This is a genomic window from uncultured Parolsenella sp. (assembly GCF_958346945.1).
Classification (GTDB): Bacteria; Actinomycetota; Coriobacteriia; order Coriobacteriales; family Atopobiaceae; genus Parolsenella.
The window spans coordinates 229,487-285,615 of sequence record NZ_CATVTL010000001.1; the positions used below are offsets into that span (position 1 = coordinate 229,487).

The window sequence follows — 56,129 nt, forward strand, 5'->3', positions numbered from 1 at the left end:
TGCTATGCTTGGCGACGAGCAGGGCTTCCGTGACCTGTGCGCCCAGGCTGCTGAGCTGGGCATCTCCATCGTGCTCGACGGCGTCTTCAACCACGTGGGCGCAGACTCGCGCTACTTCAACCGCTACGAGACCTATGCCGAGCCGGGCGCCTGGCAGGCCCACACCCAGGGCGAGAAGAGTCCCTATGCGGACTGGTTTGGTTGGAAGGACGACGGCACCTACGACGCCTGGTGGGGCGTCGACGACCTGCCCGCCATCAATGAGTCCAATCCCGGCTACCAGCGGCTCATCTGCGGAAAAGACGGCGTGGTGCGCCACTGGCTTGCCGCCGGCGCGCGCGGCTGGCGCCTCGACGTGGCAGACGAGCTTCCCGACGAGTTCATCGAGCAGATCCGCGCGGCCGCCGCGGCCGAGCGCGCCGACGCCCTCGTGCTGGGCGAGGTCTGGGAGGATGCCTCCAACAAGGTGAGCTACGGAAAGCTCCGCCGCTACCTTCTGGGAAGCGAGCTCGACTCGGCCATGAACTATCCCTTCCGCGACGCGGTGCTCGGCTTTCTGCTGGGCACCACGAGCGCGCCCGACGCCGCCGAGAGCCTTGCCTCCATCGCCGAGAACTACCCGCTCGAGGCCCAGGCCGCCTCGCTCAACCTCCTGTCGAGCCATGACCGCCCGCGCCTCATGAGCGTGCTGGGCGGCGCCCTGGGCCACCCCGACTGGCAGCCCTGGCCCGACGACTTCCCGGGCCGCCTCACGGATGGCGAACGCGGCCTTGCCAAGGGCCGCTTCTGGCTCGCGACCCTCATGCAGATGACCTACCTGGGCGTTCCCAGCATCTACTACGGAGACGAGCTGGGCATGGAGGGCCTGTCCGACCCCTACAACCGCGGACCCTACCCCTGGGCGAGGGGCGACGCCGGCGCGAGCGGGGAGGCCGTGGGCGAGCTCGTCACCGGCGACGCCGACTGCCGCACGATGTATCGCAACGTCATCCAGCTGCGCCGCAGCCTGCCCGTGCTCACGGACGGCCTCGTGCGCCCCTTTGCCCCGTGTGACGACGTGCTGGGCTGGTGGCGCCTCCCGCAGGGCGGCGAGGGCATGAGCGCGTGCGTGCTCGCGAACCGCAGCCTCTCCGAGTGGCATGACGTCTCGGTCGAGGACCGCGGGGCCCGCGCGAGCGAGGTCATCGGCGGCGCCGAGCTGCGCCGCGAGGGTGGCCGCGTGGCGCTTACGCTGGCACCCCTTGGCAGCGCGGTCATCGTGTTCGACGACGGCGCGGGGCTGGCCCGCCCGCTCGAGACGGGCGCGGGCGTCGTGTGCCACGTGACGTCGGTCCCCAACGGCGGCAGGCCCGGCACGCTGGGTACTCCCGCGCGCGCCTTCGTCGACTGGCTCGAGGCGAACGGCCAGCGCTACTGGCAGATCCTGCCGGCCAACCCCACCGACGGCTTTGGCTCGCCCTATGCGGGCACCTCGGTCTTCGCCGGAAACGAACGCCTGCTGGCCGTGCAGGGCGAGGAGCTGCGCGCACGCATGGAAGCCTTCGAGCCCGACGCGGTGTACGAGGAGTTCATGCAGGCAAACGCCGAGTGGCTCGACCCCTATGTGTGCTACGCGGCCATCGCCGGGCTCACGGGCACCGACGCCTGGCAGACCTGGCCCGAGCGGTGGCGCCGCTACACGCCCGAGCTGCTCGACGACCCGCGCCTGGCAGACGGCATCCGCCTCCATCGCTTCGCCCAGTGGGAGTTTGAGTGGGAGTGGATGGACCTGCGCGCCTACGCCAACGCGCGCGGCGTCCAGATCATCGGCGACATCCCCATGTACGTGGCCGCCAACTCGTCAGACGTCTGGGCTACGCCCGAGCAGTTCTGCCTCAACGCCGACGGTAGCGCGAGCCTGCAGGCGGGCACCCCGCCCGATGCGTTTGCCAAGGATGGCCAGCTGTGGGGCAACCCCTGCTACCGCTGGGACGCCATGCGCGCCGACGGCTATGACTGGTGGATGCGCCGCCTGGCCCGCACGTTTGCGCTCTATGACGTCACGCGCCTCGACCACTTCCTGGGCTTCCAGAACTACTACGGCGTGCCCGCCGGCAAGGGTGCGCTCGAGGGCGCCTGGCACGAGGGCCCGGGCATCGAACTGTTCCGCCGCGCCCACGAGCTGCTGGGGCCGCTGCCGATCATCGCCGAGGACCTGGGCTCGGTTACGCCCGCGACCCGCGCGCTGCTCGCCCAGGTGGGCTGCCGCGGCATGGACGTGCTGCAGTTTGCCGATGGCGACGTGCGCGGCGGCTGGCAGCCCAAGGCCGGTAAGGTGGCCTACACCTCGACGCACGACACCCAGACGCTCGTGGGCTGGTGCGCCGAGCGCTTTGGCCTCGGCGAGCCCGCGGCCCGCGAGCTGGCCGACCGCCTCATGAGGCAGACCTACGCCTCGGCCGCCGACGTCGTGATGTGCACGCTGCAAGACGCGGCGCTGCTGGGAGACGACGCCCGCATGAACGTGCCGGGCGTGGCCGAGGGCAACTGGAGTTGGCAGGCGACCGACGAGCTGCTGCCCTCGGCCGGCGCCTACCTGCGCGAGCTGGGCGCCGCGCGGGGTTAGACCGCCAACTGCAGCGCCCCTGCCCGGTCGCCCGTGCCAAACGGTACAATCGCAGGCATGAGACCAGTGCGCGCCGACCCCACACCCACGGGGCCGGCCGCTTTGCATGCCGAGGGGTTGCCCATGCTCATCAACCGCGTATCGCGCCAGCTGCTCGCCGCGTCCGAGCTGCTTGGGGCCATGTCTGACCTGCGCTGTGGCAAGGACGTCGTCCTGTCCGTCTCGCAGAGCGCCCGCACGCTCGTGCTCGCGAGCGTCTGGGCGGCCGACCCGCGCCCCTGCCTGTTCGTGGTGTCGGGGGAGGAGGCGGCGGACCGCGCGGCCAAGGCGCTCGCCGCCTGGCTGGGCCAGGACCTCGTGCTGCGCTATCCCGAGCGCCGCGACCTGCCCTGGAAGACCGACGCCGCCGACGACGCCGTCATCGGCGCGCGCACCGAGGCCATCGGCCGCCTCGCCTGTGGCGACCCTTGCGTCGTGGTGGCCTCGGGCCGCTCGCTTTTGCGCCGCGTGCCGCCCGTGGGCTCGGGCTACTGGGCAAGCTCCACCTTCTCGGTGGGCGACGAGGTGCCCTTCGAGGACGTGGGCGTGTTGCTCGTGGGGCTGGGCTACGCCGACGTGGGCGAGCTCGACGGCCCCGGCACCTTCCACATTCACGGCGACGCCGTCGACGTGTTCCCCTCGCAGGACACGGTGCCCGTGCGCATCGAGTTCTTTGGCGACGAGATCGACCGCGTGAGGCGCATGGTCGGCGCCACCGGCCAGACCATCGGCGACCTCGAGAGCGTCACCGTGCGCCCCTGCCGCGAGCTCGCCCTCACCGACGAGACAATCGCCCGCGCGCGCAAGGCCCTGTGGACCGACGCCCAGGCGAGCACCGCCGTTGCCGCCGACCTCGAGCTCATCGAGGCGCGCAGCCCCGAGCCCTCGCTCGACCGCTACCTCGCCGCCCTCTACGGCAAGACGGCGAGCCCGCTCGAGCACATCGCGGCCGAGACACTCGTCTGCCTGGCCGAGCCCCGCTCCCTGTTCGACGACTGCACCCGCGCCTCCGACGAGGTCGAGCAGCTCGCGAGAAACGCGGGCGCTGAGACCGCCGGCCTCTACACACTGCCGCGTGAGCTCGACTTTGGCTCCCAGCAGCGTCTCTCGTTCGCGAGTATGCTGCGAGCCGGCACCTCCGTCACCGCCGAGCTGCCCATTCGCCAGCCGGGCATCGCCGGCTCCGACACGCGCCTTCTGGGCCGCGTGCGCCAGCTCATCAACGACAACTGCGCGGTGCTCTTCGCCGTGCCCGACCGCGCCACGCGCGAGCACCTCGAGCTCAACTTTGGCGACGAGCACATCATGTTTGGAGAGTCGCTGGCCCAGGCCGCCGAGAACGGCGTGCCGGCCCTCGACCCGTCTGCTAACGACCCCGCCGCGGCGCCGCCCCTGCCTCGCGGCCAGGTGACCTTCATCGACGCCGCCGTGCCCGCGGGCATTGTTGCCCCCACGGCCAAGCTTGCTGTGCTGTCGGTGGGCGACCTGTCGGTGCGCATGGCCCGCCACCGCGCCCGCCGCCGCGTCGACCCCACGAGCATCACGTTCCCCTTCAAGCCCGGCGACTACGTCGTCCACGCCACGCACGGCATCGCGCTGTTCGCTGACATCGTGCGCCAGGAGGTGGGCGGCAAGGAGCGCGACTACTTCCTGCTCGAGTACGCGGGCCAGGACAAGCTCTTCGTGCCGCTCGAGCAGGTCGACCGCATCACCCGCTACGTGGGCCCCGATGGCTCGAGCCCGCGCCTCACGCGCCTCAACACGGCTGACTGGTCGCGCGCAACAAACAAGGCGCGCAAGAACGCCAAGCGCCTCGCCTTTGACCTCGTCGACCTCTACACCCGCCGCGCGAGCGTCCAGGGCCACGCGTTTGCCCCCGACACGCCCGAGCAACAGGAGATGGAGGCCTCGTTTAGCTACGAGCTCACCCCAGACCAGAAGACCGCCGTGGCAGACATCAAGGCAGACATGGAGACGGCCCGTCCCATGGACCGCCTGCTGTGCGGCGACGTGGGCTTCGGCAAGACCGAGGTGGCCCTGCGTGCGGCCTTCAAGTGCGTGGCTGAGGGCCGCCAGGTCATGGTCCTGTGCCCCACCACGATCCTTGCCCAGCAGCACTACGAGACGTTCTTCAACCGCTTTGCCCCGTTCGACTTCGAGGTCGACGTCATGAGCCGCTTCCGCACCACCAAGCAGCAGAGGCTTGCCCTCGAGGGCTTCGCGAGCGGCAAGATCTCGGTGCTCGTGGGCACGCACCGCCTGCTCTCGAGCGACGTCAACCCCCACGACCTGGGCCTCGTCATCGTCGACGAGGAGCAGCGCTTTGGCGTGCAGCACAAGGAGCAGCTCAAGAACATGCGCGAGCAGGTCGACGTGCTCACCCTGTCTGCCACGCCCATCCCGCGCACCATGCAGATGGCGATGAGCGGCGTGCGCGACATGAGCATGATCATGACCCCGCCGCCGGGCCGCCTGCCGGTCAAGGTGACGGTGGGGGAGTACGACCCCGACGTCGTCTCGGCGGCGATCCGCGCCGAGCTCGCGCGCAAGGGCCAGGTCTACTACGTGTCGAACCGCGTCAAGACCATCGACGAGGCGGAAGCCCGCGTGCTCGAGGCCGCGCCCGAGGCCCGCGTGGGCGTGGCGCATGGCAAGATGAGCGCCAAGCAGGTCGAGGACATGATGATGAAGTTCCAGCGCGGCGAGATTGACGTGCTGGTGGCGACCACCATCATCGAGAGCGGCATCGACAACCCGCACACTAACACGCTCATCATTGAGGATTCGCAGCGCCTGGGCCTCGCGCAGCTCTACCAGCTCAAGGGTCGCGTGGGGCGTGGGCGCACGCAGGCCTATGCCTACTTCATGTTCCCCGGCGAGCGCCCGCTCACGCCCGAGGCCACCGAGCGCCTCACGGCGATCAACGAGTTCCAGGAGCTGGGCAGCGGCATGCGCGTGGCCATGCGCGACCTCGAGATCCGCGGCGCGGGCTCGCTCATGGGCGCCGAGCAGCACGGCAACCTCTCGAGCGTGGGCTTCGACCTGTTCACCCAGATGCTGGGCGAGGCCGTGGCCGAGGCCAAGGGCGAGAGCGGCGAGGAACTCGCGAGCAGCGAGGTCAACATCAACCTGCCGGCCGACTTCTACCTGGCCGAAGAGTACCTGCCCGAGGTCGATCGCCGCGTGCTCGTCTACCGCAAGCTCGCCTGCGCCGTGGAGCTCGCCGAGGTCGACGCGCTGCAGAGGGAGTGCGAGGAGAAGTTCGGTAGCCTGCCGCAGGCGGCCAAGAACCTCTTCGACCGCACGCGCATCCGCGTGCGCGCCCAGCGCCTGGGCGTGGCGAGCGTGTCGGTCGCAAGCGGCCGTCTCATGTTCCAGGGACTCAAGTGTAACCGCGACCTCACGCTCAGGCTCAAGGAGCAGCGCGCCCTCGTCTATCCCAAGACCGAGAAGGTCGCCTATCCCATAGCCCGCGGCAACGCCGACGTCGTCTCGCAGGCCCTCGCGGTCCTGGAGCTCGCCGGCGGCGACGACGAGCCCGAGGAGTAGCGCCTGCGCTTCTCTCATGCAATGTGTGGCAAACGCGCCTAAAACTCGCTCTTGGCGGCGATAATTAGGCGCGTTAAGCACGCACTGCGCGGCCGGCGCCCGCTTGGGCCGGGCCGCGGGAGAGGAGCACCCATGGCACTCGTCACCAACCCCCAGGCGATCGACTCCGCGGCTTCTGCCGCCGCCGCGTTCGAGGCCGTTGCCAACAAGCCGTTCCCCACGGACATCTTCGAGGCCCCGCAGCTGCGCTGGGCCGTCATCGGCTGCGGCGTCATCGCCAACCAGATGGCGCAGGCCCTGGCGCTTGCCGGCCGCCACTTCGTGGCCGTGCAGAACCGCACGCGCTCAAAGGCCGACGCCTACGCCCGGCGCTGGGGCGTCGAGCGCGTCTACGACACCCCCGAGGAGCTCTACGCCGATCCCGAGGTCGATGTCGTCTACATCACCACGCCCCACAACACCCACATCCAGTTCCTGCGCGGTGCCCTGGGGGCAGGCAAGCACGTCCTGTGCGAGAAGTCCATCACGCTCAACTCCGAGGAGCTCGCCGAGGCCCAGGCCATCGCCGACAAGAACCACGTGCAGCTCATCGACGGCACCACGATCTTGCACATGCCGCTCTATCGCGGCCTCATCGCCCGCGCGATGGCCGGCGACTTTGGCAAGCTCAACCTCGCCACACTCAACTTTGGCAGCTACAAGGACTACGACCCCACCAACCACTTCTACAATCCCAAGCTCGCCGGCGGCGCCATGCTCGAGATTGGCGTCTATCCCGTTACGCTCGCCCGCCTGTTCTTGGTGAGCCAGCCCGTTGACGTCATCTCGATCTGCAACGCGTGCGAGACGGGCGTCGACGTCACGAGCGGCATCGTCATGCGCAACGCCGAGATGCAGATGGCCACGATCACGATGTCGCTGCACTCCAAGCAGCCCAAGCGTGCGATGCTCTCCTTCGAGGACTGCTACGTCGAGATCATGAACTACCCGCGCGCCGACCGCGCCACCATCACCTGGACGGCCGACAACCGCCGCGAGGAGATTCACGTGGGCGAAGAGGCCTACGCGCTGTGCTACGAGGTGGCAGACCTCGAGCGCGCCGTCGCGGGGGATGCGGTCGAGGACGCGATGATCGCCTATACCACCGACGCCATGGCCATCATGACGCAGCTGCGCCGCCAGTGGGGCGTGCGCTATCCCGAGGAAGAGGGCCTGGCGTAAGGGTCGCGTCAGGGTTATGGGAGGACACCGTCTCCGGCGCTACACTGGGCGCAAAACCAAGGAGAGGAAACGAGTATGACTGCAGCAAACATCGCGTCGTTCATCCGCGGCGCGCACCACCTCGTCTATCGCCCCGACGGCCTCGTGAGGCCGTCGCGCATGTCCGACAAGCAGATGGACGCCGCCAAGGAGGCCGGTCGCGCCCGCGCCGCGAGCTACACGGCCGGCGTCACGATTGACCTGGTCACCGATGGTGATGAGGTCTCGTTCGACTGCTCCGTCGTGCGGCCCCTGCACCTCGAGAGCGCCGCCGTGCGCGAGACGATCGAGCTCGCCCGCGGCCGCGGCGACGACCGCGAGCCCGAGGCGGGCCTCGTCGACGGCATCGACCTGTACGTCGACGGCGCCTATGTCCTCACGGCCCCCGTGGCAGACGGCCCCGTCACGCTGTGCTTCCCCAACGAGGGCCACGCGCCCGCCCACGTGGTCGTCTACCTTCCCTGCCTCATGTCCGTTGCGGTGGGCAACCTCTCGACCAACGGCAGCCTCGAGCGCGCGCCCGAGCGCGGTTACCTGCTCGCCCTGGGCGACTCGATTACCCAAGGCTACGTCGTGGGGCAGCCCGGCGGCACCTGGCCGGCGCGCGTCTCGCGCGTGCTCGGCCTCGACCTCGTGAACCAGGCCATTGCCGGCCATCACTTCGACGCGCACACCCTGCGCGGCATGAAGCTGCTGCGCGAGAACCCGCCCGCGGCCATCGTCGTGGCCTACGGCACCAACGACTGGTCGCACACCGCAAGCGGGGCCGAGCTCGTGGAGAATATGAGCCGCTACCTCGCCAAGCTCGCCGACCGCTTCCGCGACACGCCCATCTTCGTGCTGAGCCCCGTCTGGCGTGCCGACGTCGACGAGCCGCGCGCTTGCGGTCGCACGCTGGTCTGGGTCGCGAGCATCCTGTGTGACGAGTGCGCCCGCCTGGGCCTCACCTTCGTCGACGGCACGGACCTCGTGCCGGCCGACCCCTCGCTCTATGCCGACGGCCGCCTGCACCCGGGCCTCGAGGGCGCCCGCCACATGGCGGCCGGCGTGGTCGAGAAGCTCTCCGAGGCCGGGCTCGTCGAGCTCCTGGGCGGCGACCACGACGGCCCCCGCGCACGCGCCGATGCCCAGACGAGCCTGCGCGCCGACGCCCCCGGCCGCCAGCGCGAGCTCGAGCAGGCCGTCCGCACGATCTGGCGCCTCTGCCAGCCCGACGGCTGCCCCTGGGATCGCGTCCAGACGCACGAGAGCATCAAGAAGAACATGATCGAGGAGGCCTACGAGGCCGTCGACGCCATCGAGGCGCACGACCCCGCCCACCTGCGCGAGGAGCTGGGAGACGTCCTCATGCAGGTGCTGCTCCACGCCCAGATCGCCGCCAACGCCGGCGAGTTCACGTTTGCCGACATCTGCCGCGACCTCGACGACAAGCTCGTGAGGCGCCACCCGCACGTGTTTGGCTCGGGTGTCTCGGCCAGCGACGCCAACGAGGTGCTCGACATCTGGAGCAAGGTCAAGCTCGAGGAGCGCAAGGGCGCGGCGGATGCCGAGGGCGAGGCCCCCACGAGCCTGCTCGACGCCGTGCCGCGCGCCCTGCCGTCGCTCATGCAGGCCCAGAAGATCTCGAAGAAGGCTGCCGCCTGCGGCTTTGACTGGGAGACCACCGAAGACGTCTGGGCAAAGGTCGACGAGGAGCGCGCGGAGTTCTCGAACGAGGACCGCGGCAGCGAGGCTGCGGCCGAGGAGCTGGGCGACGTCCTGTTCAGCCTGGTCAACGTCGCCCGCAAGGAGGGCGTCGACGCCGAGACGGCGCTGCGCCTGAGCTGCGACAAGTTCCGCTCGCGCTGGTCTGCCATGGAGGGGGCGGCCCGCGAGCGGGGAGCCGTTCTCGAGAACCTCTCGCATGATGAGCTTGAGGAGCTTTGGGCCCAGGCCAAGCGCGAGGGCTAAACTGTTGCCTGTTTAACTGAAGCGAGTAGACGCGCCCGCCCGGCTTCCCGGACGGGCGCGACCTCGCAGGCATGTGTTCGACCGCAGCAGAAACGAAGCAGGAACATTCATGACCGATTTCTCCAGCCAGCCGCAGCGCCCGCGCTACGCGAGCCATGAGCGCCCGCGCGGCGCCGAGGGGTCCGCGCGCTACCGCGCCTCCGACAACGCGCGCGTTGCTCGCCCCACGCATGCGCGCGACCATGCCGTTCGGGGGCGCGACCAGGCGCGCGGCCGCGTTCGCGAGCGCGCCTCCGAGCAGGGCCGTGTCCATGCCTCGAGCCGCGTGGCCTCGCGTGGCCGCGAGCGGGGCGCCGCCAAGGCCTCTCCCGCGCAGGCGGTTGTGGGCTGGTGCTCCTCGCACCTCATGCTGTGCATCGTCGCGGGCATCATCGTGGTCGTGCTGGGCGCGCTCTACTCGCCCGCCAAGGCCCTCTACGGCGCGCGCCGTACCAACGCCGTGCTCGCCCAGCGCCTCGACGCCGCCACCTCGAGCGCCCAGACCCTCCAGAGCGAGGTCGACTCGCTGATGACCCGCGAGGGCATCGAGGACGAGGCACGCCGCCGCGGCTACGTCCAGGAGGGCGACACCGCCGTCGACATGGACGGCGTGACCGACTCGGGCAGCGCCACGACCGACGAGAGCGTCACCAACGACTCGTCCGCCACGACCGATGAGGAACCGACGCCCTGGTACACCTCGGTGCTTGACTTCATCTTTGGCTATGACCCCTCGACCCAGGGAGTTGGATAGATGGGACGCGTCGCCGTCATCGACATCGGAACCGTGACCTGCCGCCTGGGCGTGGCGAGCGTCGCGGCCGGCCACGTCGAAAGCTGCTCCAAGACCTCGACCATCTGCAACCTGGGGGAGGGCGTGGCCGAGACGGGCGCCCTGTCGGCCGCCGCGTGCGAGCGCGTCGTCTCCTGCGTGCGCGGCTACCTCGAGGCGGCCCGCGAGGCCGGCGTCGAGGTTGCCTGCTGCACGCTCACGAGCGCCGCTCGCGACGCCTCGAACTCCGAGGACCTGCTGGGCGCGCTTCGCGGGCTGGGGGTCGACCCGCAGGTCATCCCCGGCGAGGTCGAGGGCTCGCTCACGTTTCTGGGCGTGGCCCAGGACTTCGCGGGCCAGCGCATCGTCGTGGCCGACAACGGCGGTGGCTCCACCGAGGTCGCGGTGGGCACGCTGGGCGCGAATGGCGTTGAGCTCGAGGCGGTTCGTTCGCTCAATGTGGGCTGCCGCCGCTTGACCGACCTGTTCCTCTCGGGTGAGGAGCCGCTTGCCGCCGACGACCTTGAGCGAGCCCGCGCGTTTTGCCGCGAGCGCCTTGCGGGCGAGCTGCCCGGGGGCGCCCCCGCCGTGGCGCGGGCCGGCAGGCTCGTGTGCGTGGGCGGCACGGTGACCACCCTTGTGGCGATCGCCGCTGCGCTCGACCCCTACGATCCCAGCTTCGTGCACCTGCACGACCTCGAACTTTCCGAGGTGGACGAGCTCACCAGGCGCCTCGCCGGCGTGTCCCTCGAGCAGCGTCGCGGCGTGGTGGGCCTGCAGCCCAAGCGCGCCGGCGTGATTGTGGCCGGCTCGGTCTGCGTGGGCGAGCTCATGCGCGCCTGCGGCGTCGAGCGGCTCACGGTGAGCGAGAGCGACCTGCTCTTTGGCCTGTCGCTCGCGGCCGACGCTGCCGCCTGCGGCGAGCCGTCGCCCGTTGCGTGGGCCCCACGGCTCTTCTCGTTGCGCTAAGGTTGTTGCGCCCGGGGGCGTGGCGGAATTGGCAGACGCGGGGGTCTTAAAAACCTCTGCCGAAAGGCTTGTGGGTTCGAACCCCACCGTCCCTACCATCTACACGAAAAGGGCGGCCATCCCATGCGGGGTGGCCGCCCTTCCTGATGTGACAAGGGGGTCAGAGCCCTTTGTCATGCTTGCGTGCGTCCGCTAGGCGTAGCAGGGGACCTTGGCCTCGGTGCAGCTGGGCGCGTTCATGAGGGCAAGCAGCGTGCGCTCGGAGGCCGAGGCGTCGGCGCCCGTGAGGAACGGGACGCCATTGACGTAGGGGATGCCGAGGGTGCCCGAGATGAGCGTCACGGCAATGAGGAAGTCGTGGTCGCCGGCGAGCTCGGGGACGTCGGCCATCTTGCACTGGGTGACGTCGTAGCGGCCGGCATAGCCGTGTGCGTCAAGGAAGCGGCAGACGCGCTCACGAACTAGCGAAGATGTGCAGATGCCCGTACCGCAGGCCATGAGGATGTGCTTCATTGCCGTCCCTTTGAAAACGACAGGCGGTCTGGCTGTGGCTGCGGGCTACGCGATTCGTTTGAGGTGCGTGCGCTCAGACCAGGTTTGTTTTAACAAACGGGTAGTGTAGCCGCTTTTCTCGCTCATGGCTAGTTGTTATATTGCCGCGCCATCTGTTGGCTTGCCTGCGCATGCGCGCTTTACGTCATCGCACTCTTGTGCTGCTCATGCGCGTTTACTGCCATCGTCCCGCTCATTAAGCACCCGATTTTACGTGCCTCAAAACATCGAGCACCCGCTTTTACGTGCTAGATGGCTTGCTAGCACGTAAAAGCGGGTGCCCAGCTTGCCGACACGTAAATATGGGTGCGCGAGAAGGCAAAAAACGGCCCCGTTGCTGGGGCCGTCTCGAATTCAATGGTGCCCCCAGCGGGATGTCCACGTTCGGCTGCGCCGCCCGCGTGCGCCGCGCTGCCTGCGGCGGCTTGCGCGCGACCTCGGCAAACGCTTGGTGCGTTTGCTCGAGCTCGCCCCTCTCGGGTTCGAATCCCGCGTGCGAGGGGAGACGCCCATAAAAACGGCCCCATCGCTGGGGCCGTCTCGAATTCAATGGTGCCCCCAGCGGGATTCGAACCCGCGATATCCACCTTGAAAGGGTGGCGTCCTAGGCCGCTAGACGATGGGGACTGCGCATGTGAGTATATCAGAGCTTGGGCGCACTACCACTACCAGTCGAGGTCGTTGTCGCGGGCAAAGGCGCGTGCCTGCTCGGAGAAGCCGTCCTGGGAGCTGGCCCAGGCGAGGAAGTCGGGCGTATCCATGATGACGGGGTCGCACTCGTGCACCGCGAGCCGGGCCTCGGTGTAGCTGCCGGGGTCAAACGGCGGGCGCGCCGGCAGGTAGGGCTCCACGAACGTGGGCCGCAGCAGGGCGTGGGCGCCGCCGCGGCAGAGCCTCGCGTAGCCCTTGAGCGCGCGCTTTGCCGCGGGGATGCGGCCAAGCTTGAAGAGCAGCAGCGTGCGGGCGAGGTGCATCCAGGCGTTGCCCGCGCGGCCAAACTGGGCGTCGAGGTCATCGAGGCCCTTTTCGTCCTCGAGCCTCGCCAGGCAGATGGCCCAGGTGAAGCGCGCCCCGAGCATGTCGCTGGGGTTCTCCCCAATGATTTGCTCGCAGGTGGCGCAGGCGCCCCGGTAGCGGCCGGTCTCGGCCTGCGCGCGGGCGATGGTGGCAAGCAGGCGCAGGCGCGGGCGCTCGTCGACGCACTCCCACACGTCCTGGCCGGGCTTGGGCTTGGTCATGGCGAGGCCGGCGCTGCGGGCATCCTCCTCGTGCTGGGGCAGCACCTGCGCGCGGGCACCCTGCAGCTTCGCGAGCGAGGTGTCGGGCTCCCTCGAGCGAATCATCGCCATCATCGCAATGGCGTCGTCGGTGCCGGGATAGGTCTCGAAGGCGTGCTCGCAGCGGTTGTGGAGCCGGTCGAGCCTGCTGTCGACGGCCTTGGCGTAGGCCTCGTCGTCATCGATGAGCTCCTCGGAGGCCATGTCGTCCTCGTTGGCGGCAACAGCGCGCACCACCTCGGCAAACGCCCTGTCATCGCCGCGCGTGAGGTAGGTGTCGGGGTCTGCCACCACGGCCTGGCGCAGCTCTGCGTAGGCGTCGTCGGACAGACCGCCCAGCTCGAGGCTCTTGTGCTGGGCGAGGCGGTCGTAGAGCTCCGACCTCAGCTGCTGGCTGGTCCTCACTGCTGGTCCTCCTCTCCAAGGGTGGGGTCTGCGGCGAGCTCGCGCTCCTGCGCCTCGATGACCTCGGGCAGGTTGGCGAGCCATGAGCCCAGCGAGCCGCGCTCGTGGTCGTCGCAGCCCTCCTGCAGAAGCACCGTGGCCTCGGAGGTGGCGAGGATGAGCTCGTCCTCGCTCATGGGCGTCACGCAGATGCGCGCGTAGACGCCATCGGGGAGGTCGTCCTGGCGGCCGAGCGTGGTGCCGGCGTTGGGGTAGGCGTCAAGCAGGTGCCTGACCTCGCGGGCCGCCTCCTCGCGGCTCTCCTGCTTGTAGAGCAGGGCTATGCGCGCGAGCGAGTACCAGGCGGCGCCGTGCGTCGTCTCGGCGCTGGCGAGCAGCTGGCCGTAGCTCTCCTCGTCCTCGAGCTTGGCGTAGGCGAGGGCGAGCGTGTACGAGACGTCGGCCGGGTCGCCGGGCTCGATCGCGAGGGCCTCCCGCGCCTCGTCGATCGCCATGCGGTAGCGGCCGCAGATGAGCGAGGTCGAGGATGCGGCGGCCATCCAGCGCAGGTAGGGGCGCATCGCGAGGGCGGCGCTTGCCTGGGCGAGCTCGGCAAAGGAGCCCCTGGCGCCGGCGAGTGCGGCGTCGCGGGCGCGCTCGCACTGGGCGCGCACCTGCGGGGCGGCCTGGACAAGGTAGTCGTGGTAGGCGGTTGGCGTGCGCGAGTCGGCGGCGGCGATCATGCGGCGCGCGTCGAGGCAGTCGGGGTCGAGCTCGAGCGCCTCGGTGAGCAGCTTGCGCGCCTCGCGAATCGTCTGCGGGGCGCTCACGGCCGTGGCGAACGGCAGCTCGTAGTCGATGAGCTGGGCCGCCTGGGCAACGAGGCCAAACGCGCGGTCGTCGTCGGTCTGTGGCAGCGAGTCGCGCTTCTGGACGAAGCGCCTGCTGAATTCCTCGGCCTTGCGCGCCATGCCAAACGGGTCGCCGGGGTCGAGCGTGGCGGCGTAGCGCAGGCTCAGCCGCTGGAAGTCCTCCTGGTGTGGATCGAGCGCCATGCGCCCTCCCTTCTTCGCTACTCCTATGGTAACAAGGGCACGACCATGCGTCGCAGCGGGCGGGCGGCGCATGCCACCGCCCTCGCGATGCCCCCGTTGACCTCGCTCGATGGCATGTGGCGCTCCCCATGGTCCCCAACCTCGCACTTCGCATAGATTCCGAGAATTGTTGAATACTGTTTCGCGTCCGTTTCGATATCGGGCAACATTTGCCCTGTTCCTTGACGTCGCTCACCGATGTGTCATGGTTTCGAACCATCCACTGGAGACGGCGCGTGGGGATGCGTGCCCAAGTGAATCGAGAGAGTAACGCCATGAACAAGCAGCTATCCATTATTGAGGTCGTCATTATCTAATACGGGTGGCTGATTCGCCGCCCGTTGCTAACGGGCGGCCTAAAGAGGGGCCGTCGGGCGAGGAACCCAACGGCCCCTCTTTTTTTGCGCACTGGCTTTTCTCTCGCTATGGAAGGAGCGCTTGTGAACGGAATCGTCGTAATGGTTGCAGCCGCCGTGCTGCTCTTTGGTGGCTATATGCTGTATGGCCGTTGGCTCGCCAACAAGTGGGGTGTCGACGCCGACGCCATCACCCCCGCCCGCCGCATGGAGGATGGCAACTCGTTCTCCCCGGCCTCCTGCTTCACCGTGTTCTCGCACCAGTTCAGCTCGATCTGCGGCGCCGGTCCCGTCACGGGCACCATCGTGGCCATGGCCTTCGGCTGGCTCCCGGTTGCCCTGTGGGTCCTCGTCGGAGGCATCTTCTTTGGTGCCGTCCATGACTTCGGCGCCCTCTACGCCTCGATGAAGAACAACGGCAAGTCGCTTGCCCAGCTCGTCGAGAAGTACATCGGCCGCACCGGCCGCCGCCTGTTCCTGCTGTTCAGCTGGCTGTTCTGCATCATCGTCATCGCAGCCTTCACCTCGATGGTCTGCGGCACCTTCAAGTACACCGCCGCTGCCGAGGGTGGCATCGACTTCACCAAGTCCTACGCCGCCGGCTGCGCTGGCACGATCTCGATCCTGTTCACCTTCGTCGCCATGGCCTTTGGTTGGGCTTGCAAGAAGTTCGACCTCGAGGGTGCCAAGGAGTTCGTCCTGGGTGTCGTCCTCATGGTCGCCATGTTCGCCGTGGGCATGCAGTTCCCGCTGTACCTCGACCTCAACCAGTGGATCGCCGTCGTCATGGTCTACCTGGTCTTCGCCGGCGCCATGCCCATCGACGTCCTCAAGACCCCGCGCGATTACCTCACGTCCATCATGATGATCGTCATGATCGTCTGCGCCGTGCTCGGCATCGTCGTCCTGGGCGTCAAGGGCCAGGCCACCATCACCGCCCCGGTATTCACTGGCTTCACCACCAAGTCTGGCATGATGTTCCCGGTCATGTTCGTCTCCGTCGCCTGCGGCGCCCTCTCCGGCTTCCACAGCCTCGTGTCCTCGAACACCTCGTCCAAGCAGGTCTCCAACGAGAAGGACGCCCTGCCCGTTGGCTACGGCGCCATGATCGTCGAGTCCTTCGTGGGCATCCTTGCCATCGTCATCGCCGGCATCATGTTCTCTGACATGAACACCGCCGGCACCGGCGCCCTCAACGTCGTCGACGCCGCCGGCAACCCCGTTGCCTCCACCCCGTTCCAGATCTTTGCCGCCGGCATCTCCCGCGGCATGCAGGCCTTCGGCGTCGATGGCACCGTCGCCACCGTCTTCATGACGATGAACGTCTCCGCCCTGGCCCTGACCTCGCTCGACGCCGTGGCCCGCATCGCCCGCACGTCCTTCTCCGAGTTCTTCGCCCAGACCAACGACGCCCTGGCCATCGACTCCAAGCAGGGTGCCATGAAGGTCCTCGGCAACCCCTGGTTCGCCACGGTCGTTACCCTGGTCCCGGGCCTCGCCCTCACCTTCGGCGGCTATCTCAACATCTGGCCGCTCTTCGGTGCCTCCAACCAGCTGCTCGGTGGCATGACCATGATCACGCTCGCCGTCTTCTGCAAGTGCACCGGCCGTAAGGGCGCCATGCTCTACGTGCCCGTCGTGTTCCTGCTCTGCTGCACCTTCACCTCGCTCGCCCAGTCCATCATGGGCTGTGTGACCGCCCTCCAGGCTGGTGGCATGACCGTCATCGCCACCTCTGGCCTGCAGCTCTTCTTCGCAATTCTGCTCGTCATCCTCGGCCTCATCGTCGCTGTGAACTGCCTCAAGGAGCTCTTCACCAAGGAGGCCGGCTCCCTGCCCGACGAGGAGCCCGAGTGGACCGAGCTCGGCCGCGAGCACGTCGCCGCTGTCGCCGGCAAGGCTGCCGCCGCCGGCAAGGCCGAGGCCAACGAGGCCTAAGGCCACCCAAGCTCGTCTCATCGCCGGCTCTCTACGACTCGAAGCCGACTGATGGTAGGGCCCGCATCCCCAGGGGTGCGGGCCTTTTTTCATGACCTCGCGCGGTGGCCCAAAACCTGCGGGCGGCGGCGCGTATACTTTGATAAATGACTATTCTGCAAGGAGGGGGCGCCATGGAGCCAGAAACTAACGAGACCACCTCGGGAGACGTGGCGACGCCAGAGGCCGCCGAGCAGCGCGAACCCACGATCGAGGAGCGCCTCAACGAGGCCATCGCCATCACGGCCCCCGGCACCGCCGTGCGCCGCGCGCTCGACATGATCATCGCCGGCCACCTCGGGGCCCTCATCTGCGTGGGAGACACCGACACGGTGCTCTCCGCCGGCAACGACGGCTTCCCGCTCAACATCTCGTTCACGGCCAACCGCCTGTTCGAGCTCTCCAAGATGGACGGCGCCATCGTGGTCGACCGCGACCTCACGCAGATCCTGCGTGCCAACTTCCACCTCAACCCAGACCCGAGCCTGCCCACGAGCGAGACGGGCATGCGCCACCGCACCGCCGCGCGCATGAGCCTGCTCACCAAGGCCCTCGTCATCTCGGTCTCCGAGCGCCGCCAGGTCGTGAACCTCTACGTGGGCGGCAAGTCGCACCAGCTGCGCGGCGTCGCCGAGCTCATGACTAGCGCCTCCCAGCTCATCACCACGCTGCAGACCACGCGCCAGGCGCTCGACCACGCGCTGCTGCGCCTCACGACGCTCGAGCTCGACAACTACGTCACGCTCGCAGACGTCACGACGATCCTCAACTACTTCGAGACGCTCATGACCGCCGCCGACGAGATCGACCGCTGCGTCGACCAGCTGGGCAGCGAGGGACGCACCGTCGAGATGCAGCGCGAGCAGCTCGTGGGCGACATGGAGTCCGAGTACCTGCTCATGATCCGCGACTACGCTCGCGACTCCTCCGAGGAGAACGCCGAGGCCATTCGCGAGAAGCTTCATGCCGCGGACCCCTCGCAGTGGCGCTCACCCAAGCGCGTTGCCAAGGTGCTGGGCTACGAGGACCTGCGCGAGGACAGCGTCATGGTGCCGCTGGGCCTGCGCACCCTCAGCCGCGTCTCGGTCGTCCGCGAGGGCATGGCCGACAAGATCGTCGACGAGTACGGCAACCTGCGCGAGCTCATGGACGACATCGAGCAGAACCCGTCGCGCCTCGACGACCTAGGCGTCAAGAACCCCTCCATCCTTGCCGACAGCCTGTACCGCATGTGGGGCAAGAAGGAGTAGCGCATGGCAATTCTCGCGAGCGACAAGGCGGGTGCGCCGTCTGGGCCAGACACGGTGGCCGTCATCGCGGCCGGTGGCCTTGGCCTGCGCTTTGGCGACCCCGCGGGCAAGCAATACGTTGAGCTGTGCGGCCTGCCCGTGCTCGACTGGTCCGTCGCGGCCTTTGCCGAGGCGCCCTCTGTTGCGCAGATCGTCGTCGTGTGCCCGGCCGGTCGCGTCGCCGAGACGGCCGAGGTCGTCTCGCAGGTCGAGTTCGACACGCCGGTGACCTTCGTGGAGGGCGGGCAGACGCGCCAGCAGTCCTGCCTCGCCGGCATCCGCGCGGCTCGGGAGTGCGCGCTCATCGCCATCCATGACGGGGCGCGCCCCCTCATCGAGCCGGCCACCATCGAGGTCGCCATCGAGCGCGTCCGCTCCGACGAGACCCTCGCCGGCGCCATCTGCGCGCATCCCAGCGCCGACACCCTCAAGGTCGTAGGCGCGGACGGCATCGTCGAGTCCACGCCAGACCGCTCGCGCTTCTGGGCCGTGCAGACCCCGCAGGTCTTCCGCGCCCACGACGTGCTCGCGGCGCATCTCGCCGCGCTCGAGGAGGGCTTCGTTGGCACCGACGACGCCAGTCTCGTCGAGCGCGCGGGCGGTCGCGTCGCGTGCGTGGCAAGCCCCAGCGACAACATGAAGGTCACGGTGCCCGAGGACAGGCTGCCCATCGAGGCCATACTTGCCGTGCGCATCGAGGCCGGGGACGTACCGGCTTGCTGCCTGCGAGGAGGCGCCTCATGCTAAGGATCGGACACGGCTACGACGTCCACAAGCTCGTCGAGGACCGCGACCTCATTCTCTGCGGCGTAAGGATTCCCCACACGCTGGGACTTCTCGGCCACTCAGATGCAGACGTCGCCACCCACGCCGTGGCAGACGCCATTCTTGGCGCCACGCGCCTGGGTGACCTCGGCAAGCTCTTTCCCGACACGGACCCCGCCTATGCGGGCGCCAACTCGCTGGGCCTGCTCGCCCAGGTGATGCGCCTCGCGCGCGAGCGCGGCTACGAGCTGCTCGACTGCGACTGTACCATCGCCGCCCAGGCGCCCAAGCTCGCCCCGCACCGCGAGCAGATGCGCGAGAACCTCGCGCGGGCCCTCGGCGTCGACGTCGCGAGCGTTGGCGTCAAGGCCACGACCACTGAGCGGCTCGGCTTCGTTGGTCGCGAGGAGGGCATGGAGGCCTGGGCGGTTGCGCTCATGGAATATGACGGATAGCGGCCTGGCCCAACTCTGAGCTAATCTGTTGGCGTTTTGGACGCGGCGCCCTGCTTGGGCGCCGGCCGCGCGGCACACTCGTAAGGACCCTTATGTTCGATCGCATTCGTGAGGACATCGAGACATTCCGGGCGCACGACCCGGCGGCGACCTCGAACGTCTCCATCCTTCTCAACTCGCCCGGCATGCGGGCCATCTGGGCCTACCGCCGCCAGCACTGGCTGTGGACCCACGGCCACCCTCTGCTCGCCCGCACCCTGTCGACGATGAGCCGCCGCCGCTTTGGCGTCGAGATCCACCCCGGCGCGCAGATTGGCAGGCGCTTCGTCATCGACCATGGCATGGGCATCGTCGTGGGCGAGACCACCATCATCGGCGATGACTGCCAGCTTTACCAGGGCGTTACGCTGGGCGGCACGGGCAAGCAGAGCGGCAAGCGCCACCCCACGTTGGGCAACAACGTCGTGGTGGGCGTGGGCGCGTCGGTGCTGGGCAACATCACCCTGGGCGACAACGTCAAGGTGGGCGGCGGCGCCGTGGTGGTGCGCGACGTCCCGGCAGACTGCACCGTCGTGGGCGTGCCCGGACACGTCACCACGCGTGGCGGCGTGCGCGTGCGCTCCGCCGCGGGCGAGCGCCTCACCTGCCTTTCCATGAGCGACGCGACTACAATCGACAAGGTCATCCACGAGCGCGAGGACGTCGAGCACCGCGAGTACCTGCCCGACCCCGTCGACCGCACGATCGATGACCTCGCGGCCAAGGTCGCACGTCTCGAGAAGCGAATCGCCGAGCTGCAGTCCCAGCTCGAGAACAAGGAGTAGCCATGCTCGTCTATAACACCCAGCTTCACAAGAAGGTCGAGCTCGAGTCCATCGAGCCGGGCAAGATCCGCATGTACGTCTGCGGCCCCACGGTCTACGACCAGATCCACGTGGGCAACGGCCGCACCTTCCTGGCCTTCGACGTCATCCGCCGCTACCTGCAGTACAAGGGCTACCAAGTGACGTTTGCCCAGAACCTCACCGACGTGGACGACAAGATCATCAACCGCGCCAATGAGCAGGGTCGCACGCCCGAGGAGGTCGCCGCCGAGTTCTCCGACGCCTTCATCGAGCAGATGCACCGCCTGGGCGTCCTCGACCCCGACATCCGCCCGCGCGCCACGCGCGAGATACCCGCGATGATCGAGATGATCCAGGGCCTCATCGACCAGGGCCATGCCTACGCCCCCGGCAATGGCGACGTCTACTTCTCCGTGCGCAGCGATCCCAGCTACGGCACCGTCTCGGGTCGCAACATCGACGACCTCAAGGTGGGCGCCCGCATCGAGGCCAATGACGAGAAGCGCGACCCGCTCGACTTTGCCCTCTGGAAGGCCGCCAAGCCCGGCGAGCCCATGTGGGACTCGCCCTGGGGCAAGGGCCGCCCGGGCTGGCACACCGAGTGCTCCGCGATGGTGCACCGCTACCTAGGCACGCCCATCGACATTCACGGCGGCGGCCAGGACCTGCAGTTCCCGCACCACGAGAACGAGTACGCGCAGGCCGTCTGCTGCTGGCACGAGCCGCTCGCCAACGTGTGGATGCACACGGGCATGCTGCTCATCGACGGCGAGAAGATGAGCAAGAGCCTGGGCAACTTCTACACGCTCAAGGAGATGCTCGACAAGTACCCGGCCGACGCCGTGCGCCTGCTGATGCTGCAGACCCACTACCGCTCGCCGCTTGACTTCTCCTTCGAGCGCCTCGACGGCGCCAAGGGCACGCTCGAGCGCGTCCGCGGCACCATCGCCAACCTGCGCTGGGCCGCAGAGAGCGCCGCGGCCGCCACCCACGAGCTCAATGACGAGGATCGCGCCTTTGGTGCCGCCGTCGACGAGGCCTCGGCCGAGTTCGTGGCCCAGATGGACGACGACTTCAACACCGCCGGCGCCCTCGCGGCGCTCTTTGGCCTCGTGACGAAAGCAAACACCTACCTCGACCAGACTGGCGCCAACGCCGCCGGTGCCGTCGCGCTGCGCGCCTCCGACGTCCTCGTCGAGCTGCTGGGCGTCCTGGGCGTCGAGTCCGTGCGCCCCAGCGCCGCCGAGCTGCCCCACGAGCTGGTCGACCTCGCCCGCGAGCAGGCCGGCTACGAGGGCGATGACGCCGAGCAGGCCGCCGAGGCCCTCGTCACCGCCCGCGCCGAGGCTCGCGCCGCCAAGAACTGGGGCGTGGCCGATGCCATCCGCGACGGCATCGCCGCCCTGGGACTCGTGGTCGAGGACACGGCCGCAGGCACCCGCATCAAGCCCGCCAAGGAGGACTAGCCATGGCCCGACGCAACGACTCCCGCCCGAGCGGTCGAAGGGATGCCCGCGGCGCCGCCAGCCGAGGCCGCCAGGGTGGCCAGCAGCGTGGCGGCTCCCAGCAGCGTGGCGGCAAGCCGCGCCAGCAGGCCTCGGGCGCTCGTACGGGCGCCCACACTGGCGTGCCCGCTCGCGCGCGCGGCCCCCAGGGCCAGCGCGCCGGCTCCAAGGGCGACCTCATCGAGGGTCGCCGCGCCGCCGCCGAGGCCCTCGAGCTTGGCCTTCCCATCACGCGCGCCCTCATCCAGAAGGACTCCGGAGCGGTGGACCCCACGCTCACCGACCTCGCCCGTCGTCTCGCGGCCAACGGCGTCGAGGTCGAGCGCGTCGCCCGCCCCGTTCTCGACTCGCTCTCCTCGCATGGCGCCCACCAGGGCATCATGCTCAAGGTCCGTCCCTACCGCTATGCCTCGCTTCACGACATCATCGAGGCCGCCGGCAGCGGAAACGCCCTGGTCATCGTGCTCGACCACGTGACCGACGAGGGCAACTTCGGCGCCATCGTGCGCACGGCCGAGGTCGTAGGCGCGGCGGGCGTCGTCGTGGCCAAGTCGCGCGCCGCCCGCGTGGGCGTGGGTGCCTACAAGACCAGCGCCGGCGCGGTCATGCACCTGCCCATCGCGCAGGTGCCCAACCTCGCGAGCGCTCTGGACGAGCTCAAGGAGCACGGCTTCTGGGCGGGCGGCGCCACCGAGCACGCCCGTGACCTCGTGTGGGACGCCCCTGTCGCGGGTCGCCTCGCGCTCGTGATGGGCTCCGAGGGCTCGGGCATCTCGAGGCTCGTGCGCCAGCACTGCGACTTCGAGTTCAAGCTGCCCCAGCGCGGCCAGGTCGAGTCGCTCAACGTGGCGCAAGCCACCACGGCCATTGCCTACGAGTGGCTGCGCCGCGACATGGCGGCCGGCGAGGGCGCCCAGGCGGTGTCCAAGCCCGCGGGCGACGGTTACGACACCCCACTCGACCTGCCCGACACCTCCGACTTCGACTTCCCGGAGACCGACCTTGGCTAAGCGCTCAGACCACGAGCTGCTGGTCGTGGATGGCTACAACGTCATATTCGGCACGCCTCGCTACAAGTCCCTCATGGACGAGCCGGGCGAGCGCGACCTCGACCACGACCCGTTCGAGCGTGCCCGCGAACTGCTCGTGGCAGACGTCGCGGCGTTCGCCCAGGGCCGCTACGAGCCGGTCATCGTGTTTGACGCGGCGGGCAACGTCAACCCCGAGCACCCCGAGCTGCGTCGCGCGGGCGTGCGCATGATCTTCTCGCCCACGGGGGTCACGGCAGACACCGTGATAGAGCGCTTGGTGGGGGAGTGCCGCAGGCAGATGCGCGAGGTCACGGTCGTGACGAGTGACAATACGATCAGGGCCACGGTGGGAGGCATCCCCGTGACGCGCATCTCGAGCGCCATGCTCGCCCACGAGATCGACGTCCTCGACTCCGAGCGCGAGGTCGACATCGCCGAGCGGCGCCACGGCAAGCTCACGGTGGAGGACCGCCTCGACGCCAAGACCCTCGCCAAGCTCAACGCCCTGCTGGGCAGATAGCGCGCTGTGGCGAAACGTGGCCATATCGGCTACGATGCTAGAACGCCCACGGGCGCACATAACGCCAACGTAGCTCAATGGTAGAGCCCCTGTCTTGTAAACAGGCCGTTGTAGGTTCGATTCCTATCGTTGGCTCCACGAACTCGCGGACCCCGGATCATCCGGGGTCCTTTCTTATATAGAGGGCACGTATCCGTCAGTACGCTGACCCCTGACCCCGCGGCAATCGAGGGTGATTGCCCCAAACGTCATGGGCGCATGGCCTCAACCGCCATGAGGGGCCCTGCGGAGGCGCTATCCCCATGGGGTGCGCATCCTGGTCCCTGTGGAATAGAAGGCGCACCACCCGGGCCATGCGGGAATCCCGCGGGCGCGCGTAACCCACGTGCGCGCAGGACTTCCGGAAGATTTTTGCCGCTCGCCCAAAAATTCCTACCAAACTTTTTTTGAAAATCTTTGGGAAAAGCCGCGATTCGCTTACAAATATGCAGGTAATGTGGTGAAAACGAATGGATACGCCCGGTTAGGGGGATTGAGTTGACACGATGCCCCAAATCTCGGTAATATCCTTTCCGCTGCGCGAGGGAACGACCTCTCGGAGCGGCTTGAAAACGGTATGGGGATGTGGCACAGCGGCAACTGCGGCGGACTGTAAATCCGCTCCCTCTGGGTTCCTTGGTTCGAGTCCAAGCATCCCCACCATGCCCGTGTAGCTCAGTAGGTAGAGCACTTCGTTGGTAACGAAGAGGTCACCGGTTCAAATCCGGTCGCGGGCTCCATTCAAGCACGGCGGTGTAGCTCAGTTGGTTAGAGCACGCGGTTCATACCCGCGGCGTCACTGGTTCGAATCCAGTCACCGCTACCAGAGCCCTCGCGGCGTCGCGCAAGCGGCGCCGCTGGACATATTAATAGGCAAAAGGGCCGTCAAGGCCTAAAGCTAGCATCCATGAGGAGGATGGCAAATGGCCAAGGAGAAGTTTGAGCGCACTAAGCCGCACGTGAACATCGGTACGATTGGTCACGTCGACCACGGCAAGACCACGCTGACGGCCGCTATCACCAAGGTCCTCTCTGAGACCGAGGGCTGCAAGGCCGACTTCACCGCCTTCGAGAACATCGACAAGGCCCCCGAGGAGCGCGAGCGCGGCATTACCATTTCCGTCGCTCACGTCGAGTACGAGACGGCTTCCCGTCACTACGCTCACGTCGACTGCCCGGGCCACGCTGACTACGTCAAGAACATGATTTCGGGCGCTGCTCAGATGGACGGTGCCATCCTGGTCATCGCCGCCACCGACGGCCCCATGGCCCAGACCCGCGAGCACATCCTGCTCGCCCGTCAGGTTGGCGTGCCCTACATCGTCGTCTTCCTGAACAAGTGCGACATGGTCGACGATGACGAGCTCATCGACCTCGTCGAGATGGAGACCCGTGACCTCCTCTCCGAGTACGACTTCCCCGGCGACGACATCCCCGTCATCCGTGGTTCCGCTCTCGGCGCCCTCAACGGCGAGGAGAAGTGGATGAACTCCGTCCGCGAGCTCATGAAGGCCGTCGACGAGTACATCCCGACGCCCGCCCGTGACAACGAGAAGCCGTTCCTGATGGCCATCGAGGACGTCATGACGATTTCCGGCCGTGGCACCGTTGCCACCGGTCGTGTCGAGCGCGGCGAGCTCAAGCTCAACTCGCCCGTCGAGATCGTGGGCATCAAGCCGACCCAGAACTCCGTCGTCACCGGCATCGAGATGTTCCGCAAGACCATGGACTTCTGCGAGTCCGGCGACAACGTGGGCCTGCTTCTCCGCGGCATCAAGCGCGAGGACATCGAGCGCGGCCAGGTCATCTGCGCCCCCGGCACGGTTACCCCGCACTCCAAGTTCACCGCTGAGGTCTACGTCCTGACCAAGGAGGAGGGCGGCCGTCACACCCCGTTCTTCACCAACTACCGTCCGCAGTTCTACTTCCGCACCACGGATGTCACCGGCTCCATCGTCCTCCCCGAGGGCGTCGAGATGGCCATGCCGGGCGACCACGTGACGATCGAGGCTGACCTGATCCACGGTATCGCCATGGAGGAGGGCGACCGCTTCGCCATCCGTGAGGGCGGTCACACCGTCGGCGACGGCCGTATCGCCACCATCATTGAGTAGATTTAGTTCTTCTCTGTGACTTTCTGGCCCGGCTCCTTGTGAGCCGGGCCTTTTTCTTGGAGCTTTTGTTGAGACGCATCGATATTCGAGAATTCCCGTTCCAACCTGTTGACGCGTGCTTAGGACGCTGGTAATATTCTCGACCGCGCCATGGCTGAGGAAGTCTTGGCCATGACCCATCAGGAGGAATGAAATGCGTACGATGGTTACCCTCGCCTGCACCGAGTGCAAGCGCCGCAATTACACCACCAAGAAGAACAAGCAGAACAACCCTGAGCGCATGGAGCTCAAGAAGTACTGCCCGTGGTGCCGCAAGCACACTCTTCACAAGGAAACCCGTTAACTCGGGTATCCCCCTTACAGGCCAGTAGCTCCAATGGTAGAGCGGCGGTCTCCAAAACCGTTTGTTGTGGGTTCGAGTCCTACCTGGCCTGCCAAATTCTCACCGGCCTTCCCTTGCGGAAGGCCGGTTTCCATGTAGTAAGAGGCCTCGCCCGAAGGGAATAGCATGGCCAACAAGGATCGCCAGAAGAGGAGCGCCCGCAAGGCGCGTGCTGCCGAGCGCAAGGAGCTCGAGGAGAAGCACGCCGTCTCTGGCCAAGCTCCCAAGAAGGAGGCCCCTGCGCAGGCCAAGGCCGAGAAGAAGGCCGCCAAGAAGAACGGCTTCTTCTCCCGTGTGCGTGGCTGGTTCGCCGACGTCAAGGCCGAGATGCACCGCGTCACGTGGCCTTCCAAGGCTGAGCTCAAGAACTACTCCATTGCCGTCATCGTGATGCTGGTCGTATTTGGCGTTGCCGTCTGGCTCGTCGACACCGGCGTCGTCGCCATTCTTGTTGGTTACTCGGGACTGAGGTAATAACATGGCCAAGCGTTGGTATGTGGTCCACACCTACTCGGGCTACGAGAACAAGGTCAAGAATGACCTCGAGCACCGCATCGAGACCTATGGCCTCGAGAACGTGGTCGTCGACATCAAGATCCCGACCGAGGAGGTCACGGAGATCAAGGATGGCGGCAAGCGCGAGACCAAGGAGTCCAAGGTCTTCCCGGGCTACGTTCTCGTCCGCATGGAGATGGACGACAACTCCTGGTCCGTCGTACGCAACACCCCCGGCTTGACCGGTTTCGTGGGCATCGACGGCAAGCCTGCCCCGCTGTCCCGCGAGGAGTTCAACAAGATCATGCGCCGCTCCAACCCGCGTGGCGCCACCGCTGCGGCCACGCCGCACCGCACGGCTACCAACCTGGAGCCGGGCATGTCGGTCCGCGTCATCAACGGCCCGCTGGCAGACTTCGACGGCCAGATCTCTGAGGTCAACGCCGAGGCCGGCAAGGTAAAGGTCATGCTCATGATCTTTGGCCGCGAGACGTCTGTCGAGCTCACTCTCGACCAGGTCTCCGTCATCGCCTAAGCAAGGCAACAATCGCCTGCCCCTCTTTCGGTGAGGAATGCTTCTGCGGGGCGGGAAAGATATAGCACTACCACCTACACGCTTTGTAAATTCAGCAATGAGAGGAACGACAATGGCTGAGAAGAAGGTTGTCAACTTCATTAAGCTTCAGATCCCGGCTGGCGCTGCCAACCCCGCGCCCCCGATCGGCCCGGCCCTCGGTGCCGCCCAGGTCAACATCATGCAGTTCTGCCAGGCGTTCAACGCCGCCACGCAGGACAAGAAGGGCGACATCATCCCCGTCGAGATCTCCGTCTACGAGGACCGCTCCTTCACGTTCGTCTGCAAGACCTCGCCCGCCGCTGAGCTCATCAAGAAGGAGCTCGGCCTCAAGGGTGGCTCCGGCGTTCCCCAGCGCGACAAGGTCGGCCAGCTCACCCAGGAGCAGCTCACCAAGATCGCCGAGATTAAGATGCCGGACCTCAACGCCAACGACATCGAGGGCGCCAAGAAGATCATCGCCGGCACCGCTCGCTCCATGGGCGTCACCATCGCCGAGTAGCACCCGCTGCCCCCAGACGGTAACCCGCCGGCGCAAGCCGGCTAAGCTCGACGCCCTAAGGCGTCGCTAGATGTGGGAGGGCGCAAGCCCCGTGACCACAGGAGGAAAGAACATGCCTAAGCACGGTAAGAAGTACAACGCCGCCGCCGCCAAGATCGAGGCCGGCAAGCTCTACGCCCCGAAGGAGGCCGCGGCTCTCGTCAAGGAGATCGCCTTCGCCGGCTTCGACGAGACCATCGAGGCCACGTTCCGCCTCGGCGTCGACACCCGCAAGGCCGACCAGAACATCCGCGGCTCCATTGCCCTGCCCCACGGCACCGGCAAGACCGTCCGCGTCGCCGTCTTTGCCGAGGGCGAGCAGGCTCGTGCCGCCGAGGAGGCCGGCGCCGACATCGTGGGCTCCGACGACCTCGTCGCCCAGATCCAGGCCGGCAACATCGACTTCGACGCTGCCATCGCCACCCCGCCGATGATGGCCAAGGTCGGTCGTCTCGGCAAGATCCTCGGCCCCCGTGGCCTCATGCCGAACCCCAAGCTTGGCACCGTCACCATGGACGTCGCCAAGATGGTCGGCGAGCTCAAGGCCGGTCGTGTCGAGTATCGCGCCGACCGTTACGGCATCTGCCACGTGCCGGTGGGCCGCGTCTCCTTCCCGCTCGAGCAGATCGTCGAGAACTACGGCGTTCTCCTCAACGAGATCATTCGCGTCAAGCCTGCCACGGCCAAGGGCAAGTACATCAAGTCCGTTGCCCTCGCTTCCACGATGGGCCCCGGCGTCAAGGTCGACAGCTCCATCACCCGCAACCTCCTCGACTAGTCGATAAGAGTTTGCACAAAGCGTGAAGTGTTCCGCCCGTCTCGGTTGTCTCTTGACTTTCGGGGCGGGCGGAATATCATTTTTACTGTTATGCACATAGTACGTCCGCTGCCAGAGACAGCCGGTGCCTGCAAAGGCCTAAGGGGCATAGCCCGCCTGCCGAGGTGGTCCAACGAGTGAAATTGTTGAGACCCCGTCTGGCCAAGCGCCTGGCGGGGTCTTTGTTCTTCCTCGAGCGAAGTCCCGCCTACTGGCGAGACGTGCACAGGTTCGCTCGAGGGGAGGTGTACATATGCCAGCTCAGTCCAAGATCGATATGCTCGAGAAGGTCTCCGCTTCCCTGGAGGCTTCCGCGGGTGTGTTCGTGATCGATTACCGTGGCCTTACGGTGAAGGAGACCCAGGAGCTTCGTCGCGGTCTGCGCGAGGCGGGCGCTCACATGAAGGTCTACAAGAACAACATCGTGCGCATCGCGCTCGAGAAGGCCGAGATGCCTGCCATCGACGATTGCCTCGAGGGCACCGTCGCCTGCGTCTTCTACGAGAGCGATCCCGCCGCTGCTGCCAAGGTCATCAAGGAGATCTCCAAGAAGCTCAACAAGATTGAGTTCCGTGGTGGTATCGTCGACGGCTCCGTGGTCTCCGCCGAGGAGATCATCGCCATCGCCGAGCTCCCCTCCAAGGAGCAGCTCCTCGGCCAGATCGCCGGTCTCATCAGTGGCTTCGCCCGCGACATCGCGGTGTGCGTCAATGGTGTTTCCTCTGGTCTCGCCCGTTCGATCCAGCAGGTTTCCGAGCAGAAGGCCGCCTAGTAGCGACCCTCGCGCGGCAAACCCGCGAACCCGGCGCACCAAGCGCCAGACTAGACAAACTTCACGCATGCGCGTGAGCTACGAAAGGACTTAGTAAAATGGCTAAGCTCACCACCGATGAGATCATCGATGCTCTTAAGGAAATGACCCTTCTCGAGGCTTCCGAGCTCGTCAAGGCCATCGAGGACACCTTCGGTGTCTCCGCTGCCGCTCCTGCCGCCGTCGTCGCCGCTCCTGCCGCTGGCGCCGAGGCCGCTGAGGAGAAGACCAACTTCGACGTCGTGCTCGAGGGCTTCGGCGACAACAAGATCGCCGTCATCAAGGTTGTCCGCGAGCTCACCAGCCTTGGCCTGAAGGAGGCCAAGGAGGTCGTCGAGTCCGCCCCCAAGGCCGTCCTCGAGGGCGCCAAGAAGGAGGACGCTGAGGCCGCCAAGGAGAAGCTCGAGGCCGCCGGCGCTGCCGTCTCCCTCAAGTAACTCTTCGCACCTCTTGGTGTTCTGCCGCAAGGCAGCTTGAGTTATTGAATAGGTCCCGTGTCGCCTTGCGATGCGGGGCCTTTTTTCATGTCTCGGATGGAAGGACGGGGGAGTGTGGGCGTTGGCCCGTCGGCCGCGCTCGGTGGGTGGCGCTTGGGCATGTCCGTGACTGTCCCTGAGGCCTGGCGAGCGCCGAGAGGCGTCCGAGTGGGCGCTTCTCCCGACCAGGCGGAACCGTCCGCCGAGAGCCTCCCGGGGACATACCCGCAGCTTGCACATACTGTCTCCATAAAAGGAATGCCACCTGCCGGAGCAAAACCCCAGCAAATGGCATAAGCGCGAAAAGATAAATGAATAGAATGGGAATGTCAAGACTGTTCATTGACGCGCGAGACAACCTTCGGTAGATTACTAGTTTGCGACAACTGCCGCCATATGCCATGTTGAAGGAGGAAATGCCTGGTGCGTACCGCTAAGTCTACTACCACCTCCGCAGTCAAGCACGATCGCGTGAGCTTCTCCAAGATCGCCCCCGCGATGGAGCTCCCCAACCTGATTACCATCCAGAAGGAGTCTTTCGAGCACTTCATGACCGATGGTCTGGCCGAGGCCTTCGCCGAGGCTTCGCCCATCGAGAACAGTGCCGGAACCATGGAGATCACCTTTGGTGACCACCAGTTCGGTGACCCCGCCCACTCAATCGCCGAGTGCCGCGCCAAGGACATCTCCTATCAGGCGCCGCTGCTGGTCGACGTCCGCTTCGTGAACAAGGAGACGGGCGAGATCAAGGAGCAGCTCGTCTTCATGGGCGACTTCCCGCTCATGACCGACCGCGGCACGTTCATCATCAACGGCACCGAGCGCGTCGTCGTCTCGCAGCTCGTCCGCTCGCCGGGCGTGTACTTCGCTGCCGAGATGGACAACGGCGTCCAGTGCCACCGCGTGCAGTTCATCCCCGCCCGCGGCGCCTGGCTCGAGTTCGAGGTCGACAAGCGCGGCCAGCTCGTCGTCTCCATCGACCGCAAGCGTCGTCAGAGCGCCACGATGTTCCTGCGCGCCCTCGGCATCGCCGAGAGCGATGACGAGATTCTGACGCTGCTCGGCGACTCCGAGATTGTCCGCTCCACGCTCGAGCGCGACGTCGCCCAGACGCGCGAGGACGCCCTCATTGAGATCTACAAGCGCCAGCGCCCCGGCGAGCCGCCCACGGTCGACTCCGCCCGCAGCCTGCTCGACGGCCTGTACTTCAACCCGCAGCGCTATGACCTCGCCAAGGTCGGCCGCTACAAGATCAACAAGAAGCTCGGCATCGACGTCGACTCCGCCGAGTCCGTCCTCACCGCCGAGGACATCGTCACGGCCCTGCGCTACCTGCTCGCCCTCCACGCCGGCGACAGCACCAAGAAGGTCGACGACATCGACCACTTTGGCAACCGTCGCGTGCGCACGGTCGGCGAGCTCGTCGCCAACCAGTTCCGCATCGGCATGAGCCGCATGGAGCGCGTCGTGCGCGAGCGCATGGCCGCCCAGGACGTCGACGACATCACGCCGCAGAGCCTCATCAACATCCGCCCGATCGTGGCGGCCATCAAGGAGTTCTTCGGCTCCTCGCAGCTGTCCCAGTTCATGGACCAGTCCAACCCGCTGGCCGGCCTCACGCACAAGCGTCGCCTGTCCGCGCTCGGCCCGGGCGGCCTCGCCGGCCACAAGTCTGGTTCCAGCCGCCGCACGAACGTCCCCACGGCCGTCCGTGACGTCCACAACTCGCACTACGCCCGTATGTGCCCCATCGAGACGCCCGAGGGCCCCAACATCGGCCTGATTGGCTCCCTGGCCCTCTACGCCCACGTCAACAGCTTCGGCTTCATCGAGGCCCCGTACCGCAAGGTCGTTGACGGCAAGGCCACCGACCAGATCGACTGGATGACGGCCGACGAGGAAGAGGACCACGTGATCGCCCCGGCGAACACGCCCATCGACCCCAAGGATGGCTCGTTCATCGAGATCGACTCCAACGGCGAGATCACGCATCCCAAGCGCATCGTCGCCCGCACGCGCGACTTCGACGGCTCCTTCGGCGCCCCTGCCGAGTGCCTCGTCTCCGAGGTCGACTACATGGACGTCTCGCCGCGTCAGCTGCTCTCCGTGGCCGCCACGCTCATTCCGTTCCTCGAGCACGACGACGCTAAGCGTACGCTCATGGGTGCAAACATGCAGCGTCAGGCCGTGCCCCTGATTCACGCCCACGCCCCGCTCGTTGGCACCGGCATGGAGGCGCGTGCCGCCCTCGACTCCGGCGAGATCATCTACTCGCACCACGACGGCGTGGTCGTCGAGGCCGATGCTGCCCACGTCACGGTCGACGGTGCCAAGGGCCCCGAGCGTTACGACCTGCCCAAGTACCAGCGCTCCAACCAGAGCACCTGCATCAACCACCGCCCGATCGTCCACGTGGGCGACAAGGTCGTCGCCGGCCAGCCCCTGGCCGACGGCCCCTCGATCGACAACTCCGAGCTCGCCCTCGGCGCCAACCTCACCGTGGCCTACATGCCGTGGGAGGGCTACAACTACGAGGACGGCATCATCGTCTCCGAGCGCGTCGTGCAGCAGGACCTGCTCACCTCGGTGAACATCTCCCGTCACGAGATCGATGCCCGCGACACCAAGCTCGGCCCCGAGGAGATCACCCGCGAGATCCCCAACCTGGGCGAGGACATGCTTGCCAACCTCGACGAGGAGGGCATCATCCGCATCGGCGCCGAGGTCGGCCCCGGCGACATCCTGGTTGGCAAGGTCACGCCCAAGGGCGAGACGGCCCTTACCAGCGAGGAGCGCCTCCTGCGCGCCATCTTCGGCGCCAAGGCCCACGACGTCCGCGACACGTCGCTCAAGATGCCCCACGGCTCCTACGGCCGCGTCGTCGACGTGGTGCGCTTCAGCCGCGAGGCCGGCGACGACCTCCCGCCCGGAGTCAACGACCTCGTCCGCGTCTTCGTTGCCCAGCGCCGCAAGATTCAGCAGGGCGACAAGATCGCCGGCCGTCACGGCAACAAGGGTGTCGTGTGCCGCGTCCTGCCCGTCGAGGACATGCCCTACATGGCCGACGGCACGCCCGTCGACGTCCTGCTCGACCCGCTGGGCGTTCCGTCCCGTATGAACGTTGGCCAGCTGCTCGAGTGCCACCTCGGCTGGGCCGCCGCCAACGGCTGGGACATGGACGACGCCGACTCCAAGAAGTACGTCCCCGGCCCCATCCCCGTGGCCACGCCCGTCTTTGACGGCGCCACGGCCGACGAGGTCGCCGAGGCCATCCGCCGCACCAACATCAACCTCGTCAACCGCGCCCGCGAGCGCTTCGGCGAGCACATGGACGAGCAGTTCGTGCCGCAGCTCAACAGCTTTGGCAAGACTACGCTCTACGACGGCCGCACCGGCGAGCCCTTCCGTGACAAGATCACGGTGGGCACGAGCTACATCCTGAAGCTCGGCCACATGGTCGACGACAAGATTCACGCCCGTTCGACCGGCCCCTACAGCCTCGTTACCCAGCAGCCGCTGGGCGGCAAGGCCCAGTTCGGCGGCCAGCGCTTCGGTGAGATGGAGGTTTGGGCCCTGTACGCGTACGGCGCCGCCAACGTGCTGCAGGAGATCCTCACCGTCAAGTCCGACGACACGATCGGCCGCGTGAAGACCTACGAGTCCATCGTCAAGGGCGAGAACGTGCCCGACTCCGGCATCCCCGAGTCGTTCAAGGTTCTCGTCAAGGAGATTCGCTCGCTCGCCCTCGACATCGAGCCGATCTCCTACAAGAAGCGCTCCGCGAAGGCCGCCGAGCAGACCGAGGAGGTCGCGGCCAACCCCGTCGACGTCTTCGCCGACGCCTCCGCCGACCTCATCGGCGCCCCGATCGACTCCGAGCCCGCCTCCGGCGAGGAGCCCGAGCTCGTTGCCGAGACCACGAACGAGAAGGAGTAGCGAACCGTGGCAGATTTCGATACCACTGACTTCGACGCCATCAAGATCTCCCTCGCCTCTGCCGACGACATCCGCAGCTGGTCGCACGGCGAGGTCAAGAAGCCCGAGACGATCAACTACCGCACGCTCAAGCCCGAGAAGGACGGCCTGTTCTGCGAGAAGATCTTTGGCCCGGTCAAGGATTGGGAGTGCGCCTGCGGCAAGTACAAGGGCATCCGCTTCAAGAACATCGTCTGCGAGCGCTGCGGCGTTGAGGTCACGAGCGCCAAGGTGCGCCGCGAGCGCATGGGCCACATCGAGCTCGCCGCTCCCGTGAGCCACATCTGGTACTTCAAGAGCCCTTCGAGCTTCCCGCTGTCCCGCATGCTTGACATGAAGTCCAAGGACCTCGAGAAGGTCCTGTACTTCGCCAGCTACGTCATCACGAGCGTCGACACCGAGGCCCGCGAGGCCGACGCTGCCGACCTCAAGGAGGAGCTGGCCGCCGACCTCGAGCAGCTCGACGCCGAGCGCGATGAGCAGATCGAGCGCATGCGCGCCGACCAGGCTGCCGGCGTCGTCGACGAGTTCGACGGCTCCGAGGTCATGAGCGACGACGAGCTCGCCGCTGCCATCGTTGACCTGCGCGAGGAGTACGAGGAGGAGAAGCAGCTCCGCACCGAGGCGTACGAGAAGTTCATGACGCTCGAGGAGCGTGAGCTCATCTCCGACGAGAGCCTCTTCCGCGAGATGAAGCGCTACTACTCCATCTACTTCAAGGGCGGCATGGGCGCCGAGGCCGTCCGCGAGCTGCTGCGCGCCATCGACCTGGAGAAGACGGCCGCCGAGCTGCGCGCCATCATCGCCGACGACAAGGGCCAGAAACAGCGTCGCGAGAAGGCCGTCAAGCGTCTCGAGATCGTCGACGCCTTCCTCGAGGGCCACAACGACCCGGCCAACATGATCCTCGACGTGATTCCCGTGATCCCGCCCGACCTGCGCCCCATGGTGCAGCTCGACGGTGGCCGCTTCGCCGCCTCCGACCTCAACGACCTCTACCGTCGCGTGGTCAACCGCAACAACCGACTCAAGCGCCTCCTCGACCTTGACGCTCCGGCGATCATCGTCAACAACGAGAAGCGCATGCTGCAGGAGTCCGTCGACGCCCTGTTCGACAACGGCCGTCGTGGTCGTCCCGTCACCGGTCGTGGCGGTCGCCCGCTCAAGTCCCTGGCCGAGGCCCTCAAGGGCAAGCAGGGCCGCTTCCGTCAGAACCTGCTCGGCAAGCGCGTCGACTACTCCGGCCGTTCCGTCATCGTCACCGACCCGCACCTCAAGCTCCACCAGTGCGGCCTGCCCAAGGCAATGGCCCTCGAGCTGTTCAAGCCGTTCGTGATGCGCCGCCTCGTCGAGCTCGGCAAGGTCGAGAACATCAAGGGCGCCAAGCGCGCCATCGACCGCAGCCAGCCCGCCGTGTGGGACGTCCTCGATGAAGTCATTGACGGTCGTCTCGTGCTGCTCAACCGCGCACCTACGCTGCACCGTCTGTCGATCCAGGCCTTCGAGCCGGTCCTCGTCGAGGGCAAGGCCATCCACCTGCACCCGCTGGTGTGCGCCCCCTTCAACGCAGACTTCGACGGCGACCAGATGTCGGTCCACGTGCCGCTGTCCACGAAGGCCCAGACCGAGGCCCGTGTGCTCATGCTCTCGTCCAACAACCTGCGCTCGCCCGCCTCGGGCAAGGTGCTCACCGTGCCGTCCCAGGACATGGTCTTCGGCGTCTACTTCCTGACGACCGAGAAGGGCGACATGCCCGGCGAGGGCCACGTCTTCGCGAGCTTCGATGACGCCATGAGCGCCTACGACTCCCGCATCGACGTCGACATCCAGGCCAAGGTCATGGTCCGCGTGAGCGCCGACGAGGCCAACGTCGAGCAGGACGGCCGCAAGATCTTCCGCGTCCGCACCGCCTGGGGCAAGGAGGAGGACTACGACGTCACCGACAAGCCCGTGCGCTTCGAGACGACGATCGGCCGCATCATCTTCAACCGCCAGTGCCTGCCCGCCGACTACCCCTTCATCAACTACAAGATGGTGAAGAGCGACATGGGCAAGCTCGTCAACGACTGCTGCGACCGCTACCCGCTTGCGCAGGTCGAGCCGATCCTGGATGCCATCAAGTACGCCGGCTTCCACTTCGCCACCCGCGCCGGCCTGACCGTGTCCGTCTGGGACGCCGTCATCCCCGAGTGCAAGCCGAAGATGATCGAGCAGGCCCAGGCCAACGTCAACGAGATTAACGAGTACTACGAGGACGGCTTCCTGTCCGAGCAGGAGCGCCACGTCGAGGTCGTCAACGCCTGGACCGAGTGCACCGAGGCGCTGGGCAAGGCGATGCTCGAGGGCTTCGACGACGACAACCCCATCTACATGATGGCCGACTCCGGCGCCCGTGGCTCCAAGACGCAGCTCCGTCAGCTCGCCGGCATGCGAGGCCTCATGGCCGACATGTCCGGTGACACGATTGACCTGCCCATTAAGGCCAACTTCCGTGAGGGCCTGCTGCCGCTCGAATACTTCATCTCGACGTACGGCGCCCGTAAGGGCCTGGTCGACACCGCGTCCCACACCTCCGACTCCGGCTACCTGACCCGTCGTCTCGTCGACGTGGCCCAGGACGTCATCGTCCGCGAGGAGGACTGTGGCACCACCGAGGGCGTCACCTACAACCTCATCAAGCCGGGCACGACCGAGCTCAACGCCGACCTCGTGGGCCGCTGCGCGCTCAACGACGTGCTCGATCCCGAGACGGGCGAGGTCCTCATCGCCAAGGACGGCTACATCGAGTCCGTCGCCGACATGCAGCGCCTCGTCGACCACGGCCTGAAGAAGGTCGAGCTCCGCGCGCTTCTCACCTGCCGCTCCAAGAACGGCGTCTGCCAGAAGTGCTACGGCTGGGACCTCTCCACGCGTCGTCCGGTCAACGTCGGCACCGCGGTGGGCATCATCGCCGCCCAGTCCATCGGCGAGCCGGGCACCCAGCTCACGATGCGCACGATTCACTCCGGCGGCGTCGCTGGCGCTGACGACATCACGCAGGGCCTGCCCACGGTTGGCCGCATGTTCGACGTCGTCGGCAACGTCAACGAGAAGATTCTGGGCCGCGAGGCAGACCTTGCCCCGCTGTCCGGCAAGCTCTCGATTCAGCCCGAGCAGACCGAGTACCTCGTGCGCATCCTCGACCCCGAGGACAACTCGCGCATTCTCGACGAGAAGCGCATCCCCGCGAGCGCCCGCTTCATGCCGGGCATCGAGGACGGCTGCGACGTTCGCGCCGGCGACCAGATCACGAAGGGCTTCGTCAACTTCCGCAACCTGCGCCGCCTCACCGACATCGAGTCGACGATGCACACGTTCGTCGAGAGCGTCAAGGACGTCTACACGTCCCAGGGCGTCGAGCTGAACGACAAGCACATCGAGGTCATCGCGCGCCAGATGCTGCGCCGCGTCCAGATCACCAACCCCGGTGACTCCAAGTACCTCATGGGCCAGTACATCGACCGCTACGAGTTCGCCGACACCGTCAACGAGATCACCCTCGCCGGTGGCGTTGCCCCCGAGGCCGAGCCGGCCATCCTGGGCACGCTCAAGGTCGCCAGCTCCATCGACTCCTGGCTGTCGAGCGCGTCGTTCATCCGCACGGCGGGCGTCCTCACCGAGGCTGCCATCTCCGGCGAGGTCGACAACCTCATGGACCTGAAGTCCAACGTCATCGTGGGCAAGAAGATCCCCGCCGGCACCGGCCTGTCCGCCTACGGCGACGTCGAGCTCACCTACCACGGCCAGAAGATCTCCGGCCCGACCGATCCGGCCGACAAGGTCCTGCCCGAGTGGGCCCCCGACACCCTCAAGGAAGTCGAGGAGAAGCTCCCGCAGCAGCTCGACTGGGTGGGCGATGACTTCGGCTACGGCAGCGTGTACTCCAAGAACGGCCGCACGCTCTCGTCCGAGGACGCCAAGCTCTACCTGTTCGACGACCTTGGTGTGTCGCAGCGCTGGACCAACAAGTTCGGCGAGGTTGGCATCGAGACCGTGGGCGACCTCATCGGCAAGACCGAGGATGACCTGCTGCACATCGACGGCATCGGCGCCAAGGCCATCGAGGAGCTTCGCGAGGGTCTCGAGGCCCGTGGCCTGCTCTACATCCTCGAGCCCGACGACAACGCCGTCGCCGACGAGGAGGACCTGTCGCAGCTGCTGAACATGGTCTTCTCGCCCGACGCCGACTCCGACGTGATGCTTGGCTCCTCTGCGACGCCCTCGCACCACTACGCCGACGACGAGCTCATCGGCGCCTCGTCGAAGGACGAGCCCAAGGGCGACGTCATCAACGAGGGCCTCGAGTCGCTCGACGCCCTGCTCTCGCAGGTCGTTCGTCACGATGGCTCCATGGATTCCGACGATTAGGGCCCGGTTGTAACCGTTCGCAAAATAGTTTGATATAGAGGTCGCAGCTCTACGCTGCGGCCTCTGTTTTCATATAAGATTGAACTATTGATACGGCAGCTGCGTAGCTTTGAAGGGGGGGGCTATGCCTGTAATGAAGGGTGATTCGAGGAATTCGTATCCGTTCGAGACCAAGAGGGATGCGGTCAAGGCACACCTCGAGGGTGGCATGACTTCATCCGAGGCCATGAGGACGTACGACATCAAGAGCAAGAGCGCGTTCTTCCGCTGGTGCGCCACATACCGCAATGAGGGTGAGGACTCCCTCAAACCACGCAAGAGGGGCCGTCCGCCCAAGAATCAGTAGACGCCTCGCTCGAGAATCTCAAAGAAGACAAAAGGGAGACACCCCGGCGGTGCCTCCTTTTTTATGGGCGGTCTGATCTCGCGCATCGAGGGCTTGTCCTTCGGAAGCGGCAAAAGGCGCCAGGTGGATGCGTGCGCCCGTCCTCGCAGCGCGTAAGTAATCGCGTTGCTGACGTCGTCTGCCTAAAATCGAGTTCTCCAAGTCGGAAATAGGCACTTTGGGCCAGTAACACGGCCGTCCATAGCGATGGGGGAGAGGTGCCCAGCGATTCTCATATGCCCGGAATGTGTAGATGGATACGCCCGGCACCGTGGCTTTTTGACAGATACTTTTACCACGAGTAATCTACCAACTTGCGCCAATTCGGGGTGACGTATGTCGCGCCGCCCTCAAATAGGCAAACGCACAGGTCTAGTTAGGTATGAAGGAGAGAGACTTTGCCTACTATTAACCAGCTGGTTCGTCAGGGCCGCACCACGATCAAGAGCAAGTCGAAGAACGCCGCCCTTAAGCACAACCCCCAGAAGCGTGGCGTCTGCACCCGCGTCTTCACCACGACCCCCAAGAAGCCGAACTCGGCTCTTCGTAAGGTCGCTCGTGTGCGTCTCGTGAACGGCATCGAGGTTACCGCCTACATCCCGGGTGAGGGCCACAACCTCCAGGAGCACTCCATCGTCCTGGTCCGCGGCGGCCGTGTCCGTGACCTCCCTGGTGTGCGTTACAAGATCATCCGTGGCGCCTATGACTGCGCTGCCGTCCAGGACCGCAAGCAGGCCCGCTCGCGCTACGGCGCCAAGCGCGGCTAGGTCGCACCCCGTTCGTAATTCCCGCCCCTAGCAGGGCAAGTTTTGAAGGAGTTCCACTATGCCGCGTCGTGCATCTGCTAATCACCGCCGTGAGGTCACGCCGGACGCCGTTTACAACAACCGTCTCGTGACCCAGCTCATCAACAAGGTCCTCCTCGACGGCAAGAAGTCCGTCGCCGAGCGCATCGTCTACGGTGCATTCGACCTCGTCAAGGAGAAGACCGAGTCCGATCCCCTGGCCGTTTTCAAGAAGGCCATGGACAACGTCCGCCCGACCCTCGAGTGCAAGCCCAAGCGCGTTGGTGGCGCCACCTACCAGGTCCCGATGGAGGTCAACTCCCGTCGTGCCACCACGCTGGCCATCCGCTGGATCGTCACCTTCTCCCGCTCCCGCAAGGAGAAGACCATGGCCGAGCGTCTCGCCAACGAGATCATCGACGCCTCCAACGGCATCGGCGCCTCTGTCAAGAAGCGTGAGGACATGTACAAGATGGCCGAGGCCAACCGCGCCTTCTCGCACTACCGCTGGTAAGCGCTAAGGTTAGGGGAAAACACTCATGGCAAAGAGCAAGTACACGCTCAAGGACATGCGCAACATCGGCATCATGGCCCACATTGATGCCGGTAAGACCACGACCACCGAGCGAATCCTTTACTACACCGGCAAGACCCACAAGATCGGTGAGGTCCACGATGGCGCCGCCACCATGGACTGGATGGTTCAGGAGCAGGAGCGTGGCGTGACCATTCAGTCCGCCGCCACCACCTGCTTCTGGAAGAACTCCGTCATCCAGATCATCGACACCCCGGGCCACGTTGACTTCACGGCCGAGGTCGAGCGCTCCCTGCGCGTCCTCGACGGTGCCGTCGCCGTCTTCGACGCCGTCGCCGGCGTCCAGCCGCAGTCCGAGACCGTGTGGCGTCAGGCCCACAACTACAACGTCCCGCGCATCGCCTTCATCAACAAGTACGACCGCATCGGCGCCGACTTCTTCCACGCCATCGACACGATGAAGGAGCGCCTGCACGCCAACGCCATAGCCGCCCAGATCCCGATGGGTGCCGAGGACCAGTTCTGGGGCCTCGTCGACCTGGTCACCATGACCGCCTGGGACTTCAAGGAAGACGACAAGGGCATGATCTACCCCGAGGCCATGGACGAGATTCCGGCCGAGTTCGCCGACCTCGCCCAGACCAAGCGTGAGGAGCTCCTCGACGCCGCCGCCAACTATGACGACGACCTCATGGAGAAGATTCTCATGGAGGAGGAGATTCCGGTCGAGCAGCTCAAGGCCGCCCTGCGCAAGGGCGTCATCGCCAACGAGCTCAACCTCGTCTTCGTGGGCTCCGCTTACAAGAACAAGGGCATCCAGGAGCTCCTCGACGCCGTCGTCGACTACCTCCCCAGCCCGCTCGACGTCCCCGCGGTCGAGGGCACCAACCCCAAGTCCAAGGAGACCGAGACCCGCGAGGCCGACAACAAGGCCCCGTTCAGCGCCCTGGCCTTCAAGATCCAGACCGATCCGTTCGTCGGTAAGCTGACCTACTTCCGCGTCTACTCCGGCACCGCCGAGGCTGGCTCCTACGTGTACAACGCCACGAAGGGCACTCGCGAGCGTCTGGGCCGCATCCTCGAGATGAACGCCCACGACCGTACGGACCGTGAGTCCTGCTCCACCGGCGACATCGTCGCCGCCGTGGGCCTGAAGAGCACCACCACGGGCGACACCCTGTGCGACGAGGCTCACCAGATCATCCTCGAGTCCATCGAGTTCGCCGACCCGGTCATCGACGTCGCCGTCGAGCCCAAGACCAAGGCCGAGCAGGACAAGATGAGCGTTGGCCTGGCCAAGCTCGCCGAGGAGGACCCGACCTTCCAGGTCCACACCGACCAGGAGACCGGCCAGACGATCATCGCCGGCATGGGCGAGCTGCACCTCGAGATCATCGTCGACCGCCTGAAGCGCGAGTTCAACGTTGACTGCAACGTGGGCAAGCCGCAGGTCGCCTACCGCGAGACCGCTGGTCACGCGGTCGAGAAGGCCGAGGGCAAGTTCGTCCGCCAGTCCGGCGGCCGTGGTCAGTACGGTCACGCGGTCATCAACATCGAGCCGCAGGAGTCCGGCAAGGGCTACGAGTTCGTCAACGCCATCGTGGGCGGCGTCGTCCCCAAGGAGTACATCCCCTCGATCGACAAGGGCATCCAGGAGGCGCTCGAGAGCGGCGTCATCGCCGGCTACCCGGTCGTCGACATCAAGGTGACCCTGATCGATGGTTCGTACCACGAGGTCGACTCCTCCGAGGCCGCGTTCAAGATTGCCGGCTCCATGGCCATCAAGGACGCCCTCAAGAAGTCTGACCCCGTCCTGCTCGAGCCGATCGAGGACGTCGAGGTCGAGACCCCGCAGCAGTACCTCGGCGACGTCATGGGCAACCTGAACTCCCGCCGTGGCGCCATCCAGGGCATGGAGGACCGCAACGGCACCACGTCCATCAAGGCCAAGGTGCCCCTGGGCGAGATGTTCGGCTACGCCACCGACCTGCGCTCCCAGACGCAGGGTCGCGCGAGCTACACCATGCAGTTCGCCGAGTACGAGCCTGTCCCCAAGTCCGTTGCCGAGCAGATTGTCAGCAAGGCTGGCGGCAACGCCTAAGCTACGGCCCTTTAGATAATGCGACCAGGGGCGTGCACGACACGCACGCCCCTGCCGATGGAGGTACCAAGTGTCTACTCAGAAGATCAGGATTCGTCTCAAGGGCTTTGACCACGAGGTCGTTGACCAGTCTGCCAAGCTCATCGTCGATACCGCCCAGAAGACGGGCGCCAAGGTGTCTGGCCCCATCCCTCTGCCCACCGAGCGCAACCTCTACACGGTCATCCGCTCGCCGCACAAGGACAAGGACTCCCGCGAGCAGTTCGAGATGCGCACCCACAAGCGTCTCATCGACATCCTTGAGCCCACGTCCAGCACCGTCGACTCGCTGATGCGTCTCGACCTGCCGGCCGGCGTTGACATCGAGATCAAGCTCTAAGGTCTCTTTAGCTCACAGGCAAGCCCCCGAAGCCAAGCTACTTCGGGGGCTTTCTTTGTCTGGTGACATGTTGTGCGGTTGCTTCGCGTGGCTTGCGATCTTGTGGATGTGGCTCCCGGGCCTCGTTCGTGTAGCCGCAGGTGGAGAGCGCGGCGTGCGTGCTCGAAGACGGACAAGGAACCCGATAAGGGCTTGCGTGCCATCCATCGAGGCGATTCCTCGCCAACCCCTACTGCTCGTACCCGCGGATTTTGACGCCCAGGTAGCCCATCAGGTCGATCGCCTGCGTCTCGTCGATGATGGCGCCGCGAATCTCGCGCAGGTTTGCGGAAAGGCCAATGCCCGCTATGCGGCACTCCGAAAGGTCGACGCCGCCCAGGGGCGCCCCGTGGAAGGCCGCCCGCGTGAGGTCCACGTCAGCGAGCTCGAGCTTGAGAAGCCTGGCGCGGGCAAAGGACGCCTCCGAGAGGTTCGTGGACCTTACGCGCAGGCCTATGACGCTGCACTCGGAGAGATTCGCGAAGCTCATCTGCGAGTCCGCGACCGAGACGCCGGTGAGGCGGCCCTTCTCGAACGAGATGCCAGGAGCGGAGCAGGAGGCGAAGTCGACGCGGTTGAGCCAGGAGCGGCTCATCTCGCAGGCGATGAAGCGGCAACTCTTGAATTCGACGTCGGCAAAGGTGGAGTCCGAGAAATCGACGTGGTCAAAGGTGCAGCCCTCGAAGCGCGCGTTCTCGTATGCGCAGCTCTGGGCATCGAAGGTGCCGCTGTACGAATCGAGGGGCTCGACGTAGAGGTCCTTGATGAGCGTTCCCTTGATGCTTGCGTTACCGTCTGCCCAGAGCTGCCTCACCTCCTCCTCGCCAACGTTTGGGCCTATGCCTGGCGTCACGCGGGCAAACCCCTGCCTCTTCATGCGGGCTCCTCTCTGTCGTGGGCATCAAGGATAGCGCTCGAGAGCGCGGGGGCCTGCCCGCCCATTGGCCATAAGCCTCTTAGGCGCGCGGTGTGGCCATGAGCACGCGAACCTCGCTGGCATCCTCGGGGCACTCGATGCGGAAGTCGCCCGCATCGGCTGGGACAAAGACCGTCTCGGCGTAGTGCACCTCGAGCGGCTCCCAGGCTCTCGTGGGGCTCACGATGCGTGCCTGCTGGCCCTCCACGAGGTTGAAGACGCACAGTTCGCCTGCGGTCGTGCCCTCGTAGGACGTGCGAACGTCGATGGCACGGGTTTCGACGGGCTCGAGCTCGTGCAGGCCCGTGTGCGTGACGGTGCAGGCCTCGTCCTCGCTGACGGGCTCAAAGGCGTTCACGAGGTTCTCGCGTACCCATGAGGTGGTGCAATCCCAGTTCATGACGCGCCTGCCATCCTCGATGTGGATGGGGCGCGGCAGCCCGTCCATGCCCAGGCGCCCCCAGTCCCACAGCTTGAACGTGAAGATGAGGGGTGAGGCGCTCACCTCAAGGACCATCGTGCCGGCGCTTGAGCAGTGGGGCGTTCCCGCCGGGATGAGGAAGTGGTCGTGCTTCTTAGCCGGCCAGCGGTTGACGTAGCGCTCGGTGTCGAAGGGTGCCCCACCCGCCTGTGCCTCGCGCAGGTCGGCGACCATCGCGGTGGGATCGATGCCCTCCTTGAGTCCCAGGTAGACGGCACCGTCATCCTCGGTGTCGAGGATGTAGTACGACTCGTTTTGCGTGTAGGTCATGCCAAAGTGCTCGTGTATGTACTCGGTGGTGGGGTGTACCTGCAGCGACAGGTTCTGGCCGCCCATCGTGTCGAGGAAGTCAAAGCGGATGGGGCACTCGGCTCCCCAGCGGGCGTAGGTGCGCCTACCCAGGAACTCGCGCGGCATGAGCTTGGTGAGGTTCATCGCCGGCGTCTCGAGGCGCACGTCGCCAAAGCGCAGGTAGAGGCTGTTCTCCTCGGGAACGCCGTCGAAGCCCCAGGCAAAGTTGGGCGGCTCGGGCGAGAGGTGGCAGACCTCGCGCATCCACTGGCCGCCCCAGACGCCCGGTTCGAAGGAGGGCACGAGGCGGAAGGGTGCGCGAGCGGTCTGTGCCAGGCCCGCGAGCAGGCCCTCGACCTCGACCATGGCAGGATTGTCCCTGTCGTTCGTGTCGAGGTAGAGGTCGCAGTCGGGCATGACGTCGAACTTGTGGCGGTCTGCCACGCGCCACTCGACGAAGAAACCGCACTTCACCTTGCGCAGCTGGTCCTCGTCCGGGTTGTCGAGCAGGTAGTTGGGAGCGCCCTCGCGGTAGCGCTGCTGCGCCTCCCAGCGGGCGAGGTCGGCGTAGATGGCAAGGTCGGTGTCCGCCACGAGCGTGGCGCCCACGCCATAGACGAGCACGAGCCCCTCGGCTTTCTCCACCTGGCGGCGAGCATCCTCAACCTTCTGGGCGTCGAGGAACTCGCTCAGCTGCATGAAGCACATGCGTCCGCGCACGCGGTCATCGGTGAGGAAGGGCGAGAGAATGCCGTTCAGGCGCTCCTGGGGCAGCAGCAGGCCGCGCATGTCCACCACAAGCTCGGGCGCCAGGCGCTGGCTCACAAGGCCGAGCAGGGCGTCGTCGACGCCGGGGTAGCAGTCGATGGCGATGACGTGCGCCTTTGCGTGAGCGGCGCGGGCGCAGATCGCCCCCAGGACGCTCTCCCAGCCGCCCCAGGACGCATGCTCGCCCGTCACCTCGATTTCGGGGGCCTTGTCGTAGTGACTCTCGAAGTTCAGATAGGGCATGTCTCTCCAATCATTAAAAATGTAAGAACAACATAGCAATATGTTCGCACATAAAAAGAAGGGCCGCAGGGGAGCTACCACCACCGATGACCTCGCGCGAAGAGAGGTAGAGAGATTGTGAAGGGCCTCTGAGCTGTGTATACTAGACAGGCTGCGTTTTTAGGGGCATGCTGTGTCGTCTCCAAACCACGGAGTCGGGCGTATCCCTCGAACGGGCTCGAGAAGCCCAGTGCTTCCGCCGGCAACGCGAGGGGCACGTGGCTCACAGCCAACGCCCTGATAGCGCAGCAGTCTGTAGGACGTGGTCCTCTGGGGCCGTGCGCAAGGGGCGTGCGGGTGACCCAAGACCACCGAAGGTAAGGAACGTGTATGGTCAGCACCATCCTCGGCCGCAAGATCGGGATGACCCAGGTGTTTGACGAGGACGACAACGTCGTCCCCGTTACGGTCATCCAGGCCGGCCCCTGCGTCGTCTCGCAGGTCAAGACCGTTGCCACCGACGGCTACGACGCCGTTCAGATTGGCTTCGGCAGCATCAAGAAGAACCGTGTGAACAAGCCGATGGCGGGTCACTTCGCCAAGGCCGGCGTCGAGCCCATGCGCTACCTGCGCGAGGTCCGCGTCGCCAACGGCGAGGATCACAAGGTGGGCGACGTCGTCACCGTTGCCGACTTCGCTGAGGTCAAGAACGTCGACGTCACCGGCACCTCCAAGGGCAAGGGCTTCCAGGGCACCATCAAGCGCTGGAACTTCGCCTGCGGTCCCATGACGCACGGCTCGCGCAACCAGCGCAAGCCCGGTTCCATCGGCCAGTGCGCCTACCCCTCCCGCGTGCGCAAGGGCCTGCACATGGCCGGCCACATGGGCGACGAGCGCGTCACGGTCAAGAACCTCAAGCTCGTCCGCGTTGACGCTGAGCAGAACCTCATGCTCGTCAAGGGTGCCGTCCCCGGTGGCAAGAACGGCCTCGTCTCGATCCGCATGGCCTAAGGGCCCAGAGCAACCAAACCTTTAGGCTACCAAGGAGAACATGATGTCCAAGATCGAAATCAAGAACGCGGAGGGCAAGGCGGTTGACACCGTCGAGTTCGACTCCAGCGTGTTCGGCATCGAGCCGAACATCCCCGTCATCCACCAGGTCGTGACCGTTCAGCTCGGCAACCTGCGTCAGGGCACCCACGACACCAAGGGCCGCTCTGAGGTCTCCGGTGGCGGCGCCAAGCCTTGGCGCCAGAAGGGCACCGGCCGTGCCCGCCAGGGCTCCATCCGCGCCACCCAGTGGGTCGGCGGCGGCGTGCCCTTTGGCCCCACCCCCCGCACCCACAACCGTCGCCTGAACAACAAGGAGATCAAGCTCGCCATGCGCGGCGTCCTCTCCGGCAAGCTTCGCGACAACGAGCTCGTCGTCGTCGACAACTACGGCTTCGACAAGCCCAGCGCCAAGCAGGCCGTCGCCCTGCTCAAGGCTCTCGAGCTCGAGGGCAAGCGCGTCACCGTCGTCGTCTCCGATGATGACATCTACACCTACCTGTCCTTCCGCAACGTCGAGACCGTCCGCGTCATCGGCGTTGGCGAGGCCACCACGCACTTCCTCATCGACAACGCTGCTCTCGTCATGTCCAGCGAGGTCGCCAAGACCCTCGAGGAGGTGCTCGCTTAAATGAACTCCGTCTACAACGTCATCATTCGCCCGATCGTCTCCGAGCGTTCGTTCGATCTCATGAGCCAGAACAAGTACACCTTCGAGGTGGCCAAGAACGCCCCCAAGGAGGAGATCGCCGCCGCCGTCGAGAAGCTCTTCGGCGTCCACGTGCTCAAGGTCAACACCATTTCGGTGAAGCCCAAGAAGAAGCGCGTCCGCTATGTCGCTGGCATGACCCGCTCCTGGAAGAAGGCCATCGTTACCCTCGCCGAGGGCGATACCATCGAGGTCTTCGGTCAGCAGGCTGCCGAGTAGCGAGGCACACCCGCCCCTGGCCCTGAGCCTGGGGCGTGTCCGCGCCGCGTGGAAGGATACGCGCGGCACCGTGGTAATCCGGCGTCATCTCGCCGAGGCCACGAGCTGGAATAGCCAGCAGGCCCGCAAGGGCCAGGGCCTCATCCCTTGAGCGGGATGGCTAACGGAAATATTTGAAAGGGAAAGCAACATGGGAGTTAAGCACCTCAAGCCCACCAGCGCAGGCAGGCGCTTCCAGACGGTCTCGGACTTCGCCGAGATCACGACGGACAAGCCTGAGAAGTCGCTGCTTGCGCCGCTGCCCAAGAAGGCCGGCCGCAACAACAACGGCCGCGTGACGACCCGCCACCAGGGCGGCGGTCACAAGCGTCGTTACCGCATCATCGACTTCAAGCGTCGCAAGGATGGCGTGCCCGCCAAGGTCGCCACGATCGAGTACGACCCGAACCGCTCCGCCCGCATCGCGCTGCTCCACTACGTCGACGGCGCCAAGGCCTACATCCTGTGCCCCAAGGGCCTCCAGGTTGGCGACATGGTCATGAGCGGCCCCGAGGCCGACATCAAGCCCGGCAACTGCCTGCCGCTGTCCGAGATCCCCGTTGGTACGCTCGTCCACGCCGTGGAGTTCCAGCCCGGCCGTGGCGCCGCCATCGCCCGCTCCGCCGGCAACTCCTGCCAGCTGATGGGCAAGGAGGGTGGCTACGCCATCCTTCGCATGCCGTCCTCCGAGATGCGCCGCGTGCTCATCACCTGCCGCGCCACCATCGGCGAGGTTGGCAACGCCGAGCACGCCAACATCAAGATCGGCAAGGCCGGTCGTAACCGCTGGGCCGGCGTCCGTCCGACCGTCCGTGGTACGGTCATGAACCCGGTCGACCACCCGCACGGCGGCGGCGAGGGCAAGAACCACACCTCTGGTCGTCCCTCCGTGTCCCCGTGGGGCAAGCCTGCCAAGGGCAAGAAGACGCGTGACCCGAAGAAGTCCACGAACCGTCTGATCATCCGTCGTCGCAAGACGAAGTAACGCGAGAAGTAGGAGAAAGCACCTATGAGCAGAAGTCTCAAGAAGGGCCCGTTCGTGGAGACTCGCCTCCTTTCGCGTGTCGCTGCGATGAACGAGGCTGGTAAGAAGGAGGTCATCAAGACCTGGTCGCGCTCCTCGACCATCTTCCCCGAGATGGTTGGTCACACGATCGCCGTCCACGATGGCCGCAAGCACGTCCCCGTGTACATCACCGAGTCCATGGTTGGTCACAAGCTGGGCGAGTTCGCCCCGAGCCGCACCTTCCGTGGCCACAAGCAGGCTTAAGGAGGTACTGACTAATGGCTAAGAACACCAACCCGAACTGGGTCTCCGCGACCGCCAAGTACGTCCGCGTCGCTCCGCGCAAGGCTCGCCTTGTCGTTGACCAGGTCCGTAACCAGCCCGTCGCACGTGCCTTCGAGCTGCTCCAGTTCTGCGAGCGCGCCGTCGCCGTGGACGTCGAGAAGGTCCTGAAGTCCGCCGTGGCCAACGCCTACCAGAACAAGGGCATGCGTCCCGAGTCCCTCGAGGTCGTCGCCGCCTACGTCGACGAGGGCCCGACGCTCAAGCGCATCCGCCCGCGCGCCAAGGGCTCCGCGAGCCGCATCAACAAGCGCACGAGCCACATCACCATCACCGTCGCTCCCCGAAAGGAGGCGTAAAGCCACATGGGTCAGAAGGTTTCCCCCACTGGTTTCCGCCTCGGAGTCACCGAGAACTGGCGCTCCCGTTGGTACGCCGACAAGGACTACGCCACCACGCTCGGCAATGACCTCGAGATTCGCAAGTACCTCAACAAGCGTCTGGCCAAGGCTGCGCTCTCCCGCGTGGAGATCGACCGCGCCGGCGACAAGGTGAAGGTCACCATCTACACCGGCCGCCCCGGCATCGTCATCGGCAAGAAGGGCGCCGAGATCGACGGTCTCCGCTCCGAGCTCGAGAAGATCGCCAAGGTCGGCAAGGGCCAGGTCAACGTTGACGTCATCGAGGTTAAGCGCCCCGAGCTCGACGCCTCCCTCGTTGCCCAGAGCGTCGCTGACCAGCTCGAGCAGCGCATCGCCTTCCGTCGCGCCATGCGCAAGGCTGTGCAGTCTGCCCGCAAGGCCGGCGCCAAGGGCATCCGCATCCAGTGCTCCGGCCGTCTCGGCGGCGCCGAGCTGGGCCGTCGCGAGTGGTACCGCGAGGGTCGCGTGCCCCTGCACACCCTTCGTGCCTGCATCGACTTTGGTGAGGCTACCGCTCGCACCACCATGGGTGCCTGTGGCGTGAAGGTTTGGATCTACGTCGGCGAGAAGCTCCCCGGCCAGCCCAAGCCGCAGCCGGCCCTCGAGGGCTCCTCGCGTCCCCGTCGTCGCAATGAGAGGAGGGGCAACTAATGCTGGCTCCTAAGCGTATTCTTCACCGCAAGGTGCAGCGTGGCTCCATGAAGGGCCACGCCAAGGGCAACACCCAGCTGCACTTCGGTGAGTACGGCATCGTCGCCCTTGAGGCTCACTGGATCACCAACCGCCAGATCGAGGCCGCCCGTATCGCCATGACCCGTTACATGAAGCGTGGCGGTAAGGTCTGGATCACGATCTTCCCGGACAAGCCCATCTCCAAGAAGCCCGCCGAGACCCGCATGGGTAAGGGTAAGGGCAACCCCGAGGAGTGGGTGGCCGTGGTCAAGCCCGGCCGCATCATGTTCGAGATCGGTGGCGTCTCCGAGGAGATCGCCAGGGAGGCTCTCCGTCTTGCCCAGCACAAGCTGCCCATCAAGACGAAGATTGTCACCCTTGCCGACCAGCAGGCTGGGAAGGACGAGTAACCCATGAAGATGAACGAGATCCGCGAGTTCTCCGACGAGGAGCTCGCCAAGAAGCTTGAGGACGGCCGCGCCGAGCTCTTCAACCTGCGTTTCCAGATGGCCACCAGCCAGCTGGACAACACGGCCCGCGTGACCAACGTCAAGCGCGACATCGCTCGCATCCAGACCGAGATGCGCGCCCGCCAGATCGCCGCTGAGGCGAAGTAGAAGAGTCTAGGGAGAAGAACATGAGCGATACCGAGGCTCGTAACTCGCGTAAGGTGCGCGTGGGCGTCGTTACCTCCATCTCCGGTGCCAAGTCCATCACCGTGAAGATCGACAACCGCAAGCGCCACCCCAAGTACGGCAAGATGATTACCGTTACCAAGAAGCTCCACGCCCACGACGAGAACGAGGTCGCGCACGTTGGCGACACCGTCAAGGTCATGGAGACGCGTCCCCTGTCCAAGACGAAGCGCTGGCGCCTCGTCGAGGTCGTTGAGGCCGCCAAGTAACTGCCAAGGCCATCTATCGGCCCATGTGCGCTGCTCGTGAGGGTGCACCTCTGGGCCGGATGAGCTTCTGAAAGGGATTTGCAATGATTCAGATGCAGACCATGCTCACCGTCGCCGATAACTCCGGCGCCAAGAAGGTGAGGTGCATTAAGGTTCTGGGTGGCTCGAAGCGCCGTTACGCCGGCATCGCCGACGTCGTCATCGCCGCCGTCCAGGAGGCCACGCCGGGCGGTTCCGTCAAGAAGGGTGACGTCGTTCGCTGCGTCATCGTTCGCACCGTCAAGGAGACCCGCCGCAAGGACGGCTCCTACATCAAGTTTGACGAGAACGCTTGCGTCCTCATCGACAAGGACGGTAACCCGACCGGCACCCGTATCTTTGGCCCCGTCGCCCGTGAGCTGCGCGATCACAAGTACATGAAGATCGTCTCGCTCGCGCCTGAGACGCTTTAGGAGGAGTCGCCACTATGGCTAAGATGAAGATCAAGACCGGCGACACCGTCCAGGTGCTCTCTGGCAAGGACAAGGGCAAGCGCGGCGTCGTCGTGCGCGCCCTTCCCCGCGAGGGCAAGGTTGTCGTCGAGGGCGTTGCCGTCGCCAAGAAGGCCGTCCGTCCCACGCAGGACAACCAGCAGGGTGGCTTCGTGAACAAGGAGATGCCCATCGACGTCTCCAACGTTGCCCTGATCGACCCCAAGACCGACACACCCACGCGCGTTGGCTACCGCTTCGAGGAGGACGGCACCAAGGTGCGCGTCGCCAAGAAGAGCGGCGAGGTCATCCCCGACCCCTACAAGAAGTAGGTTCGAGGTAACGCATCCCAGATGCAACGAGGAGCCCGCAGGCTTGGCCTGTGGGCTCCTTTCTTGTATGTGGGGCCGGTAGGCGTGAGCGAGGACCTCCCTCTGGCTGCCTCAACCACCGCTGCCACGACGATATTGCCCGCTCGTCGGTATGAGGGATGGGAGCGGCCCCATGAGGGGCACCCTTGACCCAAGGAAGGGTTAGCCCATCCGCGGCGCGCGCCGCGGGTAAGAAGAAGGGAGCTCTCATGGGAAAGATGGCTGAGGAGACGGTCGAGATCGGGCCGGACACGCTTGACGGCTACCTGCGCGCCAACACGCGCGTCTTCGCCGAGATGGGGGAGAAGACCTACTACGTCACCCACACCGATGGCTACTGGCGCGTCCAGGACTGCGGGCTGCTCAACGACAAGGGCCACTTCACGGACTGCTCCGACCTGGTGCCCACGGTCGACGAGGTGCTCAACCTGCCGTGCATCGACGGCAAGAGCCTGCTCGAAGTCGCGGCGGACGCCTCGTTCCACGCGAGCGTCGACGAGTAGGACCGACGACGGGACTGCTATGATGGGCGTCGCCTGGGGCGGCGCCCTTTTTTGTGGGGGTCGCGTGAACGCGGGACCGCGCGCGACCAAAACGGGAATTTCCACTGGTAAAAGCCCTTGCAAAGGCATATCCTTATGAGCTGCACTGTGAAGGCTCCTGCCGATTAGCCGTCGAGCAGGAGGTACGAGGGTAACCGAGGTCTAAAAGCCCCGAGCCAACCCCGTGCTGAGAAACCCCATAAGGAGTGAAAATGGCTGAAGAGAAGTACGTCCCGCGCTTCAAGACCAAGTACAACGACGAGGTCCGTGCCAAGCTCATCGAGCAGTTCGGCTACACCAACCCCATGTGCGTCCCGAAGATCGAGAAGATCGTTGTGAACATGGGCGTCGGCGAGGCCGCTACCGATTCCAAGGCTATCGACGGTGCCATTTCCGACCTGCGCGCCATCACCGGCCAGCAGCCGTCCATTCGTCGTGCCCGCAAGTCCATCGCTACCTTCCACCTTCGTGAGGGTCAGCCCATCGGCGCCAAGGTCACCCTGCGCGGCGACCGCATGTGGGACTTCCTGGATCGCCTGATCTGCGTTGCCATCCCCCGCATCCGCGACTTCCGCGGCATTTCCGCCAAGAGCTTCGACGGCCGTGGCAACTTCTCCATGGGCGTCACCGAGCAGCTCATCTTCCCTGAGATCGACTTCGACAAGATCGATCGCACCCGTGGCATGGACATCACCATCGTCACCACCGCCAACACCAACGAGGAGGGCAAGGCCCTGCTCGACGGCTTTGGTTTCCCGTTCGCCAAGTAGCATTGGTAATCCCGCCGCCGGCCTTGTGTCGGCGGCGTGCCGCGCAAGCGGCGGAAATAGCCGCACAAAAGTGCGGCCGTCATCCGTAAGGAGGATTTGTGGCTAAGACATCGATGATCGTCAAGGCTCAGCGAGAGCCGAAGTTTTCGACGCGCACCCAGAACCGTTGCCAGCGCTGCGGCCGTCCGCACAGCGTCTATCGCAAGTTCGGCCTGTGCCGTGTCTGCTTCCGTGAGCTCGCTAGCAAGGGCGAGCTTCCCGGCGTCCGCAAGGCGAGCTGGTAGGTCCTAGACCTTCAGCTCCTGGGCAAAAGGAAGACTCCCGTCCAGGCGACCTGGCTACGGGCCAGGCTGAACCGGACGCAGAGGTTCATCCCTACCGAAGGAGAATCCCAATGAACGTTACCGATCCCATTGCAGACATGCTCACGCGCATCCGCAACGGCAACACCGCCGGCAAGGATGTCGTCAGCATGCCGTCGAGCAAGGTGCTCGTCGAGATCGCCCGTGTTATCACGGAGGAGGGCTACATCGAGGGCTACGCCGTCGAGGACACCAAGCCCCAGAAGACCCTGACGGTCACCCTGAAGTATGGTGCGCGCCGTGCCCGCGTCATCCGCGGCATCAAGCGCATCTCCAAGCCGGGCCTGCGCATCTACAGCAAGGCCGAGGACCTTCCCCGCGTCCTCGGTGGCCTCGGCACCGCCGTTATTTCCACCTCCAAGGGCATGATGTGCGACCGCGACGCTCGTAAGCTCGGCGTCGGCGGCGAGGTCATCGCCTACATCTGGTAACTCACGGCAGGATAGGAAAGGAGACTCACCATGTCCCGTATTGGCAAGAAGCCTGTCCAGATTCCCGCCGGAGTCACTGTGACAGTTGAGGGCAACCACGTCCACGTCAAGGGCCCGAAGGGCGAGCTCGATCGTCACTTCTCCGAGCTCGTGACCATCAAGGAGGAGGGCGAGGAGATCCTCGTCACCGTCAACGACGAGTCCCGCGAGGCCAACGCCCAGCACGGCCTGACCCGCACCCTCATCCACAACATGGTCCTCGGCGTCTCCGAGGGCTTCATGAAGCAGCTCGAGCTCACGGGCGTCGGCTACCGTGTCGCGCTCAAGGGCAAGGATCTTGACCTCTCGCTCGGCTACTCTCACCCGGTCATCTACAAGGCCCCCGAGAACATCACCTTCGAGGTCCCCGACAACACGCACATCAACGTGAAGGGCATCTCCAAGGAGCAGGTCGGCCAGGTTGCCGCCGAGATTCGCATGAAGCGTCCTCCCGAGCCCTACAAGGGCAAGGGCATCCACTACATGGGTGAGCACATCCGCAGGAAGCTCGGCAAGGCTGCCAAGTAAGGCCTGTCCAGTAAGTCATAGAAGACCGTCACCCTGCTAGGTGACGGCGTGACTAAGGAGATTTTCATGAACAAGTTCAAGGCTAAGAGGGCTGGCCTCAAGCGCCGCGAGCGTCGCGTCCGCTCCAAGATTTGCGGCACCGCCGAGCGTCCCCGCCTCTCCGTGCACCGCACGAACACCAACATCTACGCCCAGGTCATCGACGACGTCGATGCCAGGACCATCTGCACCGCCTCGACGCTGGACCCCGAGTTCCGCGCCACGGGCAAGCTGGGCTCCAACAAGGAGGCCGCCGAGCTCGTGGGCAAGATGGTTGGCGAGCGCGCCCTCAAGGCTGGCGTCACCACGGTGACGTTCGACCGCGGCGGCCGCATCTACCATGGCCGTGTCCAGGCTCTCGCTGATGGCGCCCGCTCCGCGGGTCTGAAGTTCTAGGAGGTATCTGTAATGGCTCGTAACCCGAAGCAGCAGCGCGACGCCTCCGAGCTCCAGGAGCGCGTCGTCTTCATCCACCGCGTTTCCAAGACCGTCAAGGGCGGCCGTCGTATGTCTCTCGTCGCCCTCGTTGTCGTCGGCGACGGCAAGGGCAACGTTGGTCTTGGCACCGGCAAGTCCTCTGAGGTGCCCCTGGCCATCCAGAAGGCTTCCGACAACGCCAAGAAGAACATGTTCAAGGTGCCCCTGACCGAGACCGGCTCGGTGCCCCATGACGTCATGGGCGAGTTTGGCGCTGCCCGCGTCCTCGTGAAGCCCGCCATCGACGGTACCGGCGTCATCGCCGGCGGCCCCGTTCGTCCGCTCTTCGAGCTGGCTGGCATCAAGAACGTCCTGTCCAAGTCCATGGGCTCCAGCAACGGCCTCAACATCATCAAGGCCGCCGCTGAGGCTCTGAAGCAGCTCTCGAGCCCCGAGGAGACCGCCGAGCGTCGCGGCCTCACCGTCGCCGAGATGTTCGTCGGGAAGGAGAACTAGTCATGGCGAAGACCCTCACCGTCAAGCTCGTCAAGAGCGCCGTCTGCGGTGTCAAGGCTGACCAGACCCGCACCTGCCGCGCTCTCGGCCTCCGCAAGATCAACGACACGCACGTGCTTCCCGATAACGAGAGCGTCCGCGGGATGATCTTCAAGGTCAAGCACCTCGTCACCGTTGAAGAGAACTAGGAGTCACACCTATGCAGCTCAACGATCTGCGCCCCGCTGAGGGCGCCAAGAAGGCCCGCAAGCGCATTGGTCGCGGCAACGCTTCCGGCCACGGCACCACTGCTGGCCGCGGCACCAAGGGCCAGCTCTCCCGCTCCGGTGGCGGCAAGGGCGCTGGCTTCGAGGGTGGTCAGCAGCCGCTGGCCATGCGTCTCCCGAAGCTCCCCGGCTTCAAGCACCACGGCCGCGTCGAGTACACGCCGGTCAATGTCTCCCGCCTCGAGGACAAGTTCAACGACGGCGACGTCGTGGACACCGAGAGCCTCATCGCCGCTGGCATCATCAAGCGCGACTATGAGCTCGTGAAGGTCCTTGCCGACGGCGAGATCACCAAGAAGCTCACCGTCAAGGTCGACAAGGTCACCCCTGCCGCCCAGGCCAAGATCGAGGCCGCCGGCGGAAAGGTTGAGCTCCCGTGCTAAATGGCATCCTCAATGCCTTTCGCGTCAAGGAGCTTCGCAACAAGATCCTGCTGACGGTCGGTATCCTCGTCCTCTACAGGATTGGGGCATACGTGCCCGTGCCGGGCATCCCCTTCTCGGGGATGCTCTCGGCATATCAGTCGAGCTCCAGCGCGAACAGTGCTATCGCGGTTCTGAACCTGTTCAGCGGTGGCGCACTCTCTCGCGTGTCGGTGTTCTGCCTGGGCATCATGCCCTACATCACGGCCCAGATCATCATGCAGATGCTCCAGGCCGTGGTGCCGAGCCTCGGCACGCTTGCCCGCGAGGGCGAGAGCGGCCAGCGCAAGATCACGCAGTACACGCGCTACGTCACCGTGGGCCTCGCCCTGCTCAATGCCATCGGCTACCTCTTCCTCTTCAAGAGCTCCAGCTTTGGCATCGACTTTTCGCAGACGGGCATCCCCGAGTGGCTGATGAACGTGGTCGTCGTGGTCTCGATGCTTGCCGGCGCCATCCTCATCATGTGGATGGGCGAGGTCATCACCCAGCGTGGTATTGGCAACGGCATGAGCCTCATCATTTTTGCCAACATCATCTCGGGCCTGCCCACCTCGATCATCCAGTCGCTGCGCACCTCTGACAACGGAATCCTGCTCACGATCCTCACCGTCGTGGTGATCGTCGCGGTTGTCCCGTTCATCGTCTACATCGAGCGTGGCCAGCGTCGCATCGCGGTGCAGTACGCCAAGCGCGTCGTGGGTCGCAGGATCATGGGCGGCCAGTCCACGTACCTTCCCGTCAAGGTCAACACGGCTGGCGTCATCCCCATCATCTTCGCGAGCGCAATCCTGTACCTGCCGGCTCAGATTGCGGTGTTCTTCCCCGGTGTTGGCTGGATCAGCACCTTCGCGAACGCCGTGAGCTCCGGTTGGCTTAACTGGATT

The 56,129-nt window shown here is 65.7% G+C and carries 56 protein-coding genes and 7 tRNA genes (2 of these 63 running past the window's edge); 57 read left to right on the forward strand and 6 right to left on the reverse strand.

Translation table 11 applies throughout. The features are described from left to right. The 7 genes from Q3866_RS00990 to Q3866_RS01020 all read left to right on the forward strand — a co-directional run. Positions 1-2,605: the 3' portion of a 4-alpha-glucanotransferase gene (locus tag Q3866_RS00990; protein ID WP_301828930.1), read on the forward strand. Its footprint begins 731 nt before the window's first position; 2,605 of the gene's 3,336 nt are visible here — the last part of the coding sequence; its start codon lies off the left edge, out of view; the stop codon is at positions 2,603-2,605. A gap of 123 nt (positions 2,606-2,728) precedes the next feature. Then, complete coding sequence (gene mfd / locus Q3866_RS00995) at positions 2,729-6,193, forward strand: transcription-repair coupling factor (protein WP_301828931.1); 3,465 nt, start codon at positions 2,729-2,731, stop codon at positions 6,191-6,193. A gap of 132 nt (positions 6,194-6,325) precedes the next feature. Further along, positions 6,326-7,414: a Gfo/Idh/MocA family protein gene (locus Q3866_RS01000; RefSeq protein ID WP_301828932.1), complete on the forward strand. Its 1,089-nt coding sequence runs from the start codon at positions 6,326-6,328 to the stop codon at positions 7,412-7,414. Positions 7,415-7,921: 507 nt separating this feature from the next. Beyond that, positions 7,922-9,403 (forward strand): nucleoside triphosphate pyrophosphohydrolase, encoded by a 1,482-nt coding sequence (mazG, locus tag Q3866_RS01005; protein ID WP_301829102.1) that lies wholly within the window; start codon positions 7,922-7,924, stop codon positions 9,401-9,403. Positions 9,404-9,512: 109 nt separating this feature from the next. Continuing rightward, a complete protein-coding gene (locus Q3866_RS01010) occupies positions 9,513-10,196 on the forward strand; it encodes a hypothetical protein (RefSeq protein WP_301828934.1) in 684 nt (227 codons plus the stop codon). Continuing rightward, positions 10,197-11,183, forward strand: coding sequence for a phosphatase (locus Q3866_RS01015; RefSeq protein WP_301828936.1), 987 nt, complete (start codon positions 10,197-10,199; stop codon positions 11,181-11,183). A gap of 13 nt (positions 11,184-11,196) precedes the next feature. Continuing rightward, a tRNA-Leu gene (locus Q3866_RS01020) sits at positions 11,197-11,281 on the forward strand. Positions 11,282-11,375: 94 nt separating this feature from the next. Here the strand turns inward: Q3866_RS01020 and Q3866_RS01025 are convergent. From Q3866_RS01025 to Q3866_RS01040, 4 genes are all read right to left on the reverse strand, one after another. Then, positions 11,376-11,696, reverse strand: coding sequence for a PTS sugar transporter subunit IIB (locus tag Q3866_RS01025; RefSeq protein ID WP_293674090.1), 321 nt, complete (start codon positions 11,694-11,696; stop codon positions 11,376-11,378). Positions 11,697-12,285: 589 nt separating this feature from the next. Further along, a tRNA-Glu gene (locus Q3866_RS01030) sits at positions 12,286-12,362 on the reverse strand. Between the two features lie 38 nt (positions 12,363-12,400). Continuing rightward, on the reverse strand, positions 12,401-13,417 hold the full coding sequence (locus tag Q3866_RS01035; RefSeq protein WP_301828939.1) for a lipopolysaccharide assembly protein LapB: 1,017 nt from the start codon (positions 13,415-13,417) through the stop codon (positions 12,401-12,403). Beyond that, positions 13,414-14,451 carry a response regulator receiver protein gene (locus Q3866_RS01040; RefSeq protein ID WP_301828940.1) on the reverse strand — a complete coding sequence of 346 codons (1,038 nt, stop codon included), beginning with the start codon at positions 14,449-14,451 and terminating at the stop codon, positions 13,414-13,416. The genes Q3866_RS01035 and Q3866_RS01040 overlap by 4 nt, the downstream gene beginning before the upstream one ends. A gap of 479 nt (positions 14,452-14,930) precedes the next feature. Between Q3866_RS01040 and Q3866_RS01045 the strand changes: the two genes are divergently transcribed. The 28 genes from Q3866_RS01045 to rpsJ all read left to right on the forward strand — a co-directional run bounded on the left by Q3866_RS01045 (position 14,931) and on the right by rpsJ (position 42,049). Beyond that, the gene (locus Q3866_RS01045; RefSeq protein ID WP_293824180.1) at positions 14,931-16,784 is read left to right on the forward strand and encodes a carbon starvation protein A; all 1,854 of its coding nucleotides are present in this window, start codon (positions 14,931-14,933) and stop codon (positions 16,782-16,784) included. Positions 16,785-16,957: 173 nt separating this feature from the next. Beyond that, positions 16,958-18,073 (forward strand): DNA integrity scanning diadenylate cyclase DisA, encoded by a 1,116-nt coding sequence (gene disA / locus Q3866_RS01050; RefSeq protein ID WP_293674094.1) that lies wholly within the window; start codon positions 16,958-16,960, stop codon positions 18,071-18,073. A 3-nt stretch (positions 18,074-18,076) separates the two neighbouring features. After that, the gene (gene ispD / locus Q3866_RS01055; protein WP_301828944.1) at positions 18,077-18,859 is read left to right on the forward strand and encodes a 2-C-methyl-D-erythritol 4-phosphate cytidylyltransferase; all 783 of its coding nucleotides are present in this window, start codon (positions 18,077-18,079) and stop codon (positions 18,857-18,859) included. Next, positions 18,853-19,332 (forward strand): 2-C-methyl-D-erythritol 2,4-cyclodiphosphate synthase, encoded by a 480-nt coding sequence (gene ispF, locus Q3866_RS01060; RefSeq protein ID WP_301828945.1) that lies wholly within the window; start codon positions 18,853-18,855, stop codon positions 19,330-19,332. The genes ispD and ispF overlap by 7 nt, the downstream gene beginning before the upstream one ends. 92 nt (positions 19,333-19,424) lie before the next feature. After that, complete coding sequence (gene cysE, locus Q3866_RS01065) at positions 19,425-20,156, forward strand: serine O-acetyltransferase (RefSeq protein ID WP_293674097.1); 732 nt, start codon at positions 19,425-19,427, stop codon at positions 20,154-20,156. Between the two features lie 2 nt (positions 20,157-20,158). Beyond that, positions 20,159-21,643, forward strand: coding sequence for a cysteine--tRNA ligase (cysS, locus tag Q3866_RS01070; RefSeq protein ID WP_301828948.1), 1,485 nt, complete (start codon positions 20,159-20,161; stop codon positions 21,641-21,643). 2 nt (positions 21,644-21,645) lie between these two features. Continuing rightward, entirely contained in the window at positions 21,646-22,692 is a 1,047-nt protein-coding gene (gene rlmB, locus Q3866_RS01075; protein ID WP_301828951.1) for a 23S rRNA (guanosine(2251)-2'-O)-methyltransferase RlmB, read from the forward strand. Continuing rightward, positions 22,685-23,233, forward strand: coding sequence for an NYN domain-containing protein (locus Q3866_RS01080; RefSeq protein WP_293673084.1), 549 nt, complete (start codon positions 22,685-22,687; stop codon positions 23,231-23,233). The genes rlmB and Q3866_RS01080 overlap by 8 nt, the downstream gene beginning before the upstream one ends. Before the next feature lie 63 nt (positions 23,234-23,296). Next, positions 23,297-23,371 (forward strand) — tRNA-Thr (locus Q3866_RS01085). 480 nt (positions 23,372-23,851) lie between these two features. After that, positions 23,852-23,935: transfer RNA gene (locus Q3866_RS01090), tRNA-Tyr, on the forward strand. Between the two features lies 1 nt (position 23,936). Further along, a tRNA-Thr gene (locus Q3866_RS01095) sits at positions 23,937-24,012 on the forward strand. 9 nt (positions 24,013-24,021) lie between these two features. Beyond that, a tRNA-Met gene (locus tag Q3866_RS01100) sits at positions 24,022-24,098 on the forward strand. A gap of 97 nt (positions 24,099-24,195) precedes the next feature. Further along, a complete protein-coding gene (tuf, locus tag Q3866_RS01105; RefSeq protein ID WP_293824175.1) occupies positions 24,196-25,386 on the forward strand; it encodes an elongation factor Tu in 1,191 nt (396 codons plus the stop codon). Positions 25,387-25,579: 193 nt separating this feature from the next. After that, positions 25,580-25,729, forward strand: coding sequence for a 50S ribosomal protein L33 (gene rpmG, locus Q3866_RS01110; protein ID WP_073296338.1), 150 nt, complete (start codon positions 25,580-25,582; stop codon positions 25,727-25,729). 18 nt (positions 25,730-25,747) lie between these two features. Continuing rightward, a tRNA-Trp gene (locus Q3866_RS01115) sits at positions 25,748-25,823 on the forward strand. A gap of 71 nt (positions 25,824-25,894) precedes the next feature. Next, complete coding sequence (gene secE, locus Q3866_RS01120) at positions 25,895-26,242, forward strand: preprotein translocase subunit SecE (RefSeq protein WP_293673086.1); 348 nt, start codon at positions 25,895-25,897, stop codon at positions 26,240-26,242. A gap of 4 nt (positions 26,243-26,246) precedes the next feature. Continuing rightward, the gene (gene nusG, locus Q3866_RS01125; protein ID WP_301828960.1) at positions 26,247-26,798 is read left to right on the forward strand and encodes a transcription termination/antitermination protein NusG; all 552 of its coding nucleotides are present in this window, start codon (positions 26,247-26,249) and stop codon (positions 26,796-26,798) included. Between the two features lie 112 nt (positions 26,799-26,910). Continuing rightward, the gene (gene rplK / locus Q3866_RS01130; protein WP_293673088.1) at positions 26,911-27,339 is read left to right on the forward strand and encodes a 50S ribosomal protein L11; all 429 of its coding nucleotides are present in this window, start codon (positions 26,911-26,913) and stop codon (positions 27,337-27,339) included. Positions 27,340-27,451: 112 nt separating this feature from the next. Next, positions 27,452-28,156 carry a 50S ribosomal protein L1 gene (rplA, locus tag Q3866_RS01135; RefSeq protein ID WP_293673089.1) on the forward strand — a complete coding sequence of 235 codons (705 nt, stop codon included), beginning with the start codon at positions 27,452-27,454 and terminating at the stop codon, positions 28,154-28,156. Positions 28,157-28,448: 292 nt separating this feature from the next. Beyond that, positions 28,449-28,967 (forward strand): 50S ribosomal protein L10, encoded by a 519-nt coding sequence (rplJ, locus tag Q3866_RS01140; RefSeq protein ID WP_293824172.1) that lies wholly within the window; start codon positions 28,449-28,451, stop codon positions 28,965-28,967. Between the two features lie 98 nt (positions 28,968-29,065). Further along, positions 29,066-29,443 carry a 50S ribosomal protein L7/L12 gene (gene rplL, locus Q3866_RS01145; protein ID WP_293673091.1) on the forward strand — a complete coding sequence of 126 codons (378 nt, stop codon included), beginning with the start codon at positions 29,066-29,068 and terminating at the stop codon, positions 29,441-29,443. A gap of 462 nt (positions 29,444-29,905) precedes the next feature. After that, entirely contained in the window at positions 29,906-33,418 is a 3,513-nt protein-coding gene (locus Q3866_RS01150; protein WP_301828964.1) for a DNA-directed RNA polymerase subunit beta, read from the forward strand. Between the two features lie 6 nt (positions 33,419-33,424). Further along, a complete protein-coding gene (locus Q3866_RS01155) occupies positions 33,425-37,864 on the forward strand; it encodes a DNA-directed RNA polymerase subunit beta' (RefSeq protein WP_301828965.1) in 4,440 nt (1,479 codons plus the stop codon). Positions 37,865-37,988: 124 nt separating this feature from the next. Further along, entirely contained in the window at positions 37,989-38,210 is a 222-nt protein-coding gene (locus Q3866_RS01160) for a helix-turn-helix domain-containing protein (RefSeq protein WP_293673094.1), read from the forward strand. 437 nt (positions 38,211-38,647) lie between these two features. Then, positions 38,648-39,016, forward strand: a complete 369-nt coding sequence (gene rpsL / locus Q3866_RS01165) for a 30S ribosomal protein S12 (protein ID WP_293673095.1) — start codon at positions 38,648-38,650, stop codon at positions 39,014-39,016. A gap of 58 nt (positions 39,017-39,074) precedes the next feature. Beyond that, positions 39,075-39,548: a 30S ribosomal protein S7 gene (rpsG, locus tag Q3866_RS01170; RefSeq protein ID WP_293673096.1), complete on the forward strand. Its 474-nt coding sequence runs from the start codon at positions 39,075-39,077 to the stop codon at positions 39,546-39,548. A 25-nt stretch (positions 39,549-39,573) separates the two neighbouring features. Then, positions 39,574-41,670: an elongation factor G gene (gene fusA, locus Q3866_RS01175; RefSeq protein WP_301828969.1), complete on the forward strand. Its 2,097-nt coding sequence runs from the start codon at positions 39,574-39,576 to the stop codon at positions 41,668-41,670. 70 nt (positions 41,671-41,740) lie between these two features. Continuing rightward, positions 41,741-42,049, forward strand: coding sequence for a 30S ribosomal protein S10 (gene rpsJ / locus Q3866_RS01180; protein WP_293673098.1), 309 nt, complete (start codon positions 41,741-41,743; stop codon positions 42,047-42,049). A 229-nt stretch (positions 42,050-42,278) separates the two neighbouring features. Here the strand turns inward: rpsJ and Q3866_RS01185 are convergent, their stop codons facing one another. Beyond that, positions 42,279-42,965 carry a pentapeptide repeat-containing protein gene (locus tag Q3866_RS01185; protein WP_301828971.1) on the reverse strand — a complete coding sequence of 229 codons (687 nt, stop codon included), beginning with the start codon at positions 42,963-42,965 and terminating at the stop codon, positions 42,279-42,281. A 79-nt stretch (positions 42,966-43,044) separates the two neighbouring features. After that, complete coding sequence (locus Q3866_RS01190; protein ID WP_301828972.1) at positions 43,045-44,787, reverse strand: class I mannose-6-phosphate isomerase; 1,743 nt, start codon at positions 44,785-44,787, stop codon at positions 43,045-43,047. 369 nt (positions 44,788-45,156) lie between these two features. On the opposite strand from Q3866_RS01190, the gene rplC reads away from it, so the two are divergent. From rplC to secY, 22 genes are all read left to right on the forward strand, one after another. Next, positions 45,157-45,777 carry a 50S ribosomal protein L3 gene (gene rplC, locus Q3866_RS01195; protein ID WP_293673101.1) on the forward strand — a complete coding sequence of 207 codons (621 nt, stop codon included), beginning with the start codon at positions 45,157-45,159 and terminating at the stop codon, positions 45,775-45,777. 43 nt (positions 45,778-45,820) lie between these two features. Next, positions 45,821-46,447, forward strand: a complete 627-nt coding sequence (rplD, locus tag Q3866_RS01200; RefSeq protein ID WP_301828974.1) for a 50S ribosomal protein L4 — start codon at positions 45,821-45,823, stop codon at positions 46,445-46,447. Next, entirely contained in the window at positions 46,448-46,744 is a 297-nt protein-coding gene (gene rplW, locus Q3866_RS01205; protein WP_293673103.1) for a 50S ribosomal protein L23, read from the forward strand. Between the two features lie 190 nt (positions 46,745-46,934). Continuing rightward, positions 46,935-47,768, forward strand: a complete 834-nt coding sequence (rplB, locus tag Q3866_RS01210) for a 50S ribosomal protein L2 (protein WP_293673104.1) — start codon at positions 46,935-46,937, stop codon at positions 47,766-47,768. Between the two features lie 24 nt (positions 47,769-47,792). Continuing rightward, the gene (gene rpsS, locus Q3866_RS01215) at positions 47,793-48,053 is read left to right on the forward strand and encodes a 30S ribosomal protein S19 (RefSeq protein WP_126420828.1); all 261 of its coding nucleotides are present in this window, start codon (positions 47,793-47,795) and stop codon (positions 48,051-48,053) included. A gap of 14 nt (positions 48,054-48,067) precedes the next feature. Further along, complete coding sequence (gene rplV, locus Q3866_RS01220; protein ID WP_293825283.1) at positions 48,068-48,430, forward strand: 50S ribosomal protein L22; 363 nt, start codon at positions 48,068-48,070, stop codon at positions 48,428-48,430. Between the two features lie 6 nt (positions 48,431-48,436). Then, positions 48,437-49,144 (forward strand): 30S ribosomal protein S3, encoded by a 708-nt coding sequence (rpsC, locus tag Q3866_RS01225; protein WP_293673106.1) that lies wholly within the window; start codon positions 48,437-48,439, stop codon positions 49,142-49,144. Further along, on the forward strand, positions 49,144-49,575 hold the full coding sequence (gene rplP, locus Q3866_RS01230) for a 50S ribosomal protein L16 (RefSeq protein WP_293673107.1): 432 nt from the start codon (positions 49,144-49,146) through the stop codon (positions 49,573-49,575). Before rpsC ends, rplP begins: the two co-directional genes overlap by 1 nt. Before the next feature lie 3 nt (positions 49,576-49,578). After that, positions 49,579-49,782 carry a 50S ribosomal protein L29 gene (rpmC, locus tag Q3866_RS01235; RefSeq protein WP_293673108.1) on the forward strand — a complete coding sequence of 68 codons (204 nt, stop codon included), beginning with the start codon at positions 49,579-49,581 and terminating at the stop codon, positions 49,780-49,782. 20 nt (positions 49,783-49,802) lie between these two features. Further along, positions 49,803-50,069: a 30S ribosomal protein S17 gene (gene rpsQ / locus Q3866_RS01240; protein WP_073296275.1), complete on the forward strand. Its 267-nt coding sequence runs from the start codon at positions 49,803-49,805 to the stop codon at positions 50,067-50,069. An 83-nt stretch (positions 50,070-50,152) separates the two neighbouring features. Beyond that, the gene (gene rplN / locus Q3866_RS01245; RefSeq protein WP_293673109.1) at positions 50,153-50,521 is read left to right on the forward strand and encodes a 50S ribosomal protein L14; all 369 of its coding nucleotides are present in this window, start codon (positions 50,153-50,155) and stop codon (positions 50,519-50,521) included. A gap of 14 nt (positions 50,522-50,535) precedes the next feature. Further along, positions 50,536-50,871 (forward strand): 50S ribosomal protein L24, encoded by a 336-nt coding sequence (rplX, locus tag Q3866_RS01250; RefSeq protein ID WP_073296271.1) that lies wholly within the window; start codon positions 50,536-50,538, stop codon positions 50,869-50,871. A gap of 248 nt (positions 50,872-51,119) precedes the next feature. Continuing rightward, the gene (locus Q3866_RS01255) at positions 51,120-51,413 is read left to right on the forward strand and encodes a CDP-alcohol phosphatidyltransferase (RefSeq protein WP_301828985.1); all 294 of its coding nucleotides are present in this window, start codon (positions 51,120-51,122) and stop codon (positions 51,411-51,413) included. A gap of 251 nt (positions 51,414-51,664) precedes the next feature. After that, entirely contained in the window at positions 51,665-52,222 is a 558-nt protein-coding gene (rplE, locus tag Q3866_RS01260) for a 50S ribosomal protein L5 (protein ID WP_293673111.1), read from the forward strand. Between the two features lie 98 nt (positions 52,223-52,320). Then, on the forward strand, positions 52,321-52,506 hold the full coding sequence (locus Q3866_RS01265) for a type Z 30S ribosomal protein S14 (protein WP_087227323.1): 186 nt from the start codon (positions 52,321-52,323) through the stop codon (positions 52,504-52,506). A gap of 110 nt (positions 52,507-52,616) precedes the next feature. Continuing rightward, positions 52,617-53,015 (forward strand): 30S ribosomal protein S8, encoded by a 399-nt coding sequence (gene rpsH / locus Q3866_RS01270; RefSeq protein ID WP_293673112.1) that lies wholly within the window; start codon positions 52,617-52,619, stop codon positions 53,013-53,015. A gap of 30 nt (positions 53,016-53,045) precedes the next feature. After that, the gene (rplF, locus tag Q3866_RS01275; RefSeq protein WP_293673113.1) at positions 53,046-53,582 is read left to right on the forward strand and encodes a 50S ribosomal protein L6; all 537 of its coding nucleotides are present in this window, start codon (positions 53,046-53,048) and stop codon (positions 53,580-53,582) included. Positions 53,583-53,648: 66 nt separating this feature from the next. Then, the gene (rplR, locus tag Q3866_RS01280; protein ID WP_293673114.1) at positions 53,649-54,017 is read left to right on the forward strand and encodes a 50S ribosomal protein L18; all 369 of its coding nucleotides are present in this window, start codon (positions 53,649-53,651) and stop codon (positions 54,015-54,017) included. 12 nt (positions 54,018-54,029) lie between these two features. After that, the gene (rpsE, locus tag Q3866_RS01285) at positions 54,030-54,554 is read left to right on the forward strand and encodes a 30S ribosomal protein S5 (protein WP_293673115.1); all 525 of its coding nucleotides are present in this window, start codon (positions 54,030-54,032) and stop codon (positions 54,552-54,554) included. 2 nt (positions 54,555-54,556) lie between these two features. Then, entirely contained in the window at positions 54,557-54,742 is a 186-nt protein-coding gene (gene rpmD, locus Q3866_RS01290; RefSeq protein ID WP_126420878.1) for a 50S ribosomal protein L30, read from the forward strand. 11 nt (positions 54,743-54,753) lie between these two features. After that, complete coding sequence (gene rplO, locus Q3866_RS01295; protein WP_293673116.1) at positions 54,754-55,203, forward strand: 50S ribosomal protein L15; 450 nt, start codon at positions 54,754-54,756, stop codon at positions 55,201-55,203. Then, positions 55,197-56,129 carry the 5' portion of a preprotein translocase subunit SecY gene (gene secY / locus Q3866_RS01300; protein WP_293673117.1) on the forward strand. The gene runs 357 nt beyond the window's last position, so the window shows 933 of its 1,290 coding nt (coding positions 1-933); the start codon lies at positions 55,197-55,199; its stop codon lies off the right edge, out of view. The genes rplO and secY overlap by 7 nt, the downstream gene beginning before the upstream one ends.

Excerpts from the sequence above, each read along its gene's own strand:
- rplO (WP_293673116.1), top strand. The coding sequence starts at position 54,754 with ATGCAGCTCAACGATCTGCGCCCCGCTGAGGGCGCCAAGAAGGCCCGC.
- rplN (WP_293673109.1), top strand. The coding sequence starts at position 50,153 with ATGATTCAGATGCAGACCATGCTCACCGTCGCCGATAACTCCGGCGCC.
- tuf (WP_293824175.1), top strand. The coding sequence starts at position 24,196 with ATGGCCAAGGAGAAGTTTGAGCGCACTAAGCCGCACGTGAACATCGGT.
- rplP (WP_293673107.1), top strand. The coding sequence starts at position 49,144 with ATGCTGGCTCCTAAGCGTATTCTTCACCGCAAGGTGCAGCGTGGCTCC.
- rpsS (WP_126420828.1), top strand. The coding sequence starts at position 47,793 with ATGAGCAGAAGTCTCAAGAAGGGCCCGTTCGTGGAGACTCGCCTCCTT.
- mazG (WP_301829102.1), top strand. The coding sequence starts at position 7,922 with ATGTCCGTTGCGGTGGGCAACCTCTCGACCAACGGCAGCCTCGAGCGC.
- rpsH (WP_293673112.1), top strand. The coding sequence starts at position 52,617 with ATGAACGTTACCGATCCCATTGCAGACATGCTCACGCGCATCCGCAAC.
- rpmG (WP_073296338.1), top strand. The coding sequence starts at position 25,580 with ATGCGTACGATGGTTACCCTCGCCTGCACCGAGTGCAAGCGCCGCAAT.
- rplD (WP_301828974.1), top strand. The coding sequence starts at position 45,821 with ATGTCCAAGATCGAAATCAAGAACGCGGAGGGCAAGGCGGTTGACACC.
- rplB (WP_293673104.1), top strand. The coding sequence starts at position 46,935 with ATGGGAGTTAAGCACCTCAAGCCCACCAGCGCAGGCAGGCGCTTCCAG.
- cysS (WP_301828948.1), top strand. The coding sequence starts at position 20,159 with ATGCTCGTCTATAACACCCAGCTTCACAAGAAGGTCGAGCTCGAGTCC.
- rplL (WP_293673091.1), top strand. The coding sequence starts at position 29,066 with ATGGCTAAGCTCACCACCGATGAGATCATCGATGCTCTTAAGGAAATG.
- Q3866_RS01040 (WP_301828940.1), bottom strand. The coding sequence starts at position 14,451 with ATGGCGCTCGATCCACACCAGGAGGACTTCCAGCGGCTGAGCCTGCGC.
- Q3866_RS01000 (WP_301828932.1), top strand. The coding sequence starts at position 6,326 with ATGGCACTCGTCACCAACCCCCAGGCGATCGACTCCGCGGCTTCTGCC.
- disA (WP_293674094.1), top strand. The coding sequence starts at position 16,958 with ATGGAGCCAGAAACTAACGAGACCACCTCGGGAGACGTGGCGACGCCA.
- rplJ (WP_293824172.1), top strand. The coding sequence starts at position 28,449 with ATGCCAGCTCAGTCCAAGATCGATATGCTCGAGAAGGTCTCCGCTTCC.
- rplW (WP_293673103.1), top strand. The coding sequence starts at position 46,448 with ATGAACTCCGTCTACAACGTCATCATTCGCCCGATCGTCTCCGAGCGT.
- rplK (WP_293673088.1), top strand. The coding sequence starts at position 26,911 with ATGGCTGAGAAGAAGGTTGTCAACTTCATTAAGCTTCAGATCCCGGCT.
- rpsG (WP_293673096.1), top strand. The coding sequence starts at position 39,075 with ATGCCGCGTCGTGCATCTGCTAATCACCGCCGTGAGGTCACGCCGGAC.
- Q3866_RS01025 (WP_293674090.1), bottom strand. The coding sequence starts at position 11,696 with ATGAAGCACATCCTCATGGCCTGCGGTACGGGCATCTGCACATCTTCG.
- rlmB (WP_301828951.1), top strand. The coding sequence starts at position 21,646 with ATGGCCCGACGCAACGACTCCCGCCCGAGCGGTCGAAGGGATGCCCGC.
- Q3866_RS01160 (WP_293673094.1), top strand. The coding sequence starts at position 37,989 with ATGCCTGTAATGAAGGGTGATTCGAGGAATTCGTATCCGTTCGAGACC.
- ispD (WP_301828944.1), top strand. The coding sequence starts at position 18,077 with ATGGCAATTCTCGCGAGCGACAAGGCGGGTGCGCCGTCTGGGCCAGAC.
- rplE (WP_293673111.1), top strand. The coding sequence starts at position 51,665 with ATGGCTGAAGAGAAGTACGTCCCGCGCTTCAAGACCAAGTACAACGAC.
- rpsE (WP_293673115.1), top strand. The coding sequence starts at position 54,030 with ATGGCTCGTAACCCGAAGCAGCAGCGCGACGCCTCCGAGCTCCAGGAG.
- cysE (WP_293674097.1), top strand. The coding sequence starts at position 19,425 with ATGTTCGATCGCATTCGTGAGGACATCGAGACATTCCGGGCGCACGAC.
- nusG (WP_301828960.1), top strand. The coding sequence starts at position 26,247 with ATGGCCAAGCGTTGGTATGTGGTCCACACCTACTCGGGCTACGAGAAC.
- ispF (WP_301828945.1), top strand. The coding sequence starts at position 18,853 with ATGCTAAGGATCGGACACGGCTACGACGTCCACAAGCTCGTCGAGGAC.
- rpsC (WP_293673106.1), top strand. The coding sequence starts at position 48,437 with ATGGGTCAGAAGGTTTCCCCCACTGGTTTCCGCCTCGGAGTCACCGAG.
- Q3866_RS01010 (WP_301828934.1), top strand. The coding sequence starts at position 9,513 with ATGACCGATTTCTCCAGCCAGCCGCAGCGCCCGCGCTACGCGAGCCAT.
- rplR (WP_293673114.1), top strand. The coding sequence starts at position 53,649 with ATGAACAAGTTCAAGGCTAAGAGGGCTGGCCTCAAGCGCCGCGAGCGT.
- rplX (WP_073296271.1), top strand. The coding sequence starts at position 50,536 with ATGGCTAAGATGAAGATCAAGACCGGCGACACCGTCCAGGTGCTCTCT.
- Q3866_RS01185 (WP_301828971.1), bottom strand. The coding sequence starts at position 42,965 with ATGAAGAGGCAGGGGTTTGCCCGCGTGACGCCAGGCATAGGCCCAAAC.
- secE (WP_293673086.1), top strand. The coding sequence starts at position 25,895 with ATGGCCAACAAGGATCGCCAGAAGAGGAGCGCCCGCAAGGCGCGTGCT.
- rplV (WP_293825283.1), top strand. The coding sequence starts at position 48,068 with ATGGCTAAGAACACCAACCCGAACTGGGTCTCCGCGACCGCCAAGTAC.
- rpmC (WP_293673108.1), top strand. The coding sequence starts at position 49,579 with ATGAAGATGAACGAGATCCGCGAGTTCTCCGACGAGGAGCTCGCCAAG.
- rplF (WP_293673113.1), top strand. The coding sequence starts at position 53,046 with ATGTCCCGTATTGGCAAGAAGCCTGTCCAGATTCCCGCCGGAGTCACT.
- rplA (WP_293673089.1), top strand. The coding sequence starts at position 27,452 with ATGCCTAAGCACGGTAAGAAGTACAACGCCGCCGCCGCCAAGATCGAG.
- mfd (WP_301828931.1), top strand. The coding sequence starts at position 2,729 with ATGCTCATCAACCGCGTATCGCGCCAGCTGCTCGCCGCGTCCGAGCTG.
- rpsQ (WP_073296275.1), top strand. The coding sequence starts at position 49,803 with ATGAGCGATACCGAGGCTCGTAACTCGCGTAAGGTGCGCGTGGGCGTC.
- fusA (WP_301828969.1), top strand. The coding sequence starts at position 39,574 with ATGGCAAAGAGCAAGTACACGCTCAAGGACATGCGCAACATCGGCATC.
- Q3866_RS01015 (WP_301828936.1), top strand. The coding sequence starts at position 10,197 with ATGGGACGCGTCGCCGTCATCGACATCGGAACCGTGACCTGCCGCCTG.
- Q3866_RS01190 (WP_301828972.1), bottom strand. The coding sequence starts at position 44,787 with ATGCCCTATCTGAACTTCGAGAGTCACTACGACAAGGCCCCCGAAATC.
- rpmD (WP_126420878.1), top strand. The coding sequence starts at position 54,557 with ATGGCGAAGACCCTCACCGTCAAGCTCGTCAAGAGCGCCGTCTGCGGT.
- rplC (WP_293673101.1), top strand. The coding sequence starts at position 45,157 with ATGGTCAGCACCATCCTCGGCCGCAAGATCGGGATGACCCAGGTGTTT.
- Q3866_RS01255 (WP_301828985.1), top strand. The coding sequence starts at position 51,120 with ATGGGAAAGATGGCTGAGGAGACGGTCGAGATCGGGCCGGACACGCTT.